The organism is Microbacterium sp. Be9 (assembly GCF_011754135.1).
GTDB classification, from domain to species: Bacteria; Actinomycetota; Actinomycetes; order Actinomycetales; family Microbacteriaceae; genus Microbacterium; species Microbacterium maritypicum_A.
Genome location: NZ_WNWT01000008.1, coordinates 1 through 55247 on the forward strand (window position 1 = coordinate 1; position 55247 = coordinate 55247).

Genomic DNA, 55247 nt, shown 5'->3' on the forward strand with positions numbered 1-55247 from the left:
GTTCACACAACAGGAACAAACGAAAGGACACACACCATAGGAATGGACATGCTGATCGCGATTGCGAAAGAGCCGAGGATGACCCCCGCTGCTAAGGCGTGGTGCGACTCCCTCGAGCTCGGGCCTGGGGGGCTCGTGAAGATCGAGCAGGGCGTGCTGCTTGCTCGGGTGTCTCGGCTGGAGATCTCGGAGTCGGATCTCGAGCACCTGGAGCACCTGCTCGAGGTGGGGGCCGAGGAGACCGCTGCTGAGCCTGCGCTGCGCGCGCTGCTCGAGCTGGCGGTGACGACGCTGGCGGAAGGTCGGCGAGATGTGTCGAGTCTCTTCCTGCACAACACCTGGTGGATGGTCAGCGGCGGCCCGTCGTGGGGTGACAGCCCGACCGACGCGTATGACTTGCTCTGTGCCGTGGATGCGATGGGCGTCACCGGCAGGGCGATGTCGGTGCGCGAGGTGAAGGCGGCGCACGCCGCGATGGTGAGCGCCTGATGTCGTCGAAGGAGATCGTGAAGCTGCTCCGCGCGAACACCGGCGAGAGGGACATGCACAGCGTCTTCAGTGACTTCTGCTCGATGAGCGCTGCAGCACTCCGCAACCGTTTCGATCCTCACGGCCACCAGGAGCGAGAGGAGCAGTACGAACAGACCCGTGAGCGCTACTCAGAGGCCCAGTGGGTGCGGTTCGCTGAGGCCCTGGCGTTGGTGGCTATCGAATTGGCCACGGAGCCGCGAGACGTGCTCGGCGAGGTCTACATGCAGCTGGAGATCGCGAGCCGTGACCAGGGGCAGTTCTTCACCCCCTACAGCGTCTGCCAACTTATGGCGGCGATGCAGGTTCCGGATGCCGCCGAGCAGTTGCAGACGCTGCCCTTCCTGACCGTCTATGAGCCTGCGTGTGGCGCCGGGGCCATGGTGATCGCCGTCGCGCAGGAACTCGCAGCCCAGGGCATCGATTGCGCCACGCAGCTGCACGTCACGGCTGACGATCTCAGCCTCACCGCGGTGCACATGAGCTACATCCAGCTCTCGCTGCTGGAGATCCCCGCCGTCGTGAACCATCGGAATTCTCTGACCCTGGAGCATTTCGACGCCTGGCCGACGGCAGCTCATGCGTTGGGCGGATGGTCGGCAAAGCTCGCCGCTCGAAGCGAGGAACTCCGCTCGGCGTAGGGGCAATCCGCACGGGGGCCTCCCAATGTCGGAGGCCCCCCGTAGTCTGTAAATGTCAGGTTCACAACTACGAGCAAGGGAAATCCGATGAAGACGAACACACTCCCCCAGACAGATGTCCTCCAGGCGCGAGCGGCCATCAGCACGATCATCGAACCGGGCGACGGCGTCGCGGGAACGCTGATCGACGCACTCGGCCCGGTCGCCGCCTACGACGCGATCACCGGGAACGGCCTCCAGGCCGCTCTGCAGGATGCCGGAGTCGGCGAGCGCACCGCGCAGGAGTCCATCTCCCGCTGGACTCCCCGCATCAGCTCCTCGGTGATCGCCCACAACCTCGCGTCCATCGAGCGAGCAAACGTGACCCTCATCGATCCCGACACGATCCCGGCGCTGTCCGACCTCGGGATGCAGCGCCCCGTCGCCCTGTACGTCCGTGGGAACGCGTCGCTCCTCACCACACCGCGCCCGATCTGCTGGGTGGGGGCCAGGGCTTCGACAGGGTACGGCGAAGCCATTACAAACGAGATCGTCTCCGACCTCGCAGAGCACCAGGTCACGATCCTCAGTGGCGCGGCCTATGGGATCGACGGGGCCGCGCACCGCGCCGCCCTCGCCACAGGCATCCCCACTGTCGCCGTTGTCGCCGGTGGGGTCGGACGCCCCTACCCGGCGGGGCACTCGGAGCTGATCGCTCGGATCGCTGAGCGCGGCGCGGTCGTCTCCGAGGTGCCCCTGGACACAGCGCCGTCGCGGTGGCGGTTCCTTTCTCGAAACAGGGTATTGGCGGCTCTCACCCGGGTGACGATCGTTTCTGAGGCGGGGTGGAGGTCGGGATCCCTGAACACGGCTGGCCATGCCGCCGCTCTCGGTCGCGGTCTCGGGGCAGTACCTGGCCCCCTGACATCTGCCGCCTCGAGTGGATGCCACCGCCTGATCCGCGAATACAACGCCGCTCTGATCACCAGCGCACGCGACGTTGTGACTCTGCTCGACGGGGAATGAGCCGTGTGGGGTCGGGGCCAGTCCCCGGCCCACACGCAGCCGCCGACTCTGCGGCGAGCGCTCACGGCGCTTGACACCACGGACGGATTTCTCCTAAGCACCCACCCCCGCGCTACCATCGCCGAAGACCACACAAGCCATCAGTAGCTCAGCGGATAGAGCGCCTTCTTGCTAAGTCGGATGTCGGGGGTTCGAATCCCTCCTGATTTTGAAAGGCCCCCGATGCCACGCGCTCGGGGGCCTTCCCTCTTCTGACACTCACGACCGAGGACAGGATCCATGCCGAAGATGCCTGACGAGATCTCCATCGATCCCGTCTCCCCGGAGTACGTCGTCACGGTCGCCCGCGCGGTGCTCGCCGTCGACCACCAGGACATCCGAACCACCCCCGTCGGACGTACCGTCATCGGCTGGGTGCTCGCCGCCCATGACCAGATCCTCGCGGTCGGAGAGTTGACGCGAGACGGACGCAAGAGCGCCACCGGGCCGAACACCCGCACGGTGATGGAGATCTCCCTGCGCCTGATGTGGCTGCTCGGCCTCGACGACCGGGCAGCAGGGCTTCGCGCCCAGTTCGACACCGAAGCTCAGTACGCGAACAAGCACCCCAAAAACCTCCGGGAGATGGGCCTGCCCGTCACCATCATCGAGACCACGCCGGAGATCGACCTCGAGCAGTTCGGCCCTCTCGACACAGCCCTCATCGGTGTAGCTCGCGCCGTCCTCAACTTCTCCAAGCAGACCAAGGACGCGGGCGGCTTCTACGACCAGTGGTGGACGGCAACGCAGTTCTCACACGCGACTGCAGCACTGGCTGACGCCTACGCGCCCGTGTCCGCGTTCGGTGTCTTCACCACGACTGACGAGCCGATCGACTGGTCAGGGCACCTCAACGCGATCTCGATGGTCATCTGCGCCGTCGCGGGGCAGATCCTCATGGAAGAGGGACTCTCCCCCGACACGGCGCGGATCTTCTTCAACGCGTCAGCATCGGCCTAGATCGACGCCAGTCACCGGCGGGTGCCGTATCGCTGTTCGACGAGCTCAATGGCCTCCTGCGTGGTGTTCCACGCGACTTCGATCGCCCGCTGTGTCACACCGAGATCGGCGCTGAAACGGGCCAGCAGAGTGCCGTCCGAGCTGCCATCAGCGATGCGCTGCATCGACGAGCTGTTCACGACACCCCCGTAGGACGGGTGAGACAGGCCGCTGAGCGCTCGCCACGTGCTCGCCGCATACTCGCCCGGCACCGCGATCCAATCGGCCCCCTCCGCGACGGTACAGACCGCCCGCACCATGTGAACCCACGGTGCCCTGCCCCTCTTCACGACGGCGTGCGGGATCGAGAACGCCTCGGAGATCTCCCGCATCTTGGCGACATCACGGGCATACCGACCGGCGATCGCCACCTCCGCACGCGACACCTCCTCAGCGTCGTAGCCGGTCATCGCCTTCACAGTCGCGACCTCCTCACGCTTGAGGTCGCGATCATGCAAGGAGTCAGACCACCTCGTGCGCAGCATCCGGGTGACGCGTTCGGTTCGTTCCTCAGGTTCGAGAAGCCATTTCACCAGGGCCGACGCCTCGAGGATCGATCGCAGGATCGGGTAGTGCGCATAGAGCGGCATCGAGAGCCGGTCGTTGGAGAACAGGAGCACCCCGAGTGCTCGCATGTTGTCAGCCGCCATCAGCAGCGTCGCGTTCACCAGATGACTGCTGGTCATCCACGCTGTCGCGATGTCGTCGCCCGCCACATCAGAGCCCAGCGCAGGCACAGCGGGCAACCGCTCGTAGCGCGCGAGGACAATCGGCGCTTGTTCAAGTCGTCGACGGATCTCCGCAGCTTGAACCAGCTCCTCCTCGTCGGTGACCTCCACCGGTTCCGCCATCACGACCTCGTCTCTCTGCTCCCCACCGTAGGGGCGCACCGGCCAGAATTAAGCCCACAAATCGCACCTAGCGTCGTAGACATGGACACACCACTTCCGACCGCTCTTAGACTCCGCGCCATGCCGACAATCTGGATCTTCCCCGACCATCTCGACGACGCAGCCCTCGACCGCCCCATCGCGGTGAAATGGCTCCCGTCCATCGATGCGGCAGCCCCGCTGGCGGCAGCGGCGTGATCTGGACACCCGCTTGCGCTCGCCGCAGTACCGCGCCCTAGTCGTCGGTGTCGTCAGCTGCAGGCAGGAACAGCCCCGGCGGCATTACGTGCAGTTCGCCGTGCTGGTAGACCACCAGGTCGTTCAGTTTCAGTTTCAGCTCTCTGCCGCCGTCACCGTCTTCGTTGCCGTCGAATTCCAGCGTTTGCATCGCAGGATCGAATGTGGCGTTGATTTGCGGGCGATACTTCCGCACGAACTGAATGACGTCGTCGCGGCTCTCTGGGCCGGTGAATTGCACGGATTCCCGCGGGCGTTCCATCCGCTGCAATCGGGGCATGTCGAACCGGTCCATGGCACTCCTTCGTCGATATCTACGTCGACCGTATCCCGCCGCCGCAGCGCAGCTCGATGCGCAGCGGGACATCGTTACGCTGGCGTGGTGATCGGACGTGCGCGTGGGTAGGGAGTCGACTCGGCGCGGTGGCGAGATCTTCCGGGGCTGGTGTGGACACATGCTGCTGCGTATGGCGGTGCGAGCGTGGACTTCTTCCGGGGCGTGAGCGAGGAGATCCGAACCGACGAGGTGCCGAGGAGCGTGCGAGCTCTGCGCTGCTTGCGGCGGTCGCGATGGTGCCGCTGTCGTTTGTGCTCGTGGCGACCGCTCATCTCAGGGGCGGTGTGCACGGGGCTCGTGATCGGCGATCGCTCGTCATCGCGGTGCGTCACTCTCGTGCCCGCGCGTTGGGTGCGCTGCTGCTCGTTTTCACGATCATCGTCCTCGTGGTGTGCGCGGCGTTCATCCTGGTCGTCGTACTCGCAATCACGACGCGATCAGGCGAGCTGCTCACGGTCACGATGTGGGTAGGCAACGTGCTCTTCTGGGCGCTCATCGTGAGCGTTGTCGCCGGTGGGGCGCTGCAGGTAGTGCCGGCTCTGCTGAGCTCGTCTGCGACGACGTCGATCGGCGACGAGACCCCCGACGGTGACCGCTGGGTTATCGAGTCGCTCGCTGCGCGCACCGCCGCCGACGGAGCGGCAGCCTTCCTCCTGGCCGCGCGGACACTGCGAGCATTCCCGCCGGGCAGGTGCTCGCCGCGGGAGCCCGCACGGACGCTCTCCGGGACGGATACGAGCGCCTGGGGTTCACCGCCGGCGAAGAGAATCGCGTCTACCTCGAGACCTGACGGGATCCGGCCTACCCTGCCGCTTGAAGCTGCAGCCAGCCGATCACCGTGGCGGCGATCGTGGCGACGCCTACGGCCGCTGCGCCGATGCGGCGTCCTGTCGTCCAGAACCGGCCCTCTGGTTCGCTGTCTTCGCCCGTGGATGCGACCCCGCCGTCCGTGGCTTGGGCGAAGTTCACGCGGTTGTTCTTGCCGTGGATGACGATGCTGACCGCTCTGCTGGCGTCTGCGGGCGCGGAGAGGGCTGCGCCGGCAGGGGTGACGGCACGGAGCTCGCCGAGCATCTGGGCCATCCGGGTTCGCACCTGGTCGAGGATCCCCGTGACTGACGCGGTGCTCACGGCCCAGTAGATCGAGGTGACCTTCTGATCGCGGCGCCCGGGACCCCGGCCACCGCCGACCCAGCGCTCATCGCCTACTGGCTCACCCAGCGCGCCGAGCAGCTCGGCAGCCCCGCAGCAGCTAAGGCCAACGAACCTCTCTCCGCCTGAGCGCCCCGGGGGCCTGGCGGATCACCCCAGGCTCCCGGGTACCAACCCGTGAAGGGAACAGCCATGAGCATCAGCGCATCACGCGTCGTCTACATCGGCCGGCGACTCCTCACCGGACAGAAGATCGCCTACTGGTACCGAGAGCTCGACGCCAGCGACACCCTCGGCGCCGCCAAGGGTGCATTCCAGCCGTACCAGGCGGGTCTCCCCGTGGGCGCCATCCTCCAGATCCGTCAGCCCGCCGATGACCCCACCAAGATCCTCATGAACGGCCCCAACGCGCCCCGCGTGGTCGGCTCCTGGCCGCACTCCGCCGATATCGAGACTTGGCGACTCGACGACCTCGCCGACGCGCAGGCCGCACGCACCGCCCAGCGCGCCCAGAACGCACTCCAGGGCATCCCCGATACCTTCGAACAGGCCCTCGACACCCTCGCCGCCCACTTCACCCGTCTCACCGCCACGCAGAAGGCGGCACTGCTCCCCCTCGTCCAAGCCCGTATCCTCAGCCACTCCTCACGAGAAGAACCAGCGTGACCGCACCCGCCGCCGACCCGCGCATCGCCGAACTCCTCGAGGCGATCGCCGACACCGCCCCTGGGCACACGACAACCTGGATCAGCCGCGGCATCGAAGTGACCGTCTACGGCCAGCGCCGCTACGAACTCCACACCCCCACCCCGTGGGCCGTCATCACCATCGCCGGGCGGATCCGCGCTATCCGCAGCTGGCAACAGCTCCTCGACCATGTCGACGAGCTCGCCGCGTCGACGTCGCCCGAATGAATATCGGCGATGTCCCCCACTCCCTTTACGATCGCCGCTGACGAGAGGCACACCTGATGAGCAGCATTGATATCTCCCAGTACGTCTTCATGGCCGCGGTGATCGTGTCCCTGATCCCGGCGTTCTGCGCGATCCTGGGCGGCTGGATGCAGTCCTCCTCCGCCACGCTGCAGCGCCGCGGCTCGATAGCCATGCTCATCACGATCATTGCGTTGGGTGTCACGCTCCTCGTCTCAGCGATCGGACGAGCCATCGAAGGCAGCTACCTCATCGCGGGCGCGCTCGGCCTCGGCGTCGTCCTGATGGTCCTCGCCGGAGCGATGTCACGCACCAACCTGCAGATCGTGAACCACCGCGTTACAACCGGTGAATCCCTCGAGCTCACAACAGAGCAGCGCCGCCGCTACCGGCTGCTCGGATGGGCCATGACGGCCCTGTGCGTCGTCATCATCGCCCTCATCATCACGAACGTCGTCCTCGGCGTCGCCGGCGTCCTGGACGCCGCCTGACCCACACCAGACGACCAGGGTGCCCTACGGTGCTGTCGGTCGCGCTCGCCGCAGTCGTGGGTTGAACGCGAGGGCGTCGATTTCGACGCGCAGGTGGGGGCGGTCACTGTCGGGGACGGTGTACTTGCCGAAGGCGATGGCGTGGCGTCCCACGAGGTTGGTGCTGCCGTCGATGCCGAGGCGGCTCATGTTCGTCTTGTCGACGAGGATCGCGACGTCGTCCGCTGCGCGCTTCAGTTTCAGGATCAGGCTGCCGTAACCGCTGGTTCGGACCTCTTTCACCAGCCCCCAGAGGATGATCCATCTGTCCGTGTAGGTCGCTTTGTCCGCGCTGGCTGCTTCGACGATGAGGGAGGATGCAAGCTCCGGCGGTCGCGTCCCGATGACGAGCTCGAGGCTTGCGGGGATCTTCTTCGCGATGATGTTCAGCAGCAGCGTGGAGAACGATTTGTCGTCGGCGGTGTCTTCGAGCCCGTTCGCGGGGTTTGCTCGCCGTCGACGAGTCTTGTTCCCGGCCGCGTTGTCGTCGGGACGATGCCGCCCGTCAGGGCCTTGGGACTGTCCTGATTCGCCGAGTCGCATCTTCCAGCGGACAGGCCGCAAGCCCTGGTCGACCTGGTGGCCGGCGTCGCCGGGCTGATCCTCGGAGTGCTCAGAGCTGCTATCGCAACCGGGCGCGTGCCGAGCGGCGAAGTGCGCCGCCATCACCTTGCTGTTGAGGGCCTTGATCTGGACCTTAGCGCCGCACTCGTCGCCCCCAGGCAGCTCCCCGGGGCACCATAACGCTGGGGGCGATGCCTGGCCTCGGATCATCTCGATGGTGACGAGATCTCCAGCATCATTTCTCGCGATGTCCATCACGAACCCCCTCCGTCGCTACTGGTGTGTTGCCCTCACCATAGCGACGGAGCCGAGCCGGTCATGCGGGCAGCGGAGTGATGAGTTGTCGCCCGTTGTCGCTGACCTTGAAGGGGGCAACTTGGTCGAAGGTGAGGCTGGATGCTTCCGCGACGCCGGCGCGGACTGCTTCGTCGACGAGCTCCTGGGTTCCCACAATGGTCGGGTCCATCCAGTGCAGCCACATGTGTTGCGGGAGGATCACGGGGTTGCGATCGTGAATCCCCTCGAGCGTTTCGACCGCATCCGACGTGAGGATCGTTGCTGTGAGCTTCCATCGGTCGGGGTCGTCTTCCGCGGCGGTGCGATCGACCCACCAGCTGTAGAGGCCCGCGAACCCGAGCAGCTGTCCTTCTGGGTGGTGGATGAACCACGGCTGCTTGGATCCGCGCTCTCCCGTCCATTCGAAGAACCCGTGCGCGGGGATGATCGCGCGGTGGGACTGAACGGGCTTTCGCCAGGTGTTCTTCTCGAGGATGCCCTCGGCCTTCGCGTTGTGCGTGGCGAACTTGACCTTGAGTTCTTTCGACCAGGACGGCACCAGCGACCACCGCGCTCGCTCGAACCGGGGCTCTCCCGATTTCGCCGAATCGAGCAGGATCGGGATGTCCTGCGTGGGAGCGATGTTGTAGCTGGATTCCCAATCCGGCGACCACTCATCCGGGCGCCGGCCTGTTTCCGTGACGAACTCAGTGATCTGCTCGTTGACGGAATCTGAAAGAGCGAAGCGGCCGCACATGCCTCGCAGGCTAGTACAGGCCACAGACGCCGCGCACAGCGCGATCAGCGCCCCGGACGGCTCATTGTGTGCGGAGGAGGCGAGGTAGAGCGTCACGGGCTCGCTGGAGGGCCTAGCGGGCGTTGTACGCCTTCTCGACGTCGGCGGAGATCCGGCCGCGATCTGCGACCTCGTATCCGTTCTCCCGCGCCCAGGCGCGGATCGCATCGAGATCCCTGCTCGAGCTGCGTCGACGAGGAGTCTCAGATCCGCCCTGCCGACGACCGGCCTTGACGAACGGAGCAAGCGCCTCCTGCAGCGCGGCCGCGTTCTCCGCACTCAGGTCGATCTCGTAGGCCTTGCCATCGAGACCGAACCTGACCGTCTCGCCCTGACCGTCTTCGAGCTGTGTCCCATCGAGGTCGTCGACGAGCTGGTGAATGATCCTTCGAGCCATGCGCACACCCTATCGGCGCACCCTCGCCCCATCACGGCGGCGACACACGCCGGGGAGTACCGTGCCGACATGAGCGAACCGCAGCAGGAAAAGGGATCCCTCGCCGCCATGGCGATCTTCTCCCTCACTCCCGACCCCTCCAAGGTGATCAAGACGCCCCGCGACATCCACATCGCCGACGTCGCGAGAGAAGTGCAGATGACCGCCGTGCACGCACCGCTGGCAGCGATCAGCACCCAATGGAATGGTGCCCGCTGGGCGACCGATCGTGTCACCGAGATCATGGGCCGCATGGGCGCTACCGGCGAGCAGATCGCCCTCGCGCTCGCCGCGAGCCGGGACGCCCGGCGGTGGCCGACGGAGCGCGAGCCTGGGGTGCCGGCGCCGCCCGAGGAGGTGATGGCCGTTCGAGCTCACGCGGAGATGGTGACGTATTGGGCGCTGGGTGCAGCTCATGGGCTGGGGAACGTCCTGTTGCGGATGCTGTGGCTGCATACAGACGCGCGACCGATCATCGAAGACGCCTACTCGAAGGCGAAGTCGTTCCCTCCGTTCTCGGAGGATCGCAACGCCTGGGAAGCGCTCGGATCCCGGCTCATCACGAACGCGCAGAAGGCGGCGAGCGCTGCGGGGCCGTCGCCGGTAGATGAGATCGTGGCTGCGCTCGATGATCTGGTGAAGGATCCTCGGTGGGATGGGCTGATGCAGATCCGTGGGGTGAACTTCCATCAGTGGCGGCCGCAGACTGTGGGCGGGGGCACGCCGAAGCACTCGATGGTGACGCAGGATGCCGCTGGACGCGACATGATCACGGTCGGCACGAGGCCGACGAACGTGGCGCCGGATCACGAGTTGGCGATCGCGGCCGCAGATGCTGGTTTGGACGCTCTCGTCGAGGCCGCGAGCCGGGTGGATCAGAACGTCTTCGCGGGGCTCAACGGCATGGTCCAGGTGGAGATCTTCGGAACCTGAGCGCGGTTTTCACTCATCGGCTTGTTCGGGCTCGAGGTCTGCTGCCTGCTCGTGCGCGAGGAGATCTGCGGAGTACTCGTCGAGCCCTTGATCGAGGAGCTGCTCGTAGAGCTCTTGCTCGAGCGTTGATCGGCGACCCATCAGCGGCGTCGCTGGCGTTTTCCGCCCCAGAACGCGCGCACTGCCATGGTGATTGCTTCGTCTTTGGTGAGGCGATCGCCGCGGGCTGCAGCTTCGTCGCGTGCTTGGTCGATGTACTCAATGACGTCTGGGGGTAGCCGGTAGGTCACGGGCTTCTTCTCGATGCGCTGGACGTTGTAGGGGCCGCGCTTCTTGCCGACGCGGGGCGAGACGGGGGTTTCCTCGGTCGTCTCGTCGATAGGTTCGACCGCCTCGACTTCTTCGGGGCGAGGGACGGGCTTGAGGGGTGCTCGACGCTTGGGCTTGTCTGCTCCTGCAGCTCCGGTGCTAGCCATGTGCATCCCCTCCTTTCGCGATGGTCATCATTCGGCCCCTCGTCGTCCGCCGCGGCGGCGCTGCTTGGAGGCTTCGAGCTGCGCCTTCTGCTTGGCGCGTTGCTTCTCGGCCTCGGTGAGAGTTCGTGTGCGGCGGGTGCGACCGGCTGCGGATTCGCGCTGGTACGCCTCCGTCTTCGGGACGGTGACGACGTTGAGTGTGACGCCGGTGATCGGCACGTCGGTGGTGTCGAGGTTCACGTAGCGGTTGCCGGCTTCTCGTGCGAGCCAGCCGAGGGTGTCGCCGCCGTCTTCCTTGATGCGCTTGAGCATCGTGGAGGCGTTGTAGGTGTTCACTTCCATGCGTCGACCGTTGGCGAAGGTCACGCGGGCGGTGATCTGCTTCTGCTTGTTCCCGGCCTGGCCCTTCGCGGCGTTGCGGACCAGCTGCACCAGCTGCTCGTTCGCGACCGTTCGGCCCTTCGCCGTCTTCCCCTTCGGGATGCGAGCTTCGATGATTCTGCCGCCCTCGGACATGAAGGCGGTGGAGATCTGTGCCCGGCCTCCCTGGCGTTCCGTGGTGTACTTCCCGCCCGGGTCTTCCGGGGTGACCATCGTCTGTTCGCCGTCCGCTGCCTTGCCGCGGATCCGCATCAGCGTGCCGTCTTTCTGGCGTCGACGCGGCGGCACCTTGGTGGCGCGGCCGGTGTTGGCGATCTCCTCGAGCGTCTCGCGGTACAGGGCGCCGGAGGTTTCGCCGTTGAGGATCTTGCGCACCATTCGGGGCGAGCGGTGAAGCTCCCCCGCCAGCTCGGTCATCGTGATGCCGCGGCCGCGGAGGATGCGCACCAGGTCTTGTGCGCTGCGCTTCTCGTCAGCCATCACGCCACCTCGCCGTCGGCGAGCGCCTCGGAGAGCCCGGCGCGTTCGGCGCGGGTCTTGAGTGCGGCGCGCTGCTTGAGGGTTTCGGGAGTCTGGAAGGTGCCGCGGGCATAGCCCTGCAGGCGGAGGCGGCCGGTCTTGCCGTCGTCGCCACCGCCGCTGTTCACCGGGAGCGACCAGGCGGGCAGCGCGGTGGTGAAGACGGCGTCACCCTGGATGCCGATGAGAGTGGAGGGGTCGAGGCGGAGCGCCCCGGAGGTGCCGTTGCCGAGGGCGCTGGGGCCGTGGAGTACTCGAGCCCGGGCGCGACCCCAGACCTGTGCGGCGAGTTCGGGGTGGTAGAAGCTCGACGTGCGGGAGTTGGGGTTGGAGGGAACGTTGAAGATCCAGAGCTTGCCCTGTCGGACGGCTGCGCTCTGGAACTCGGCGGGGATGTCGAAGAGGTTCTCTGCGACGCGGGTTTCGTCACGTCCCCCCGCGGCGAACGCTCCGATCGAGTGCAGCACGATCGAGCGGAGCGCCGCCATGACCGCCTGGCGGATGAGGGGGTGCAGCTCGCGGTTCTCGGCCACCTTCGCGCGGGCGCGGGTCATGCGCTCGGTGAAGGTGTCCAGGGGGCGGGCCTTGGTGAAGACGATCGCTTCCAGGGGGTCGATCTGCCAGCCGAACGCGCGAGCGACGTGGATCTCGGAGCCATCCGCCCAGGTGTCGGCGGTGGCGCCGGGGCGGTTCGGGTAGTACCACCCCTCGGCGACGCTCTGATGCTTCACAGCGAGCAGTCCGACGTGGTTCCAGTTCTCGGGGACGGTGAAGCGGACGTGGAACCGGGCACGAGCGTAGGGATCCTGCTCGAGCAGCTCGTAGGCGGCGGCGCGGTTGAGACGTCGGGCTGGGCCGATGCCGAGTTCGCGGCCGACGCCGGCGTACATGAACCGACCGTCGACGTAGGCGAAGGCGTTGATCTTCTTCTGCTGCTTGGAGTCGATCAGCGGGATGCAGTCCTCGTGGCGGCTGAAATTGGCGCCGGCGACAAGGTGGTCGTAGTGGTGCTGGCCGCTGGTCGCGTGGATCTCTGACGCGATGTCAGGGTCGACCGGGACCGGGTTGATGGTCTTCGGCAGGGACAGCGCCCACAGGTTCGTACCTGTGGCTGCAGGGCTGTTGAAGAGCCGTGCACGCTCATCTGCAGAGCGGATGATGGCGGCGACCGTGTCCCATGCCTCACGGGCCTGTGCGGGGCTCAGGGGGGCGTCGTCGAACCACTCCTCGGCCGTGCGGACTTCGATCTTGAAGCCCGTGCTCTCGTGCTCGAACCGGCCCGTGGGCGGGTCGCTGATCCAGTGGGAACCAGGCTTCCATCGCGGCGTCTGCACATAGAGCCAGTGCCGGATACCGGGCTGAGGCTCCGGGCGCTTGCCAGTGAGCATGATGCGGTTCGCGCCGTAGGACGCCGCGGTGTCGAGGAGGTCGGTGAGGTTCGGGTTCTTGCGGCGATCGCCGATGACCGGGCGCACAGGCGCCCCGCCCTGCGTGACACCACGGCCAGATGCCTGGTCGACCCAGATCGTCAGGATCTCCTTCGGAGTCCACGGCTTGGGGCGATAGTCGATCTCGTTCACAGCTGGGCCTCCTTTCGATCCGGCATAGAAGTTATATTAGGCAAGAAATATTGAAAATTGCAAGCATTTTTCATGCGCGCGTGCGGCATCCGAGGAGTCAGGAGGCCAACGACTGGTGACGTTCGCGGTAGGAGCTGAGGGCTTTCGTCACGCCGCGCTCGGTCATCTTGAGCAGCTGCGCGACCTCGCGCAAGGTCATCGGCGGAGTCTGCGATCGGGCCAACTCGATGAGTTCATCGCGGCGATCGATCACCTCTTTCTGCTTTGCGAGCTCCACGGCGACTGCCTGGAGCTCCTGGCGGATCTCGTTGACATTGGTGGGGGTCATGGGAACGAGGTTACGGAACTGAGTTCCTGTTCCGCTGCACCTGGCCGCGTGTCGCCCCGTGTCCGCGTGGAGGTTATATTCGTGAACATGAGCGAACCCGACCTCCTCGACAGCGTGCAGGTGGCGGCGCGACTGGGGATCTCCGTCGGCGCCGTCTACAAGCTCCGCACGCAGAACGACCTGTTCCCCTACCCTGAGCGGTACAGCGGACGTTCTCCTCTGTACTCGGCCGCGGCCATCGATGAGTTCATGGCTCGTCGATCGAATCGTGGGCCGTCCACGAGCGGGCGACGGCCCCGCCTGATTCCGGCCGGCGTCGTCGATACAAGCGTCTTCGCTGAGCGTCTGCGCCAGAGCATCGCCGCCGGCGACGGCGCCCCCGAGATCACGACTCAGGCGGAGCTCATCGACATGCTCGGGTTGAACGTCGTCACCTTCGGACAGCGCATGAGAGGCCGCACCAGCTGGAAGGACTCCGAGCTGGAGCTCATCGGGAAGCACTTGGCCGTCGAAGTCTCCGACGCGAACGATGTCGTCAACGCGGCCCGGGCGGCACGTTAGCCTCACTCTGCTTGCACCTGGTCGGATGTTCTCTGTCACATCCATAAGGGGTGCCTCTCACATCCACAAACCGACAAACTCGCTTTGTTCTCGCATGCGAGCTGCCCGACACAGGTGTGACCGACTACCGGCGGGCCGCGTGCTACCCCCGGCCTGAGAGAGGATCCATGCGCGAATCTTGGCACGATTCCTCTGGGCCGCGCGGGAGACAACCCTGCGTCCAAGGCTGAATGGTGTGTTCCCGATAACGTGTGGATGTGGCCAAGACCCTGTCGATGAATGAGATCCGCTCGCGCGCTGCGCGCTTCGCTCGCGACTGGAAGGACGAACCGGGCGATGAGCGCCAGCAGGCCCAGTCCTTCGTCCGAGATCTACTCGGCGTCTACGGGATCACCGAGACCCGCGCTGCGTTCTATGAGAAACGAGTCAAGCGCTCATCGACCGGATCACGCGGCTACATCGACGCACTGATCCCTGGCCTGGCGCTGATCGAGATGAAGTCGGCCGGCAAGGATCTCGCGGACGCCGAGCAACAGGCACTCGACTACATCGACGATCTCCCCGATCCCGAGGTGCCCCGATGGGTGATCACGAGCGACTTCCGTCGATTCCGGCTCCTGGATCTCCACTCTGAGACCGGAGCGGCGCCGACCGAGTTCGAGCTCAGCGAGCTGCGGGAGCAGGCAGACAAGCTTGCCTTCCTCGCCGGATACGGAGAGCGGACGTTCGGGTCGAAGGCACAGGAATCGGCGTCGATCAAGGCTGCGAAGCTGATGGCATCGCTGTACGAGGCACTCGAGGGATCCGGGTACGACGATCACGAGGCCAGCGTGTTCCTTGTGCGCACACTGTTCGCGCTCTACGCCGACGATGCCGGCCTCTGGGACCGGGATCTTTTCCTCGAGTTCCTCGAGACCCGCACGGCCGAGGACGGCTCAGATCTCGGCCCGCAGCTGTCGCTGTTGTACCAGGTGATGGGCCGCGAGCCGGGGCGCCGGCAGTCGAACCTCGACGAGCTGATCGCCCGCTTCCCCTACGTCAACGGAGGCATCTTCGAAGAACCGCTCTCCATCCCGTCGTTCGACACTGGCATGCGCAAGCGCCTCACCGACGCGGCCATGTTCAACTGGTCCGCGATCTCGCCGGCGATCTTCGGCAGCCTCTTCCAGGCCGTCAAGGACAAGACCGCACGCCGTGAGCTCGGCGAGCACTACACGACCGAGACCAACATCATGAAGGTCATCGGGCCGATGTTCCTCGACGAGCTCCGGCAACGATTCACCGACGGCTATCACGACACCGCCAAGCTCAAGAAGCTCCGCGCGGACATGGGCCTGATGCGGTTCCTTGACCCCGCATGTGGGTGCGGGAATTTCCTCGTGATCGGCTACCGCCAAATGCGAGCCCTGGATCTCGAGGTATTGCTACGAATCCAGGAGCTGTCGGGCGAGACTGCCCGGACGATGTTCTTCACCGAGGAGCACCTCGCAGTGAAGCTATCCAGCTTCCACGGCATCGAGCTCGAGGAATGGCCGGCGCAAATCGCAGCGACCGCGCTGCACCTGGTCGAGCATCAGGCGAACCAGGCAATGGAGCTCGCGCTCGGCGCCGCGCCGGATCCGCTGCCGCTGGACAAGCTCCGCAGCATCATCGTCGGCAACGCGCTACGCATCGACTGGTCTGAGGCTGTTGAGCCATGCGAGCACCTGTACGTGATGGGAAACCCTCCGTTCCTAGGCCATGCGACGAGGTCGACTGAACAAGCCCAAGAGCTACGCGAGGTGTGGCGGCGTGATGATATCGGCCGGCTTGACTATGTCACGGGCTGGTACGCAAAGGCGCTCGAGCTACTAGGCCGTCCTGGCTACGGCGGAGAGTTTGCCTTCGTGTCGACGAACTCAATCGCTCAGGGTGAGCCAGTACCCGCGCTTTTCCGCCCGCTGTTTGACGGAGGCTGGCGAATCAAATTCGCACATCGCACGTTCGCATGGACCAGCGAAGCACCGGGAGCGGCAGCGGTGCACTGCTCAGTAATCGGATTCGACAAAGACCAAAGGACGCGAGCTCGGCTGTTCGACTACTCCGGAGACCTGCGCGGCGAGCCGCACGAAAAACCGGTGACGGAGCAGCTCAACGGATATCTCGTGGACGGCCCAAATGTTCTCGTTGAACAGCGCCGCACCACGCTGTCGCCAGATCTTCCACCGATGGTGTTCGGCAACATGGCACGCGACGACGGCAACCTACTCGTTGAGCCCGAGGACTACGACACGGTCGCCGCTGACCCTGTGGCCGCGAAATACCTTCGTCCGTTCGTGGGCGCACGCCAACTGATCCACAACGAACCTCGCTGGTGTCTGTGGCTGGTCGATCTCGACCCGAGCGACATCGCGCGTTCCCCGATCCTGCGCTACCGACTGGACGCCATCCGCGCTTTCCGTGTCGCTTCGAAAGCTGCGTCTACGCGCCAGATGGCCGAAACACCTCATCTGTTCGGCCAACGATCGCAGCCTGAGACCCCATATGTGTGCGTTCCACGGCACGCGAGCGAGACCCGGAAGCACTTTCCGACCGCTTTGTTCGGCCCCGAGGTCATCTGCGGCGACGCCAACTTCAAGGCAGATGATCCTGATGGGCTCGCATTCGGGGTGATCTCCTCCTCCGCGTTCATCACGTGGCAGCGCACAATCGGTGGTCGACTCGAGTCACGTCTGCGGTTCTCGAACACTCTGACGTGGAACACGTTTCCGCTCCCGGCTCTGAGCGATACACAGCGGACCGCGATCATTCTCGGCGGCCAGGCAGTACTGCAGGCCCGCGCGCTGCGTCCCGAACGATCACTCGCGGATCATTACAACCCGTTGGCTATGGCCCCGGAGCTGCTGCACGCTCATCGACAGCTCGACTCGGCGCTCGACAAAGCGCTGGGGATGCGCGGCACGGCTACTGAGGATTCGAGACTGCGTGCGCTGTTCACGAACTATCAACAACTCATCACCGCCGGCGAACTGGTGATGCCAGCAAAGCCTACGCGGCAACGGCGGGCGAAAGCCGCATCGTGAGTGCGCCGACGAACGGCTGGCCTTACGCAACCGTTCTCGTCGACGGAGAGATCACGGTCGACGAGGAGGGTGAGAACCAGACGTGCGAATGCGGAAACGACTCCCAGACCGAGAACTGGGGCCATGCGACGAATGACGGTCGGCTGTCGTGGACGGCGGATGGATCTTCGGACCCGTCAGAGTTCGCGGTGTGCCCTGTCTGCGGACGGGTGTACGCCAACCTGACTCTGTTCGAGGCGCAGGGCAGCACCGCCGCGGCGATCGTCCGCTATGACACGACCAGTCCTGCATTCATCGAGGATCTCCGCCGTTACAACCACGACGCTTACGGAGACCCTCTGTAGACGTCGAGGCTAACCGCTTAGCCTCGATCGGCTTAGAAGGGCAAGGATCTGTGCAGCACCGTCGCCTGGAGCGAGCGTGGCCAGGTTCAGAGATTGCAAGTCGGCGGCGTCGAGACGGAGGGTGCGCTGCAGTGGGATGCCTTCGATCTTGGCGAGCTGGTGAACCGCCCGCTCAGCGGGGTGGTCGCGCTCGGGGCAGAGGAAGGGCTCGGCGAGGAGCTCAGCGAGATCGCTCCAATACAGCAGTTCTTCGATATTGGCGATGACGTACGCTCGCGCGATCGCGTGCTGCTCGTCGGTGATGGTGAGGGTGGTGGGGTCGGTCATTCTGACACCGCGCATTCGTTGAGGGTGGTCACGAGGGCGTCGCGATCGGCCGCGCTGACGGCCAGCCCCCATTCGGCGGCGATCTGGGCGTACTTCGTCACGTAGGTGCACCGATAGATGGTCAGGGGGAGCCAGTCAGCGGGACCGGAGTCCTGCTTGGACTGATTAGCGATGCCATCGACGGCGATGACGTTGTCGAGGTCGTTGGCGAACTTCAGTCGCTGCTCATCGCTCCAGCTCCACGCTCCCCCGACGTGTGCTGCCTTGAGGCTGATGATGTGCTCGCCCTGCACGCCCTGGCTGCCGGGGTTGCCGGGTTCGGCGACCCGGTCATGCTGGAAGGTGATGCGCTTGCCGGTGTACGGGTCAACCTCAAGCACTCCGCGGAGGACCGTGCATCGATTGCTCGCCATCTCGACATCGACAAGATCTCGTGCGAGCACGTCATCGCGCTGTCTGCAGCCGTTCCCGTCGACATCGGCCCAGGCGGGGCCGAACGAGGCTCGAACGTAGGCGGGGATCTCGGACTCGTCGACGACAAGGGGAAGGACTGCCGCGAGCGCCGCGGTGTCGGCGTAGGGCGATGCGCTGACTTCGACGGCAGTGGGTGGCGATGCTGGCTCCGCTGCGGGTGTGGAGGCGGCGGGAGGGGGCTGGGCTTCCTGGAGCCCGGGGAGGGTGCTGAAAGAGGTGATGGCAAGTGCGATCAGGGCGACGGCGGCGACGGTGATGGTCTTGATCTTGGTGGTGGTGCGCATCGGGGATCCTTGGTCCGGGGGCGGCGGTCAGGTCATAGTGGCGGCGGACGGTGTAGCCCGGGGACTCGACGCAGGCGGCGTTCGGGGCGATGGATTTGCCGGCCACGCGTGCGTGCGGCATCAGATCCTCGAATCATGCACGCGAAGGGCGAGCTGCTCGACGAGCTGCAGGAGGCGATCGAAAGCTGCCTCCATCGATGGCGTGAGTGGTTCTCCATCCACCCGTCGGCAGACGAGCTGGAAGAGACGGAAACTCCAGCTGGCGGTGACGGATGTCCCACATTCGGTCGACATCCGTGCGCTCAGATCCGCGGTCGTCACATCCATGCCTTCAGCCCTTTCGCCTCGCGAAGCATCGCTCGAGTAATTCGGGCGTCCGGCCCGAGCCGGAACAGTGCCCGGTAATGCACGTAGGCGCGGTAGGCGCGCTCGCAGGTGAGATCCACCCGGCTCTCCCGATTTGGGCATGCACCTTTGCTCTTGCACCCAGCCTTATACCCCGAAGCTGTGCCGTGCTTGGCCGCCTCCAGGGAGTCGAGGATCTTGCTCATCACGCAGCCTTCGCGTGCGCACGCAGCCGCTCAACGTGACGAGGAGTGATTCCGAGCACGGGTGCAATCGCGCTGGTGTAGATCCTCGCGTCGGACGCACGATCGATGACGATCTGCCGCTCGAACAGGGTGAGACGCACGGGCTCGCCACGTGGCGCGAGCTCGACCGCGACCTCATCGACGAGTACCGGCTCAGAACTCGCATCCGCCGGAGCGTCATCGAGATCCATGTCGTCCCATGCGAGCGCCGGCAACCACCCCTCCGCCTGCGCTCGCCGCATGGTGATGGTTCGGACGGCGCACTGGATCGGGGTGTCGGTCGGGGGCTCTTTGTCCCAGAGCTCTTCGAAGAGGGCGGTGATTGCACGGTTGGTGGAGCTGAAGACACGAGGGGAGGTCAGGACTCGGTCGAGCCTGTGTCGGTCGAGGTCGCAGCGATCGGCGAGGTACTGGATCGCCCAGCCTTTCAGCCCGAGCGCCTGCAGGCGTCGGCGTGCTCCTCGTGAATCCACCCGGTGGCCGTCGGGAACAGTGGTCAGGTCGGGCGTGACGGCGAGCAGCTTCTCGGTGGTCGCCTGATAGATGCGGAAGGGCGTGCTGCGCTTGCGTGGGATCCGTCGGTTCATGATGTTGTGGACGGTGCTCAGGTCGATGCCGGCGGCGGCCGCGATCGCGGCAGGCGTCATGCCGGCCATGACCAGGTCTCCGAGGTGGATTTGCACGGGGCGGGCATCGATCAGCGTTCCCGTCGGGCGGCCGTAGGCGACGAGCTTCTTGTACTCGTAGCAACGAATCCGGTTGGCGTCCTTGCAGTCGAAGCACGCGCACTTGTGGCTCCGGTAGCAGGTCGGCGTCTCACCGTGCTTGTGGTCGGCCGGGCAAGTGTTGGTCCGCATAGTCCCTCCTACAAATGATCTTCCCGAATATAACTTGATCTTCCCGAATATAACTATTGGCGGAGAGCTTTGCAACACTCCCTCACCGACAAGGGGTGCCGAGAGGGCTTCGAAACCGACAAACCCGCGCGGATCCCGCGGCACGCGGAGAGAATCTCCGCTGCTTCAGAGGTCACTAAGTGGCCTCTTGAGCACGGCGCGATACCGTCACCCCGAGCCAGATCCGTACTCGTCGGACAGGTGTGAGGCCGCCAGCACGCGGTACTTTAGATACGTATTCAATCGCCGGGAGAGCGCTGTGGGACTGGAAGTGCGACGTGTAGAAGGGGTCACACGGCACAATGGTGAGATGCCCAGACTCGTCGCCGCGTCATCAGACATGCCGCCGAATGCCGCGCGCGCACAACGGGCAATAGCGGCCACGACTCGCATCGAAGTGCTGCACTACCTCTTGAAGCACCCGGGGTCCACCGTCAACGAGATCGTGGTGGGTAGCGAGCTTGCCAGAGAAACAGTTCGGGCGGCTTTGGAAGATCTCGAGGAGACGTACGTGTCAGGGACCGTGGAGCGCGGTAGGCGCCGCGGCCGCCACGTCACCTTCTCCGTCGATCGCGCAACGCTCGCGCAGGACTTGGGCTCGCTCTCGGCCTATCTACTGGGCTAGCACCGGCGAGATGGGGCGGCGCTTGCACCAACACCTGGAGGAGCCGCAGCCTACGCATTGATAGTCCAGCAGACTGCTGGACTATCAATGCGTCCCCTACGGTGGAGGACATGATGGCTGACCTGGTGCCCGACGACTACGCGGCCACTCTCGAGGAACTGAAGCGGCAGGTGCACGACGCACGCTATAAGGCGCAGCGGAAAGTGAACACCGAGCTGATGCGGTTGTACTGGCGCATAGGGCGAACCATCAGCGATCGCCAAGCACGCGAAGGGTGGGGGTCGAGAGTAATCGAGCGGCTTGCGAAGGATCTACGTGGCTCGTTCCCCGCGATGAAGGGTTTCTCGCGAGCAAATCTCTTCTATATGCGACGTGTCGCTGAGGCTTGGTCGGATGAGGAGGAATTTGTCCAGCAGGCTGCTGGACAAATTCCATGGACGCAGCTCACCCTCATCATAGACAAGCTCGACGACCAGGAGCTGCGCGACTGGTACGCAGCGAAAGCCGCGCATCATGGGTGGACCCGAGCCCTACTCACCCACCAGATAGCGACTCGACTGCACGCGCGGGAGGGCGCCGCCCCATCGAACTTTGCTGGAGCGCTCGAAATGGTCGACTCCGGTATCGCTCAGGAGATCACCAAAGATCCCTACGCGCTGCAGTTCCTCGCCATCGACAGCGATTCCTCCGAACGCGAGCTCGAGCAACGCATGATTGATCGAATCCTCGACACTATGCGCGAGCTCGGGCCAGGCCTCGCGTTCGTCGGCCGCCAGGTGCATTTCGACGTCGACGGCGACGACTTCTATGTCGACCTGCTGTTCTTCCATGTCGAACAATTGCGATACGTCGTGATCGAACTCAAGGTCACCAAGTTCGAACCGCGCGATGCCGGCCAGATCGGGTTCTACGTTGCCCTCGTCGACGACCGCCTCCGGAAACCCGAGATCCACCAGCCAACCATCGGGATCCTGCTCGTCGCCGAAAAGAACGACACCGTCGTCCGCTACGCACTCGCGGGCTCTGACCATCCGGTAGCAGTGAGTAGGTACGAGCTCACCCTCGAAGACCAGAAGTCACTACCAGATGAGGACACAATCACTCGCGCGTTCGAGGACGAGCTCGCGCTCGAGGCAAGTAATGACGACGACGAATCTCTCTAAGACGTGCCCCCCACCGTTCTTGGCCACAGGCCGTCCCACCGCCGTCCTCGTCATCAGCAAAGGGTTCATCTGACATCGAGCCGATCAGTTGCCATCGGCGCTCTCCGGGCACGGTCACCCTGCGCGCCGCCAGGCCTAGGTGGACTACCTCGAGAGGAATCTCTCCAGCACACGCGCGCTCCCGCCTCCGCGTCGTTTCACGAGGCTGCCGGTCACCAGCCGCTCGTGGGCTGAGACTCAGCCCACAGAATCAGGTAGGCTGTAGGAGCGGACCCGCCCAGTGAACACTGGCCAACGGGTCCAGCTTCTTTTTTCTGGGCTCATACAGCGAGCGCTCCATCGTTCACGTCGACCGCACTGAGAGACGGATACCAAGGCCACGCGAACCGCTTCTCCGGCAGCTGCAGAACGTGCTGGTAGCCGGCGTAGGCAACGAGATCGGCGAACTGCACCAGGTGGCTGCTGTGCGAGTGCTGGAACGCGGGATCCTCGATGAGGGAACGGGTAGCGAGCCTGAGCTCTCGGTGTGCCGCAACATAGCTGCGGTCGGTGCCATCCCCATCCATGTAGAGAATGCCGAGATCCCCCGCAGCCGTGAGGCGCTGATCCAGCCGGGTGACAAGTTCACCGTAGACACGTGAACGCTCGTCAGCAAAGGCCCGCCCGCGCAGCGACGTCTGCGAATACACGGTCCCCACCGACAGCCAAGGTGCTGCCGCGAGCATCCGGAACGCGTCGTCGACGACGAGCGACCGTTTCGCCTTGTGGCGGTTCCACGAAGGATCGAGCGACGGATCGCCGCGGCCATTGACGAACTTGGTGGCATGCAGCTCGTAAGTCACCGGGATCTGCTGCTCACGAGCGAGCCGGTGCCGCCAGTCCAGCACTTCACGCAGCGCGACCTGCCAATCGTCGATGCGCAGCTCCAGCCAGCTGAAGGTCGCGTAGCCGCTGCGCTCGGCACCGGAGTCGTCGACGTAGATGAGCCGCACGGGCTTCGATGGTGGGGGGTTCATGATGTCTCCTGGGATTCGGGTGTCGCGTCCAGCGCTCGCTGCGCCTCACGCTCGGCGCGCGCGCTCGCGGCCTTCTTACGGCGGGCGGCGCGCGAGGTGTGGCCGTAGACGCCGGTGAGCGAGTAGTACATGTGGGTGGTGCTTCCTGTGGGTGAGAGTGGGGCGGGCCTGACATCTGGGCGGCGCTTGAGGAGGCGCTCCGCGAGAAGTTCCGTGATGCCTTTCTGCGCCGATTTGGCGCTGATCCCGTACCACTCGGGCATGTGTTCATAGGGGAGCCAGACCTCCTTGGTCTTCTTCGAGTTGGTCTCTTTCGCAATGACGAGCAGCATCACGAGGGCAGGGAGGGAGAGCTTGGCGAACAGGCCGTCGGTCCAGAATTCGTCGGGGAGGGAGAAGTAGGCGTTGTACCTGTCTCGGCGCCCTCCGGGGACGTCGTAGCCTGCAGCGCCGTCCTCACGGCGAGGCCGTGGTCGACGCAACCGCCCCTCCTTCTTCGGCAGCTCCACCAGTCCGAGATCCGCGAGCTCGGCCCATGTGCGGGAGAGCGTCGACGGCGTCCAGGTGAGACCGCTCTTGGAGGTGAGTGCGCGGATCCAGATCGATCCCTCGAGTGGGTTTCGGCGCTCCTCCAGCCAGGGCCAGCAGGTGAGCAGGAGCAGATAGAGCAGCAGCGCTCGGTGCTTCCGTTCGTGCAGCATCTTCGATACCGTCGATGCTCTCGGGGCGCCACGCTCGGGCAACTGGACGAGGATGCTGCGGATCTGGGTGTACCTCCTTCGGGACAGTGTCGTCATGGCCTCCCTCGTTTGCTCGGGAGTGGCAGTGGTCGTTTCGGAACTCATGAGGAGATCGAACCATATTCGCCGTTCACCACTCGGCGATCCGGCGAAGTCCCACTTGCGGTTTCGCACCACACAGTGCGATTCACCGCTGCGATTCGCCGTTGCGACTCGTTGCGACTCGATGCGATTCCCCATTCACGATTGCGTACAACCGGTGACCACTCGGAGGGCCAGTTGCCGTCCGTGAGCAAGTCGAGGAACTGATCGCCTCGTTGCCGTCTGCGGCGTGTCGCGGCTAGGCCGGGAGCAGTGCGGGGCCGGCGAGCATCGATCCGACGAAGAGAACTATGCCGGCGATCGCGAGGGATGGCCCGTGAGGGTGCTTGGCCGCTCGGCCGCGAACGCGACGGGCCATGACCCTGACCGCGCTGATGATGAAGGCGATGGGGAGCAAGTACAGCGTGAGGAGCCCGGCATAGGGGGCGATGGTCAGCGCGAGTGCGCCGGCGAACTTGATGTCACCGAATCCGCCGCTCTTGGTAAGCGCGAGAAGGGCGTAGAGGGATGCGAGGATTACGGCGGTCACCCCCGCGATGACGAGAGGAGCGGTGTCGTGCCGCCACGCGGAGATGCCGATCGCCTGGATGATCCCGAACACGGCCAGTGCCCCGGTGAGCCGGTTGGGGAGCGTGTGGGTGCGCTCGTCGACGAGAGCGAGACGCGCGGAGAAGACAGCCGTGACGGCGACGACCGCCCACCCGTAAGCGGTGCCGCCCAGGAGAGGCTCTGCGGCGACGAGCAGGAGGCCGAGGGCGCTGGCAAGGGAGATGAGTGTCCACGGCCCCGCAGAGGACTGCCGGGGAGTGTATGCAGGTTCCAGTGGAGCCGTGGACAACCCGGTCATCGTGCCGCGAGCCCGGAGAGCTTTTCGTGGGCGTCGTCAAGCAGCTGCTGGGTGACGTCGTCGATCTCTGCGTCGACGCCGACGACTTCGAACATGACGTCGACGATGGTGTTGAACGCGTCGACGTCGCCAGCGACCATGGCGGTCTCGATCTCCAGCCGCCATCCGGCCTCATTGAGGCGGTCGGCGGACTGAGCGATGCGGGCGGCGAAGCGGGCATCGTCGAACTTGCCGGTGGCGAGGGCGCGGTGGGTGAGTTCGTCGGCTGCGTCGAGGATCGCGGCGCGCATGGTCTCCTCGATCGGTCCTCGCCAGGCCCACCAGGCGAGGCGGCGCTTGAGACCGTCGAAGGGCTGGCCGCGGACGAGGCGGATGGCGCGGATCAGGTTCTCGTTCGGGGTCGTGCTGAGGTCGGGACCGATGAGGTCGCAGAAGTCGTGCCAGTCGGTGCGGATCTGGTTGTGGATGGTGAAGCCAGCGCTGCTGCGGCCCTCGGGGAGGAGCGGCTGACCGAACGGGTCATGGCCGAGGATGCGGCGGAGCTGCTTCGCGAGCTGACGGGCGTTGTTGTTGTCCTTGGAGAACGTGTCCGGCCAGAGCTTCTTCTGCACGAGCGCTCCGGGAACGGAGGGGGTGTTCTGCAGGAGGAGGAAGGCGAGGAACTCGATGCCGCGGCCAGGGATCGCGTCCATGTCGACGTTGAGCGCGTCGACTGGGCCGAGGAGGCGAATGTAGGGGGCGGGCCAGTCGGGGACTTCCACGCTCGGCACGTCGATCTCGGCGGGCGTCTCGTCCGCGCTCTCGTCGACGACGGCCACGGGGGCGTCTTCGGGGATCTCGACCGCTGCGGTGGCGACGGGCTCGGCGGCGGGCACCGCGTCGGCCTCAGTCTCCTCGGCGGTAGGTGCCAGCTCGTCCTCAGCCGTTGCGACGTCGACGAACGCGGCCGTGGTCTCGGCAGGCTCTGCCTCGGCCGCGGCGTGGGCGTGTTCTTGCTCGAGGTCGACCGGCTGGGCTTCGCGGTCGGTGGTGGCGAACAGCGACCGCACGAGTTCCAGTTCTTCCCCCGCCAGGATCTGCGGGCGGAACGGGAGGGGCGGGAGGGCCCCGCCGCTGCGGTACTCGGCTTCTTCCTTCGAGGTCACCTCGACGGTGGCACCGGCTGCCAGCGCGGTCCCCTGGGCGATCGTGGCGATGCCCAGCCGCGGCATCCGTGCGACGAGGTCGGCGAGATCGTCGCGGAGGGAGCCGATCGGAGTCTCTGCCAGGATCACGATGTGCGGCGCCCAGGTCTCGATGTCGGTGGCCCGCGATCGCGCCTCGAGCACTCCCCCGACGCCGTAGGAGTCCAGAGCGTCCCGACGGTCGTCGAGGTCGGCGCGGAGGTTGCGCACGAGAGCGGGGATGTCCGCGACCTGGTGGATGCGGATTCGATCGAGATCCCTGGCCAGCGCATCCTCGAGACCGACGAGGGTGACCTGGATCTCGTCCGACCACGGGTTCGTCGCGAACTCGCACGCCAGCGCGTTCAGCATCCCTCGTGCGATCTCCTCGTCGCCGGTGACGTTGAGGGAACCGATCTGCTCAAGGTCCAGCAGCACGTAGCCGCCCTGTGCATCCGTGCCGATGGTGGCGAGTGCAGGGTACGGGGACACGGTGGGGCGGTCGGGAGCCTGCGCGCGCCCGGGTCGGACGATCCAGGCGGTGCGGTCCTCGTGCATCGACTCGAACGGTTCCGGCAGATCCGCGGGCGCGGCCAGGTACAGCGCCACTTCATCGTCAGCAACCCGGACGGCGAGCAGCTCGGGCAGCTGCTCGCCGTTGTCTTCGGCCCATGCCTGCAGAGTGCGCAGGGCGTTGTCGACGTCGGTGACGCCGATGGGGTTCTCCACCATCCGCATCTCCAGCTCGAGGTCTGCCACCTCGGGCTCCGGCAGAGCGATCCGCTCTCCCTTGACGCGCTTGCGGCGCTGTCGTAGTCGGCGCGCTCCCAACGCACCTAGAAGACCGGCTACGAGCAGCCCTGCGATGCCTCCGGCGGTCATCAGCGGGATCGCGATGTCGGCCTCGTCGGCTGTCTCCGACACGTCGTCGACGGCGGGGGCTTGCTCAACCACCGGACGGTCGATGGATTCACCCATGCCGCGAACGTCCGTGGCTTCACCGGCGCCAGCGCCTCCGCCTGCACCGCCGCCAGCGCCTCCCTCTGCACCGTCCAGGACCGGCGCATCCGTCGTGGGAGCCTGCACCGACTCGTCGGGCGTCGGCGCCGGCGTCGACGGCGCAGGGGCCTCTTCGACCGGAGCCTGCGTGTAGACGCCGGGGATACTGAGCTGCCAGCCGGGCAGGAGGAGATCCGGGTCGGTCAGGCTCTGCCCGTCGGGCTGCACACCCAGGTTCGCGTTGAAGATTTCCACGAATCGCTCGCCCTGGCCGTAGTACTGGACGGCGAGATCCCACAGAGTGTCCCCGTCGACGACCTGGTGCACCACCTGCTGCTGCTCAGGGGCCGCAGGAGGCATCTGCGCGGCCTGAACCATGGCCATGGCACTAGACAAGTCCAGAGGGCTCGCAGAGGCGTCTACGGTGCCGACGGAGTAGGAGTCGGCTGACGCCGGAGCGGGGGCTGAGAGAGCCCCGACGCCACCGGCGAACATGACCGCGACGGCGGCGATCAGACCGGCGGCCAGCTTCTGCTGGCCACGGAAGGCAGCGACCTTCTTCGTGGTCTTGCGTCCGCCCATCGCAGCGACGAGCTCGACGAGGAAGGGGATCGCGAATGCCGCCCACAACACCCAGATGACCAACGGCAGGATCTTCGTGAACATGATCACGTTGCCGTAGTCGGGCGTGAGGGTGACGATCGCGTGCCACTGCTCTGCGGTCGGGAACGGATTCCCCGCGAGCGCCACAAGGGCTGCGGGGATCCCTACGAGGATCCCCGTGAGGAGCAGGAGCGCGCCCGCCCCGGTGAGCAGCTTCTTCATCGTTCGTTCCTTCCGGTTCAACCGCCGAAGGTATCGCCGTCCTGCGACACGTTAACGGACTGCAGCTCACCCACACGGACTGTCGTCGACGTCGTCGTGGTCGGCATCGCGATCCGGCCAGACTGGCCGCCACCGGTCCACTCGACCGCCCACGTCGACGTTGCCGACAGGGTGAAGGTGCCGCCATCGGACTGGTGCTGGTACCGGAATCCGCAGGTGGGCGAGTCGACTGCGGCCTGGTTCGCCATCGCTGCAGCGTCGAAGGGGGTACCAGCACCGCAGCTGCGGGTCTGTCCGTCACCGGATGTCCAGGTGAGCGACTGCACGCTCGCGGTTCCAGAGACGGTCACGCCGCCGTAGGTCGCGGTGCGCGAGATCGGCCCCCACGTGCTCTCCGTCGGCTGATCAACCCACAACCAGACCGGGATACCCACCCAAGTGCGGCGGTACGGAGCCGTGCCTGCAGGGTCATCCGAGTGCACCTTCTGCTCAGGCGCCATTCCAATCTCGATCGGCTTCAGCACGAACGTGCGTGCCAGCATCCCTGCCGCCTGAGCGGGGGTGTACCGGTTCACACCGGGAGGAGGCGTCTCACGCCAGACGCTCGTGCCGTAGCAGAGGCGACCGCCGCAGTCCGCGGGCTCGATCGGCAGGCAGGAGTACCAGGCACCCACGCTGGCATCACGCCCGGTGGGAGCAGGGCGCTGCGGGTCATCCAACGTCCAGTAGCACTGGATGTCGTTCGCCCACCAACCGCCGTCCTTCGAGCACGGAACCTCTCTCGGCTCGCCCTCCTTCGGCGTGTATGTGCAGGTCGTTGGGCCTGGCGTGAAATCAGCCGGCCCCGTACCTGGAGTCTCTGAGCCCGGGCCTCCGGGAACCTCTACCTCGACATCGCAGACGACCGTTCCCTCATCGTTTGTGTGGCAGTTGTTCCCAGCCGCCGCTGGAGCCGAGATAGCTACGGAAACCGCGATCACCGCGGCGAAACTCACAAGGACTGCCGCGCCTCGGCGCAGCCATCTAGTCAGCACAGCGGCGCCCCTTCCTGTCCCACCAGGTCGATCGTGTCGCTGATGAACCAGCCCTCGTAGTCGGGGCTGTAGAGCATCACGATCTGCTTGGGGAAGCTGCCCTTGGGGATGTCGGTGTTCTCGACGCCATCGGTCAGGAACGTCGTGCCGGTGTTGTCGCTGCAACCGAACAGGTTGACCGAACCGAGAGGATCTACCTCTCCAGTGCTCTGGTTCGTGAGCGGCGCCACGTATGACAGCGCCTCATTGGCCTGCCACCCGAAGGGCTCGCCCTCCACCGAGGTCTTCTGCTCGACCTTGCTCTTGTACGTGTCTTCCATCAGCGTCGCCATGCGGGTTCCGGGCCACACGAAGTTCTCGAGGTAGTCCGTTCCCAGCTCGGAGTCTGCGAGGAAATCGAACCGGGCCTGCTGGAAGGCGGTGTAGGCGGTGTTCGCGGCGGCCACGGCCTCTGCCTCGTCCTTCGGAGCTCCGACAGGTGCCTGCGTGGGCGCTCCGGTCGGCTCCGCGGTCGGCGTCGCGCTCGCCGTGGGCGTCTTGGTCGGCGTCGGCTCGCTGGGCGTGCATGCCGTGAGCATCATCGCGGTGACGGCGAGGACTCCGGCGATGGTGGTTGCTGTGCGGCGGTTCATGATTCTCAGTTTCCGATCAGTCGGGCGGAGCCGGTTGCTTCGACGGGGATGGACGGGAGTCCGATGGGTCCGAGCATATGAGGCTCATATGTCATGTTCACGGTGACGGAGACGGTATCTCCGGTGACGGTGACGGTTCCTCGGACGTCGGCGGAGGCGAGGTAGTTCTGTGCGGCGGTGGCCGCCATCTGCGTGGAGAGGTCGAAGGCGTCGCCGTTCGTGCTGGTGCCGGTAGCGGCGTTGGTCCCGGCTCGAGCGGCGCTTTGCGCGATGGTGAGGGCCTGCTGCAGCGTCTGCATCTTCCCGAGGGAATCGGTGGCGAGGCCGGCGAGCATGACGAGGACGATGAAGATCATGACGTACCAGGTGAGGAACTTCACGGGGTCACCTCTCTCGGTAGGGGTCGACGGGACTGTGAGCGGTCTTCTCGATGGTGAAGGTGCCAGGAAGAGGGATGCCGGGCATCACGAGGTCACCGGTGGAGACGGTGCAGGTGATCGTGGCGGAGACGGTTCCTGCTTCGCCGAGGCCTGTAGTGAGACCGTTGCCGCCAACTCGAACGTTCAGGTCGGTGCAGTGGACGTTGTCGCCGAGGACGACCTGAGCTGCGGAGATGGCGTGCGGGACGGCGTCGCCAGCACGAGAGAGCGAGGCGTCGCGGGCTGCAGCGTAGGCGGCAGCCTGGACGGTGTTGTTCACGTATCCGTGTCGGCCAAACAGCAGGATGAGGCTGACGAGCGCGACTGCGCCGATGCTCATGATCGTCCAGCCGGGGAGGTCGTCGAGATCTCCCCGCTCGTCACTGAACAGCTTTCTGAGGAAGGTCTTCATGGTGCTGGCACCCACCTCTCAACAGGTCCGGTGAGTGTGTACGTCGCGGGAGGGATCAGACCGCCGGGGATGACCTCGGTGGCCTGCCCGGTGATCGTCACGGTGACAGACTCCGCCGTGCGGTTGACCGTCACCACGGGGTCGCGAAGAGTGCCCGGCATGGACTCGAGCAGCTGGATAGCCGCTGCCTGTCCCGCTTCAGGCGTCGACTCGTATGAGCGTGCGACCGTGTAGGCGGACTGGGCAGCGATCTGTGCGGCGTTGGAGGCGGTCCACCAGACGAAAACCTGGACTCCGAGCAGCAGCAGGAACATCGTGCCGATGATGAGCACGACGGTGCCAGCCCACCCGTCTTCGCGCGAGAACTTCGCGAGAAGACGGGTGAGCCATCCCTGCTGCTGTCGGATTCGCATGGTCATCCGGGCAGCACGCTCTGGATGTAGCTGAGGCCCCACGGGCCGAGGAAGCCGATGATCGCGAGGCCGGCGAGCACGCCGCCGACGATCCAAACGGCCTTCCAGGGGATTTCATCCATGATGTTTCCTTTCGTTGGTCAGATGGTGAACAGGCTGTAAATCGGAGGGAGCAAGACGATGAGGATGACGGGGAACAACGTCATGTAGACCGGGAGTCCGCTGCGCTTGGTGATCTTGTTCGCCGCGTCCTCATCGGCCGCCTCGACGAGCGTCCGCAGATTCTGATCGGTGGCGAGCAGCTGGTCGCGAAGGCTGACCCGAGCCTCGGAGAGACGCATCGTGCGGCCGAGCTCGATCAGTGACGGGATCTCGATCTGAGCGCCGAGACGCTCGATCGCGTCCCACTTGGTGGTTCGAGTGAGCTCGGCCCGCGCGTACTCTCGGCGGATCCGCCGGAACACCCAGGTGTCCGAGACAGATGCAGCGTCGTTGAGAGCGGTGTCTGCGGTGGTGCTGCCGAGCAGCGCCACCGCGACGAGCTTGAGGTAGACGCTGACGAATCGGGTGAACTCTCGACGGGCAGCTGCCGCACGCGCCTTCACCTGCCCGTCGGGCATCATCCACATGATGAGCGCCAGCACGGGGCTGACGAGGAGGGGCAGCGGGAACGGCTGCCCCGTGAAGACCTGTGCGAGGAGCGACAGGACGACAGGTGCGAAGAGGCCGAGGATCGCGAGCTGGAACTTGCGCGCGAAGAACCGGGAGACGGGGATCTCCAGAAGGTCGAGATCTCGGGTCGGCGGCGCAAGGAACTTCACCTGCGGGAGGTTCTGCGAGAGCCAGCTTCCGATCCGGTCCCACTGGGAAAGCGGAGGGCTGCTAATGGTGGGGGCCACGGAGGCTTCACCGAGACGAACGAGTGCGTCGCCAGCTCGGACGGTGCGCGGGGCCAGGACGAGGAGAGCGATTGCGAGCCCTCCCCCGACCAGGAGGCCGGGGACGGCGGCGATCAGGGTGGGGTTCATGCGCCGACCTCCGTCGAAACCGGGGCACTGAGGAATCGAGGCTCAGGGGGTACCCGTGTGATCGCACGCGCCCAGACCATCAGCCCGACGAACGAGCTGAGGATGAGCCCCAGTGCCACGCCCCCGAGGGGAGTCCGGTAGAAGTCCATGTTTCCGGTGCCAGCGAAGAAGACGAGCATGACCAGCGTGATTCCGACGATCCAGGTCATCGAGATCATCGTCTCGCGCGGCTTCTTCCGCTCTCCCTCAATGAGGATCTTCTGCTTGGCGGTGGCGCTCAGACCTTCCGAGACGCTCTCGAGTGCTTTGGAGAGGCCGCCGGCGTTGAACTCTGCAGCCTGGATCAGGTAGATGGTGACCTCGTCAGCATGGGAGTTGTCCAGCTCATCGGCGAACGCGCGGAGGGCATCAGCCGTGGACCAGCTGGAACTCATCCGCGTGTAGAGGCGGTTGACCGGAGCCTTGAGCATCTGGGGCACGCTGCCCTGGGTGATCCCGATGACCTCTCGCAGAGTGAAGGCGCCGGTATCCGCTGTGCTCGCGAGCGATCGCGCCCAGTTCTCGAGGGCGAGGATGAGGTCGCGTTCGTACGTCGACGGCTTTCCGAGGAGAGCAGGCACGATCGTGATCGCGGCGGGGACGACGATCACCATCACCGGGAACCCGGAGATGATGGCGGCAACGATCCCGAGGATGCCACCGATGATGAGGCCCGTCTTGGTCTTCTTGCTCACCTGGCCCCAGCGGGTGCTGAGAGACGGTTTTGTCGGTGCCTGCTTCGGGGGCGCGGGGCGGAAGTAGAGCACGAGCATGATGAGCCCGCCCACGAAGACCACACCGGCCAGGGAACTGACGAGGATCATCCGAGGATCTCCTTCTCCCAGCTGTACCCGACACGACGGAGCGATGCTTCCAGCTGCGTCGACGGTTTCTCCGGGTTCGTCCAGTCATCGATGTCCGCGTCGTACTTGAAGAGGTTGGCGGCCATCGGGTACCCGTCGCTGAGATTGCGAGTGACCTCAGCAACCTCCGTGACCACGCGGCGACGAGTGCCGTCAGGGTTCTCGAGGAAGTCGATGTAGACGATGATGTCGATGCTGCGCTCGATCTGGCGCAGCGGGACGGTGTCATCAGACAGGCCGAGCTCGCTCATGAGCACGTCGGCGAATCGGTGGATGGTGTCATCCGCGCTGCGCGCGTGGATGGTCGACATGGAACCCTTACCGGCCTGCATCGCCTTGATCGCGATCGGCCCCTCCGGCCCACGGATTTCGGCGAACAGGATGCGCTCGGCGCTGGATCGCAGCGCGAGCGAGAAGCACTGGTCGAGCGAGAACCCGGCTGCGCTGTCGGCGCCGGCGGACTGCGGCGGGATGTACTGCAGATCCTGCACCTGCCAGTGCCGCTCCGGCATCTTGTTGAGGTACAGCTCACGCTCGGTTTCGATCGTGACGATCTTCTCCTGGGGGCGGATCGTCGACATCAGTGCACGGAGCATCGTCGTCTTCCCGGTACCCGGGAACCCGGCGACGATGACGCACAGGTTGGCGCGAGACACGGCGGCCATGAGATCCGCGATCTTCTTAGAGATCGTTCCGTTGGCCACCATGTCGGCCAGCGCGACGTCGACGAGGTTGTGCTTTCGGATCGTGACGTTGGTGTCCGTGGTGATGCCGACACCGGTCGCGGACATACGCGCGCCACCGATGTCGAGGTCGAGGTGCCCGTTCGGCTTGGTGAACGTGCGGCCTCGGTGCGATGCGATCTCCGCGATCAGATCCTCGAGGTCTTTGTCGTCCTCAGCGATCGGGCTGCGACGTTCGCGGATTCCGTTGGACTTGGTGACGACGACGTTGGCATAGCCGACGATCGAGACGTCTTCCACGTCGGGCTCGCGGAGGTACTGCTGCAGGCGTCCATAGCGGTGCGCCTGGTCGAAGATGGCCTGTGTGTAGTGGGCCTTCTTGAGGTCGGTCCAGTCGTGATCCGAGCCCTTCGCACCAGCGATACGGGTGGTGTACCGGTTGATGATGATCTTGATCTCATCGATCGTCCGCTGCTCGAACTCATCTTCCGGGTCTGCGGAGGCGGTGGCGACGTCGAAGGATCGGCGCGACCGGCCGATCGACTCATCGGCCGCGGTGAGCTCGCGAGTGAGCTGCTTGACGATGTTCCAGTCCACCTGCAGGTATCCGTCAGCGCGGATGGCGGCGGTCTCGCGACGGCGAGAGCGTGCGCGCAGCTTCTCCTCATCCGGTTCGGTTCCAGTGGGGAACGCGGCGGCAAGGTCGACCGAGGTTGCGTACGCCTGCTCGAGCTGTTCGCTGTCGGTGTCGTCGACGAGGTGCAGGGGCGGTCGGCCTCCGGTCATCGCTGCCAGCAGGTGGTGGTTGCCAGAGGTCGGGGCAGGCTGCGCGGGAGGGGCAGCGATGCTGCTGGGGCTGAGCATGTCGCCGAGGAACGGGCGGGTGGCGATCTCGATATCGGGCTGGTCGGTCATCAGCTGACGCTCCTCTGATCACGGTGGCGCAGCACCCAGAGATCCTGGGCGACACTTCGGATGGCCCGTCGATACGCGTTCTTGTTCGGCTTGGGGTCGGGGCGTCCGTGTGAGAAGACGGCGGCGCCGTCCGGGTCATGCGGCAGCGTGGACACGACGGGGAGAACGTGGGTGCCGAACTCCTTCGTGGAGACTGCTTCTGCTGCAGGGGAGGTGAGCAAGGTCCAGTAGCGGTCGCCGGCGAAAGCACGTGCGCGCTGATTGATGTCCGGCAGCTCGAGCCGACGGTAGGCCCTGTTGAGATCGATCATGGATGAGCTCGCTGTGACGAGAACCCAGTCCGCTGCGTCGAGAAGAGGCAGACGAGGGTCGTCGACGTCCAGGTGACCGAGGTCGATGATGACGTCGATGCCGCCGTCGTCGAGACCGCTGAGCAGGCGTGGGAGCTTGTTCCACAGGCCGCGGACGCCGTCGACGATGGCGTAGTTCACGAACCCGGGAATCACCCAGAGCTTGTGGCCGTCGGGGATGGACGGGATTGACATGTCCGGGATCGGCGGCAGATCGTGGACAGGGATCGCGATCTGGTAGTCGCCGTCTAGGAGGTCTTCCGTGTCGAGGGCGTTGCGCGCGAGAGCGAAGGCGAGCTTTTCGATTCCGCCGTCGGTGGTGCGCAGGTTGGATCGGAAGAAGCCGGCCATCAGTGTCGAGACGGCGCTCGTGTCGGCCTCGAGCAGGAGGACGGGTCGCGGCCAGTGCACGGCGAGTGCCGTTGCCGCAGTCGTGACCCCGGGGGCTCCGGCGAGGCTGGTGAGGGCGATGATGGCCATTACTTGTCCCCCGGCGCGAGGTAGAGAGCGATGGAACCGGCAGCACCCTTGCTGGTGACCCCGGGGGCTGCCTGGGTCGCGACGTAGACGTCGACGACGACGTCGTTGCTGTTGGGGATCGGGCGCACCTGGGAGACGACAGCGGGGATGGTCTGGTCCGCGGTGACCTCGACATCGGCAACGCCCTGCGCCGGAACGGGAACAAGGATGACGTTGTCTCCGGCGGTGAGCTGCTGGGCGGGGAGCCGACCTGGCTGCAGCGTGAGTCCGATGAGCGCCTTGCCGTCGGGGACGGTGAGGCCGGTCGTGGTGGAAGTCTTGGTGATGAGGCCACCTGCCGGAATGTCGACGGCGGCGATCGTTCCGAGGATGTCATCCGCCTTGGTGGCGGAGATGGCGGTGGTGTTCTGCCCTGCGGCGATGGAGATCGTCGTGAGGTCGTCCTTTTCGATCGTCTGGCCGCGGGTGATGTCTCCAGCGGCGACGAAGACCTGAGTCGCGTTGCTCGCGGCTTGGAACATGAAGATGCCGCCCAGGGCTCCGAGGAGGAGGAGAGCGAGCGCTGCGAAGCCCCAGATCCCGGAGCGACGGGTACGGACAGGTTTGACGGCCGAGGAGGCGTCCTTGGATGCGGGGGCCGCGTCCGGGGTGCTCGGGCTGAGCGGGGGTGCCGTGATGGTCACGTCGTGTCCTTCCGTGAGGGCTTCTACCTAGAAGGGGTGCTCTCTCACGTCTGGAACCGACAAACTGATCCAATGTTCGGTGCCACCCCCCGGTGGTTCAGCCCAGCCTACAGGCTTTCATGTTTTTTGAAAGCCGATAGGCGACTAAGCCACCTTCTTTAGCGCCACCTTCAGGGTAAACCGCTTCGGCGTTATATCGGTGGTCGGTGGCGATCATCGCCGTGCTCACGGCTGATCGTTACGTGGATGCCACAATGGAGACGTGATCCCCGACTCTCCCGACAACCGCGCCAGCGTGCTGCGCGCCTTCGGGATCCCCGCACTGCGGGCAGGGATCATCCGGGCGACCCTGACGCGTGGCTCTGTAACCGCGCAAGACCTGATGGAAGATCTGCAGGTTGGGCGAACCACGCTCATCGCGCACACTCAGGCGCTGGTCGATGCGGGGATCCTCGTGCAGGAGAGTGACCCGTCCAAGCTGGGCGCCCGATCGGGTTTCAACCGGCTGGTGTGGCGCGTTGATGAGCAGGCGCTGCGTGAGCAGCTCGATCTGTTGGCGACTTCTCTCGGCCTGACCCGGTGAGTACAGAGAGCGGCCCCCACCTCGACTGAGATGAGGGCCGCTGATCAGGCGTCTCGCTGTTCGGTCTTCGTCAGAGGATCTCGCCGAAGGCGACGCGGAGACGCTGCCGTGAGCGCTTGATGCGCTGGTTGATGCAGTCGACGGATACGCCGAGCTCCTGAGCGATGTCTGTCTGCTTCTCCTCACCGAGCGTGACGCGGGCCAGCAGCGCGGTCTCTTCGCGGGTGACGATGCCGTTGTCGACGCCCCAGGAGAACAGTCGCACGGCGAGAACCTCAATCGGCTGTTCCGGTCCACTCCATCCGCCGGCGACCGCCTCGAGGACATCGTCGCTCACGGGGGTCGTGCAGTTCGCGACGACCAGGTCGTTCTGCGTCTTCTTCGGGCTGAGCAGTCGCAGCAACCCCATGGTGAGGTTCGCGTGCACGCGACGACGCAGGTGCAGCTTGTACTGGCTGATCATCTCCCAGGCCATGCTGATCGCGTACCCGACGCGGTCGGCCCGGTCCATGTCGCCGAGGCTGCGGACGCGGTGCGCCATCCGCTGCGCGGCCGGGAGGAGGAGCTGCACGAGCGTGCGCTCGGCGATGCGGTCACCGGTGTGAGCGAGGCTGATCAACTCGATGAGAATGGCGTCCTCTTCGGCCAGGTATGCGTCCCGGTCGCTCGAGCTGATCTGCTTGCTGCGGGCAGCGCGGTGCACCTGGTGGATCTCCTCGAGCAGCTCGCCGCAGAGGCGGATACCAAGGGCACCGAAGTAGTGCTCGCGGGGTGCGTGCGTGGTGGACCATTCGAGGTTGAGACGCGTCATCAGCGGTGCCGGCTGGATGGTGGAGGACATCGGAGCTCCCAGAGGTGTTGTGGACCTGATCGCCCTCGACGTTCCTCAGCGCGCGTGTACCCGTACGTGTATTAGCCCCTTCTTCGCAGCGTGATTCTCCGGCGAGTACACGCGCGAGATCCGCGTAATTCCGGGGAAGTTCACGTGTACCGGCGGACCCCGCGAACTTTTTCTCGATCTCTTTGTCGGTTTCGCCCGTTTTTGGCTGCCCCTTACGGGTAGGAGGGTCCATGCCGGGCCCGGGATCGATGGGAGAGATCGAGATGGGCTCACAGGCGGGTCGCGACGTGGAGGAGATCGGGCCTGAGCTTCTTGGCGAACTGAAGAATCAGGCCGAGGTGCTCGGGGTCTACGACGAGGGGCAGGACATCGCTCTCGATCTCCATGAGGGGCTGTTCGATCAGGCGACCAGAGAGCGGGCACTGGCCTTCCTCCAGTCCCGTCGGTACGAAGACGCCGCGGAGACCTACCAGCGCCTCACAACCGGTCCCGTCGACCTTCCGCAGCGCAACACCACGGACGGTGCGGCATGAAACTCTTCGGAAAGAAGAAGCCTGCCGAGGCGGCAGCCGAGGCACCCATCGACGACGGCGCTGCAGAGTCGGCCGGCTTCACGAACGGCTCCCTCCTCGGTTCGAAAGCCGTCACCGTCGTCGTGCTAATCGCGATCGCCTGCGGGCCGATCGCGATCGGCATGCTGGTTGCGCGCGGACAGGGATCCGCTCCCGTGGCGGCCGCGGCCGAGTCCAGCGACCTCACCCCGCTGCAGCAGGCAGCTGGATCCTTCGCCATCGGTTTCGTCGGCAGCTGGCTGTCGGCGACCAAGGAGGACAGCACGGCGCTGGAGACCTACGTCACCACCGCTCCCCCGGGACTCGGCGACATCCCCTTCGAGTACCGCAACATCGCCGTGGTGGAGACAGCACCCACTGAGGACGCCACCACGGTCACCGTCATGGTCGGCGCCGATGTGATGGAACAGGCAGGCGAAGACGATCCGGCATGGGTTCGCCGCTACTACGAGGTAGTCGTTGACACCGCATCCGACCGCCTCAGCGCTATCGGATACCCGGCGCCCGTTGTCGGCCCGCAGTCGACTGCGGGAGCCGCAGGGCTCGGACTCAACACGCAGCTCTCCTCCGACTCTCCCGCCGTCGAGACGATCCAGCTCATGCTGGCCGCGTACCTCATCGGCCAGGGCAGCACAAGCTCCTACCTGACGCCTGGCGTCACCATCCCCGCGATCTCCCCGGCACCGTTCGCCCTCCTGACCCCGGTGTCGTTCTTCGCCGAGGAGCAGCCGTCCAAGTCTCCTGCCGACGGTGACACGACCCTCGTGCAGGCTCTCGTGACCCTCCAAACCGCCGAAGGCCGCACGGTCACCGCCACGTACTTCGTCGACCTGACCGCTCGTGCTGGGCGGTGGGAAGTCACCAGCCTCAGCACCTCTCAGTCCTCTTCGACCGCCCAGGTCGATGAGTCCCCTGCACCCACCCCGTCATCGACCGATGACACCACCGAAGGAGAAGACCAGTGAAATCTCTCATCCAGCCACTCGCCGCCGGATTCGACCACGTCGGCACGCAGCTGATCGTCCACGCCGACGGCATCATCGGCACCGCCAACGGGTTCAACAACGAGCTGTACGCCCTCGTCGTCAACGGTGGCCTCACGGTCATCGTCGTCCTGTTCCTCATCACCGCGTTCAAGAAGGGCTTCAGTGCAGGTGCGGTTCTCGGCGGACTGTTCGTCGCCGGCCTGGCGTACTTCGCACTGAACGGCGGCCTCCAGCTCATCGGCAACCTGTTCCGCGGCGAATTCTCGTAGGCCCAGCCCATGAGTACTCCCGATGCCGAGCGGCCACGCGTAAGCCGCTTTTACACGAGCGTTCGCCGCATCCCCATCATGGTCGGGAAGGCGGGCAACACCCGTCTTCCCGGCGGGCCCTACTCGGTCCCGCAGTTCATCGCTGGTGGTGTCGTGCTCGTCATCGGGTGGAACACGATGAGCGTGTGGGGGCCGCTGTTCGGCACGTTCCCTCTCGTCCGCATCGTCGCACTGCTGGGGATGGCTGCCGTCGCCCTGTACTTGGCCGGCCAGCTTCCTTCGACACGACGCAAGATCCATCACATGGCCGCCGACACGGTGGGGGCGATCGCAAACCCCGCAGCGGGAACGCTGAACGGTCAGCCGATGAAACTGCGATCGCCCCATCGCCTCACGGGAACCGTCCTGATCGCGGGAGCCCCCGCCGTCGACGAGCCCGCACCCGTCCGCGTCGTCACCCCGAGCCCTGCACCGGTGGCGGTTCCCGCACCGTCGATCACTGCGGCTGCGGAAACTCCCCCGATCACCCTCGCCCCGTCCCCCACTGCCCCGGCTCGCTACGCGTCGGGGCTTGACCGTCTGCTCGAGCAGGCACGCACCAAGGAGAGCTGACATGCGCATCCCCGACATCGCGATCATGGGCCACCTGAAGTGGACGCGCACCGGCACCGTGTGGGCCACCTGGCGCCTCGACGGACTCCCCAAGGGCCTGGGCGGTAGCGAGCTCAACGACGTCCGACGCAAGATCCACCGCGCGCTGGCACAGGGCCTGATCGGCGAGTACATGCTGATGGGCTTCGGCGGCATCGTCTCCCCCGAGGAGATCGCGAACAAGATGCTCGCCGGCGTCGACGTCAGCGAGAACCCCGTCTGGGCCGAGGAAGTACTCCTCAGCATGGACGAGTTCGACATGCGCCCCAACGGCCGCCGGGAGTACTGGATCTCCGTGCCCCTGCGCGTTCGGAGCCTCAAGGACAAGGCCCGCATGGTCTACGGCTGGATGGAGCACTCCGTCCGCGAGACCGTGGCGCTTCCGCTGCGCGCCCCCTCGGCCGAGGAGATCACCTCAGCGATGCGCGCTGCAGCTCGTATCGAAGAAGCCATCCCGGCGTCCTTCATCCCGCGTCGGTCGACCCCGGCCGAGCAGCTGTGGATCGGCACCCACGCAATGACCCGCGGGCTGTACGAGAACCCGGCGCCGGCGCCCCGCGCAGACGAGCTCCCCCGAGGGGCCACAAAGGTGCTGATCGACGAGCACCTGCAGCACACCACCACACCGAAGTCGTACCCGCTCCCTCACCTCGACGAGGGCGGTCAGACCGACTCGAAGGGCAAGATCAGCCGCATCAACCCGCTCGCCAACCGCTTCCTCAAGGTGACGGACACCCGCACGGGTGCGGCCAGCTACCAGGTTCTGATGGCCCTGGCTGGCAGCCCTCGGGGTGGGTGGGATGAGGATCTCGACTGGGTCGGGGCGCTCGACGAGCTCGGCGTGAACGCCGACTGGGTCTTCCGGGTGCAGAGCCTGCGAGCCCGGGATGCGAAGCGTCGCAACGCCCGCGCAGAGATCAATCTCACCGACCAGATGGATCAGCAGGAGGGCACCGCGGCGATCACCGGATCCGGTGGCGACCTCGACGTCACTGCCCGCGATCTCAGCGAATGGCACCAGGCCCTCGGAGCGTCCGAGCGAGAGGTGGAGATCCAGGCCACGTTCATCGTTGCCGTTGCCGGAGACACCGCCGACGAAGCCACCGAGCGTGCGCAGTTCACCAAGAAGTACTTCGCCGACAACCTCGAGTTCCAGTTCGACATCCCCATCGGCGGTCAGGAAAAGCTCTGGTGGGCGATGTGGCCCGGGCACCCGTCCGAGCGCATCGTGAAGGAGTTCGCGGAGCTGACCACGGGCACGCAGTTCGCCTCGCTCGCCCCCATGACCTCCACGGACCTCGGAGACGGAACCGGCCTCCTCTTCGCCGACAACATCACGTCGGGAACTGAACCGCCGGTGCTCTTGGACTTGTGGGGACAGATCACGGGTGACGTCTCCGGTTCCATCGGCATCGCCGGTGAGCCGGGTGGTGGAAAGTCCGTCGCGATGAAGATCATCCTCGGCGCCGTGCATGATCGTGGCGGCCGGTTCATCGTCATCGACCGCACCGACGCCAAGGAGTACGGGGTATTCGCCGAGTCGATCGACCCGTCCCAGGCGACGATCGTCGACCTCGTCGCCCCGGAGTGGTCACTCGACCCGCTGCGCATCTTCGGCGCGAAGGCAGGCGCCAGCCAGATGCTCACGCTCTGCTCCGCCCTCCTCGGCGTGAAGGCCCGCTCCGCAGCGGGCGTGATGCTTGCCGACGTCCTCAACGAACGCAAGGCAGAGAACGCCGGGCTGACCAACGCCAACGCGCTCCTCGCCCGCCTGACCGAACTTGGCCGCACGGACGAGACAGCCCGCGAGCTCGCGGGTCTGATGAACCTCTACGCCGACACCGAGTACGGCGCCGTCCTCTTCGACAACGACCTTCCGCCGCTGAACCTCGCCAGCCGCGGCATCGTCTTCCTCACCCACGGCGTCGCCCTCCCCACCAAGGAAGAGATCGACAACGCGGCCATGTTCGACCAGCTGGGCCTGGACAAGCTCTTCGGGCACGCCATGTACGCGCTGCTGACCCGCATCGCCCGAGAGATCTGCTTCCGCGACAGCAACGAGCTCGCCGTGTTCGCCGCCGACGAGCTCGCACACGTGACCGCCAGCCCCCAGGGCCTCGCGGAGATCAACCGCTTCCTCCGCGACGGCCGCAAGCACGGCGCACCCGTTCTCGTGGCATCTCAGGACGCCCGCGACTTCGGCGACGAGATCACTCGCTCGCTCATCAAGAACCGGATCCTGACCCGTCAGACCGACTCCGTCGCGGCGAAGTCGAACCTCGAGTGGTTCCAGGAGGGGTTCAGCAAGAACCCCTCGAACGTGCAGACCGTCACCGAAGGCCTCTCACCTCTTGGCGCCGACAACAAGGTGCCGGTGGGGCGCCGCGGTGAAGCGCTCTTCCGTGATGCCCGAGGCCGCATGGGGAAGATCCGCACGCGCGTCTCCCGCCGCCCTGACCGTGCCGCGGCCACCCTCTCTACCCCGAAGACCGTCAAGCCCTCCACCGAGCAGGTGAACTCATGACCGTTATCGCACCCATCGCCCGCACCGCTGAGGGGACTCGTCGTCGCATCCGCCGTGTGTGGAAGTGGATCCGCCGCCACCCGCTGCGCACGGTGGCGATCCTCGTCGGCATCTGGACGATCACATCGATCCTCGGCGGCAACGTGATCCTCGCGTACGCAGCCGACGGAGACGCCGGCGCGACCCTGCCGTTCCTCGCCCCCATCGACGCCAAGGACAGCTCGGGGATCTCGATCGCCCAGTACGTGTCCCTGCCGATGGATCGTGGCGGCGTGTTCGACCCGATCAAGGCGTTCCTCGCGCAGACCGTCGACGCGATCTGGGTTGCGAACCTCACCGGCCTCAGCTGGGGCCTGTGGTTCATGCAGTTCATCGTCACCCTCGAATGGATCGACTGGATCGCCCCGCCTATCGAAGCAATCTTCCAGATGCTGTCGGGCCTTCTCTCGCAGATCGGATGGATCCCCGTCGGCCTCGCCCTCGCCGCGATCATCGGCTTCGTCGCCATCATGCGCGGCCGCGTCGCCGCGGGAGCGACGGACATGGCCATCTCTGTCGCTGCGAGCGTCCTCGCAGTCACCCTCCTCGCGAACCCGATCGGTCTGATCACCGGCCCTGACGGAGGCCTGCGCACCGCACAGGCATGGGGCGGATCCATCGCCGCATCGATCTCCAGCGGCGACGCATCCTTCCTCGACAAGATGCCCTCCCCCGACACCGCCCGCGAGGTCGTCTCCGAAGCGCTCATCGGTCAGATCATGGACGCCTGGGTGCGCTACCCCGCACAGGAGATCGTGTTCGGCCAGCTGCTCGAGGGCTCGTGCGCCACCGCGTTCAACGACGCGATGATCGCCTCGAAGCCGTTCGAAGACGGCGCCGCCGTCCGTGACGCGATTCGCCCCTGCGCCCCCGATGCCGCCGAGTACGCCTCCAACACCAACATCGGTTTCGTCATCACCGCCGGCATCGCTGCTGGAGGATCCAGCGCCCTGAACTTCCTGTCGCTCATCCTCGGGATGGTGCTGCTCCTCGCGTCCGGCTTCACGCTGTGGAGTGCCGGCAAGTGGCTGTTCTCCACCTACGCCGCGATCGCGCCAGGATTCGCCCGTCGTGCATGGTGGAGCTCGGCCCTCGGGATCCTCGCAGGCCTGTTCAGCATCGGCGCCAGCATCGTCCTGGTCTCCGGGTTCCTGTCCATCACCACCAGCATGATGATGGCGCTCGCAGAGACCACACCGCTGTCGACACTCGCGCAGATGATCGTCATCAACGCCGTGGTGCTCACGATGGCGATCGCGCTCATCTGGAACTTCCACAAGGCCAGGAAGGCCGGGGAGAAGCTCTCCGAGCGGCTCGCCCGTCTCGGCCTGGGCAAGTCCGCTGACCGCGCGCACCCGATCCGCGATCGCGCGCAACGCATGGCAGAGAACTACGTCTCCAACCGTCTGTCGTGGAACGCCCACCAGAAGGCCTCCACTGCTGCAGCCGCGGCCGCTGGAGCTGCTGCGGCAGCGACGGGCGGCTCTCCCGCGGCGGCCGCCACCGCCGCCTCCAGCGCGACCCCAACCCCCAGCCCTGCACCGCAGCCCGCGATCACCGGCATTCCCGCAGGAGCTGCTCCCGCGCAGCCGATGATCGAGCTCACCCAGACCGATGTGAAGAAGGCAGGCGGGGTGAAGGCTGCCGCGACGAAGCTGCTGACCACCGGCGCATCCGTCGCTCTCGCGGCCGCGACCGGCGGCACGAGCGCCGCGGTGCTCACCCTGACCAAGGAGGGCGGCAAGTTCGTCCTGCAGCGCGGCATCGAGCAGGTTGCCTCTCGAGGTGACAAGGCCACCGGCGACGGAGACAACGACGAGCGGCCTGCAGGGTCGTCATTCGCTGCGTACGGGCGCCAGATCGTCGTCGACGCTACGGGATCCAGCCAGATCGCAGCCCGCGAGGCACCGTCGCGCACGAGTTCCTACCGACCGAAGACACCCGTCAGCACCCCCACTACCGGGGCTGCTGCGGCCACCACATCGTCCGTTGTCAGCAGCGCGGCGTCGTCGTCCTCGAGCGCACTCCGCGCTCGTCTGGCAGCCGCCGCGGCATCCGCCACCACAGGAGGCGTCAAGTGAAGAAGACCGGCGGTGTCATCGCGGGGATCACTGCGATCGCAGTAATCCCCGCCGCGGTGCTCGTGTACTGGCTCGTCATGGGTATGACGGTGATCTTCGGCGCCAACGCCGCAGGGTGCTTCCCCAACGAGCAAGGCACGACCCAGACCGCTGAGGTCGACGTCGCCGGCGTCCCTGCAGGCCCGATCGCCGGATACAAGCACGAGCAGCTCGTCAACGCCGCCCACATCGTCATCGCCGCGCAGAAGCTCGGCATCGACGGCCGCGGTCAGGTGATCGGCGTCATGACTGCGATGGGCGAGTCCAGCCTCGTCAACATCGGCTACGGCGACTGGGAGACCAGCGGCGTGACGAACCCCGACGGCTCGGCGACATCCTCGATCGGTCTGTTCCAGCAGCAGAAGTGGTGGGGAACCAACGCGGAACGGATGAACCCGGAGACGTCGGCGACGAAGTTCTTGACCTCACTGCTCAAGGTCAGCGGCTGGGAGACACTGCAGCCCACCATCGCCGCACACCGCGTGCAGGGCAACGCCAACCCGTACCACTACGCGAAGTTCTTCGACGCGGCCAGTGAGATCGTCTCCACCCTGACCGGTCTTCCGCTGACCTCGGGCACCGACGCCGGCAGCTGCGGCGTCGGCTCCACAGGAGAGTACCCGGCAGCCAACGGCACCGAGCCCGGGGCGTGGGGTGGACACCAGAACGGCCGCATCCCGGAGAACCTCCTCACCCCGATCCCCTGGCAGCCCGAGTACAAGCTGCGCGGCGACGCGACCCAGGCGCTCATCCAGCTCAACGCGGCCTTCAAGGCCGAGTTCGGGTACGACCTCCCGATCAACGACGGCTACCGCGACTACCCCGGCCAGGTCGAAGCGAAGCGGAAGTACGGCAAGAACGCCGCCGAGCCCGGCACCAGCAACCACGGCTGGGCGATGGCGATCGACGTCGGTGACCGCGGGCACTGGGCCATCGGCTTCAACAGCCAGATCTACGACTGGCTCAAGCGCAACGGACCCTCCTACGGGTGGGTGCATCCGCCGTGGGCCGAACCCGGCGGGCAGGGGCCAGATGAGGCCTGGCATTGGGAGTACTGGGGAAAGGCAAGCGCATGAGAATCCACCTGATCACCGCAACGGCAGCCGTCGCCGGCATGCTTCTGCTCGCCGGATGCACCGCCCCCGACGACATCGAACAACCCACCCCGACCCCCACCGCGGTGCAGGGACCGGAGCGCCCCGAGGGATTCCCCACGCTGGGTGAACCCGTTGGCGAAGACAAGGCGGACTTCAAGAGCCAGCAGGAGGCGGTGGCGGCCGCAGAGACAGCGATGACCGCGTTCGTGTCACACGACCGCGACTACGACGCCTGGTGGGCCGAACTCTCCCCGCTACTCACCGTGGAGGCGCAGGTCGCATGGGCGTACACCGACCCACGCATGATCACCGTGACGCAGCTGACCGGCCCGGCAACCATCGTCGACGCTCCCAGCTCCACCCTCGTCATCGTCGACATCCCCACCGACATCGGCGTCTGGAGGCTCGAGCTCGTACGCGCAGCCGAGGTCGGCACCACCGGCCAGGGCGCCTGGAAGGCCTTCACCCTGATGCCGCCCGAAACCACCGAATAGGCAGTTTGTCGGTTAACAGCGCCCGCGCCCACCCCTTCTAAGTGAGAGCCCGATTCGAGGAGACATCGTGAAAGAGAACGACACCGACACCCTGATCTACATCCTGGCCGGGATGATCTTCGTCCCACCGCTGCTGGCGAAGTTCGTCCCGGGCGTGAGGGATGCCCTCGTGAACTGGCACATCCTCGTCACCGACAACGTGCTGATCCCCTTCCACGACGGCATCGGTCTGGATCTCCCCCGAGTGCTCATCGTGCTGTGCGTTGTGGGCGCGATCGTGTCTCTCATCGTGCTCCTGCTCCGCGCCCGCGCGGCCCGCAAGGAAAAGGCTGAGAAATGAGCCGCATGATCATCCCCGGGTCGACGCTTCCGCCACGAACGAAGCCGACTGCAGCTATCGCGATCGTCCTCTTCTCGACGATCGCGATCAGCATGTTCGCGTACATCACCTCCAACGCTGTCGGCGCCGTGCTCATCGGGATCCTCGGCGCCCTCCTGATCGCCGGCACCGTCGCGCTGTACCTCCGCAACCGTGAACGCCACGACGACGCAGACCTGTTCCTGCACCGGGTGCATGGGATCCTCGGCTGGCCAGACCCCCACCGCAGCCAGGTCGTGCCCTCGAAGTACCGCGGCGGTTGGGTGGGGAAGCCGACCCAGCTCAAAGTGGTCTACAACCCGCTCGCCGACGAGGAAGTCCCCGAGATGCTCGCGGAGATCCGTCGGCTCGCCAAGCGGCAGTTCGGATCCGCATTCAAGATCGCCAAGCACAAGAAGAGCACCGTCATCCTGGTCGCCTCCGGCACCTCCGCAGTCGAGCGCGATCGCGACGAGAAGATCGAACGCTCCAAGCTCATCGTCGCCAAGACCTTCGGCAGCAGCGCCAACACCACCGTCGCCACCGAGCCGATCACCCGCCAGGTCGACGGGAAGACAATCACTTCGACGAAGGTCACCCGCATCAGCGTCAAGTACGAGGTCGCCCCGAAACTCTCCCGCAGCGGCGTGCGCGCCTCCGTCGAGTCGCAGATCTCCGGCGTGCTCGAAGGCCGCTGGAGGGCGTTCTGGGATCTCCCCAACGACACCTTCTGGATGGAACCCCGCCCCGAGCTGCCGAGCGTCATCCCCAACCCGTTCATCGCCCCCGAAACCGTCGACCCTCTCGCCACCTACGACGACCTGGCCGTACCCGTCGCGATCGACGAAGACGGCAACGTCATCAGCTGGCGCCCCAAGCAAGATCCCCACTTCCTCACCACCGGGAAGACCGGTAAGGGCAAGACCGTCTGCGAGCTCGGCGTCATCGGATTCCTCGCCGCACACGGCTGGGAGATCTGGGGCATCGACGGCAAGCGCTTCGAGATGCTCGGACTGCGCACCTGGCCCAACGTCAAGCTCATCGCCGGCCGCATCGACCACCAGGCGCGCGTCGCCCACGAGGTCTACGAAGAGATGCAGCGCCGCATGGCCGCATACGAGGCCGGATCCATCCGCCTCGAGGAGTTCGTGCCGATCCTGTTCGTCATCGACGAGTTCAAGACCTTCCGCAACGCGTTGCTGCGCTGGTACCGGATGGTCAAGCCGCGCGGGGCTGCAGCACAGCCGCCTGTCCTCGACGAGATCAGCGACATCGCCTCCCTCGGCCGCAAGATGCGCATCCACATCATGAACGGCCTCCAGCGCCCTGACGCCGACTTCCTCACCGGTGACATGCGTGACAACTACACCTTCCGCGCCAGCTGGGGCCGCCTCTCGGCCGAGGCCGCGAAGATGATGTGGAACAACTACACCACCGGCACGACGATCCCCACCACCGCCAAGGGCCGCGGCATCGCTTACAACAAGCAGGGCCAGGCCGTCGAGGTGCAGGGCTTCTGGACGCCCGACCCGTACCAGACCGACGCCGAGCACCCCGAGCGGTGGGTGTTCCCCGGTGACCTGCAGCTCGTCGAGAACATGCGCCCCAAGAAGCGCATCCACGACATCATGAAGATCGTCGACCTGGAAGACGACGTCATCGACGTCGACGAAAAGGGCAAGCCGATCTACGCCGACTACGGCCACCACATGGCCACGCCGATCATCAACGCCGGCGACCCCGAGCTCATCGAGCGCGAACGCAAGATCCTCGGCGATGCCGAAGGTGACATCCGCCGCGAAAAGCTCGCAGCTCAGGTCGCTCTCCTCGAGCGCATCCAGATCGAAGAGGAAGAGCCGGAGATATCCGACGAGGCCGAGATGTTCAGCGGCTACTCCCCCGCCGTCGACCAGTTCCCCGAAGAGCTGCTCGTCGACGGTGAGCTCCGGGCCGAGGGCATCCTGATCCTCGTCGACGAAGACTCCGACACCTGGGGCCTGGCCGAGTTCGCCGAAGAGGACGAAGAGGACATCACCTTCTCCTACCGCGACTTCGCCACAGGAGACCCCGGTTCCAAGACCATCCCGACCGGTAACACCCTCATCACGCGCACGCCGCTCGAGGCGAGCGAGGTGTAAGCGGATGATTGACTTGCTCGACGCGCCGACGGTTAATCGTCGACACACAGACATATGTGTGCTTGTATGGCGACGTGAGCGACCCGATCGAACCTCAGATGCGAGAGAAGAAGCCTCGCCGCAAGATGGGTGCGCTCGTCGACCCCGTTCTTGTGAACTGGAGAATCGAGCGGACTACACGCGACCTCATCAACGAGCTTGCGAAGCGTTCACGCATGTCTGCCTCCGAGTTCGTCGAGCGCATGGCCGCGAACTTGGAGCTCACCGACCAAGGGATCCCCTCTTGGGTTCCGGAGCTCGATCGGGACGGGGAGCTGCCTATCGACAGCGCTTAACGCAAGAGGCCCCCTGCCGAAGCAGAGGGCCCGTTCGCTTTGGGTTCAGATCTCAGATGTTTGGCGACACTGATCTGAATTTTGTAGGAATCCGATTTGGCAATCGGCTTCCTGGTTCAGCACCGGGAGTGGACCCGGGGCTTTCTTATACCCACCAGTGGGCCTGGGAGGTGTTCTCATCGTACTCCAGCGCTGGAGTTACCGCCAGGATTTAGAGCCCAATTTTGCAAGCAGTTTGATTGAAAATTGCAAGCAGAATTCGCTCCCTGGCTACTCGCATTCAGGCATTCAAGATCCTCGCACGCCTGTCGAGGCGCAGTCGAACGCGCCTACAGCGGCGAACATCGATGCCGCACAGGCAACGCGTCGTGCTTCGCGACGTGTCGCCGGAGGGTGCTCGTCGTGGTCGTTGCCGGTTGAAGACGGCGCCTACGCGGCTGTGCCCGCGTGGCGGTCACGGTCAGCGTGGATGAGCTGGGTCGTCGAAGAACTCGCCTCTCCTCGAGGTGTGGAGCTATGCCGCGGGAAGATCAAGGCGGACACGGTCATCATGGTGGCTCGCGACGATGCATCGACGGCAGATTCCACCTCCGGCCGTGGCGTCACGACGTCGAGGGAGACGGTCGCGAAGCGGCTAGGGATGTCTGGCCGGCACGTCGGTACCGCCAGGAGGATCCTCGAGGCCATCGGAGCGTCCGTGACGATCGTGCGCGGCCGCCACCTCTCCCCCCAAGAACGTTCCCTGGCGCGTAAGGTCCACGGTAGCTACCAGGAGTCCGCAGGATCCGTCCGAGCCCTCACCATGCCCGCCCTCACCACAGAAGCCCACACGGACGATCCTCGTGGCGCTGAGCGGGTATCCGAAGCCGTGCCTGTGGATACTTTCCACCTACCCCGCAGGGGTTCGGTTAACAACACCCCCCCTGTCCAAAAGTACTCACCAACACGCGCTGGAGCGCGCGAGAAGGCCGCTGCGCGGCCGAAGCTGAAGAGGAAGTCACATGCACGGTCCCCGAGAGCACCTCGCGATCTCGAAACACAACGGTTCGTGTGGGCTATCGCCCAGCGATTCCTGCTCTCAGACGGCTCCGCACCCCGCCCAGGCGCCCCGCTGCGCCCTGGAGTACTCCGCGGCGGCCGCCACATCGGCAACCTCGCCCGGATCCTCGAACGAAACCGCATCACACCGCGCCGCTACACGGCCCAGAGCCTGGCTGACGCTCTCCAGCGCCTCATCGAAGCCGGGAAGCTTCGCTCCCCTCGCCATGAGGAGCTGCGGGATCCGCTCGCGCACTTCGCGTGGACGCTCCGGCGCCTGACCGAACTCACCGAGGGCGAGACCACGCTCGAGCGGATCCGTCGCGAGGATCTCGAACGAGCCGAGAAGCTCCGCCAGAGCACCCTGCAGGAGCTGCCGACCCCGGAGGAGCAGGCGGCAGCGCGCGAAGCCGCACGGGCGTTCTTCGCCTCCACCAGGCGGCTACGGAAGCCGATCGCGCGCGAGCGCCGTACCGACGTCGTCGAGCTCGTCACCACCATCCTCGGCCGAGGCATCCGCCTGTACGACGCTCCCGCAGCCACTCAAGAGCTGGTCGGAGACCTCACGACCATGCACAAGCAACTCACGGCTGACGGCTGGCAGCTGACGACAAGCCACGCTGCCCTCACCTGGACACGGGAAAGCGAACCGGCGGTTGAGGTCACGCTCAGCCCGTCCCTCCCCCACACCGTCACGGCCGTCACCTCTCAGCTCACCCCGGGCACTCCCCTCGCTGCCGCCGTGGATCGAATCCACGACCGCCACGCGACACGCGGCAACTAACGCTGGACATCCACCTACACTTACCGCCATACTTAAGGCCATAAGGTAGGCGTTACGTCACGAAGGAAAGCTAACCATAATTCACGAAGTGGATACGGCAGGACGTAACGCAACAACAACCGCACGAAATCGAGCAGGAAAAATAGCGTGTCGAACCGCAGGACTTCGCGCTAGCTCTCATACGTTGAAACAAGCAGAACTACTGAAGGAGATACCGATGAGTATTGAGCGTTGCGTGAGCGTCGCCCAGGGCAAGGGAGGCGTCGGCAAGACCAGCGCCACCGCCAACGTCGCCGGCATGGCGGCCGCCTCGGGACTGCGAGTACTCGCCGTCGACCTGGATCCGCAGGGCAACCTGTCCCGGGAGCTCGGCTTCGAACCCGACACGGGGGAGTCCCTCTTCAACGCGTTCCTGACGAGCATGCCGCTGCCGCTGCTCAAGAACGTCCGAGAGAACCTCGACGTGGTCCCGGGAGGCGAAGCCGTCGGAGATGCCCCGGCTGTCTTCGGAGCCCGTGAACAGCGCGGCGCCGAAGGCCTCGACGCGGTCCTCGAGTCGAAGCTCGCCGCGATAGCCGACGACTACGACCTCATCCTCATCGACACCCCTCCTGGCGACAGGATCCTCGTGGAAGCCGCACTGTCCGCATCCGTCGCCGTGGTCATCCCGACCCGATCGGACGAGGCCAGCATCGACGGCGTCGAACGTGTCGCCGCTCGGTTCGTGGCCGTGCGCAAGCGCAACCCCAACCTCCGCCTCGCCGGCGTCCTCCTCTTCGGAATCAACAGCCGCTCCCGCCGCATCGAACGAGACGTGCGCAACAGCCTCTCCGGCATCGTCGGGGACTCCGCACCGATCTTCCACACCATCATCCGAGACCACCAGGCCGCAGCCGTCGACGCCCGCAAGCGCGGTCTCCTCGTCCACGAGCTCAAGCAGGCCTCGAAGGCCGACAAGACCGCCCGCATCCAGGCGCTCAAGAGCGGCGAGAAGCCCGTCGACGGCCTCTACGCGCAAGACCCCAGCCTGCTGGCCGACAACTACAAGGAGTTCACCAAGGAGCTCCTGCAGCGCGTCGGTGAGCTCGAGCAGGACCGTGAAGCAGAAGGAGTCCTCGCATGAACGCCCCCGAGATCAAGAGGAGCAGCCTCGCCGACGCATTCAAGGGCGCCGGCAGCGAAGACGCAGCTGAACTCACCGGCCTCCTCGCACCCCGGAAGCCGTCTCCGCCGCGCGAGGCAGCCACACCGGCGGCTACCAACCCCGACACGTCTGAGAGCACCCCGAAGGCTCCTGCAGCTGAGCCCGTTGCCGCTGTGACGCCGGCGAATCGTGAGACCGCCCCGGCCGATCCGGCCAAGAACAAGGTCGACAACGTGCCCGCGTACATCAACCCGGTCGTCCTCGCTGCGGTTCGCGTCGCCCGTCGTGAAGGTATCGCTGCGGGCGAGCCCGACAAGACGTATGACGAACTCCTCGTCGACGCCCTCGAGAGCGTTCCCCTCGAGGAGATCCGGGCGATCTTCGCACCTGAGGATGCCGAGGCTGGTGGGCTGCTCCAGCGCCGCAAGCGCCGCTCCCGTGGCGCCGGCGGCACGCAGATCCAGCTGCGCATCACCGGGGCACAGGAGGACGAGCTCACCGAGCTGGCCGCATCCGTGGGTGCACCGTCGCGCAGCGCGTTCGTCAACGAGGTTTACCGCCTGGCGTTCCTCAAGGAATAGACCCTCCGTGCGTCAGCATCCAGGACGAGCAGGAGGATACCGCGGCGAAGAGAGGCCCCGAGTGCTTGCTTTGTGCTTGAAAAAAGCCTGCAGGATTCGCCGGGTTTCGCGGGGCGGAAGGTGTATGCGGGGTGATTACCGTGAAAGACTGTGCCTCCGCCTCCCTATGCGCTAGAGCGCAAGATGAGCTGGGGCACAGCCTATCAGGGTTGTCAACGTGTATTGCAATCTACAAGCATTTTTCATGTCCGATCTCACCAAAAGTGTCGGAGTCTCACGAAAGGTGTCAGAGCGTCTCACGAAGCTGTCGGAATCTCACGAGACGTGTCGGAAGCGCGGCGTGTCGACGAGACCCGTCGAGCAGCGGACATAGTCTGCCCGTGAGCAGATCCCCAGTCGGGCATCTTTGTCAGGGCTCAGAACATAGGCCAGTACCGCTCCCCAGGAGAGAGGCTGACTGCCAAATAGGAAGCATCCGTCGACGTCGATTGGATCCCTATGGACCTGACTCAGCAGTGGCCTGTCCCTCCGTCGCCTGAAATGGGCAGGAGGCGAGCTCGCGTTGAGTATCGTCTCGATGGCGTGCAATTGGAGCTTGACGCCGTCGACTGCGACGACGTCCCCTTCGAACGAGGCGACCCTGCTCGGAGCTTTCCCAGTTGGCGCCTCAAACGGCACTACGACGGCTACCACTGGATGGGAACGCTTGGTGCGTCGATCGGATTCGAGTCGCTGACCGAGCGGGGCTGCCTCATCGAGTTGGACCGCACCCCCGGCGTAGTTGCGGTCGCCAGCCAGCCGATGTGGATTCGGTGGACCGCGTCCGACGGCCCGCGCGAGCACTACCCGGACTACTTCGTGCGTCTGGACGACGGGCACGCCGTGCTGATGGATGTCAAGCCGGCGGCTCAGATCAAAGACAACGTCAGAAGACAGTTCGACATGACGGCGGTGTTCGCCGCTGAGCGCGGCTGGCGGTATGTCGTCTATGACGCGGAATCGCCAATCCGCGAAGCCAACCTCCGATTCCTGGGCCCGTTCCGAGACTGGGCGACCAGCAAGGAACTGCCGATGCTCCCAGAAGATGGGCTGCCGCTGGCTGAGGTAGCTGCGCTATTCGGCGTCGGATCCGAGGGCTTCGCGCACTGCTACGCGCACCTCTGGTCAGGGGCGCTCGAGGCAGATCTCGATCAGCCCCTCAGCATCAGAACGATCGTGTGGGAAAGGAGCGCGTGATGCGCGTTGTGGTTGGCGGGTCGCTTGTGTGGCGTCAACGCAGATTCGCCGTTTTGTTCATTGAGAACGACTCGGCGATGCTCCGAGATGAGGACGGAAGTGAGGTCGAAGTCGCTCTCGACGAGCTTGGACATGATGCAACACCGGTGCCTAGCGACACTTCGGGTCTGCTGAACCTCTCTCTGCAGGTGCAGGACATCGAGCCCGACATGGATCCCTGGCTGCAGTCGTGCATACGCATTGAGGCGACCCGAGAAGAAATCGGGGTCGGGAAGGCTGTCGAAACGGAGCGCGAGTGGCTGGAGACGCGCCTAAGTAAAACCGTCTCCACGCGCGCTGTGGAGCGTCGGCTCAAAGCGTTCCGAGAGCAGGGGACGACCACTGCAGGGAAGTGCTCCCCACGCAAGAGCACCTGGGATCCGCGCCTCGTCGAGGCCATCAACCACGTACTCGGAGGAAAGAGCCGCGCCTCGACTGTCAGCCGAACTACAGCGATCGAACAGATCACGAGGCGCGTCGAACGTCTCCATGGCGATGCGGTGAAGCTGCCGAGCCGAGCAACGTTCTTCCGACTTCTCGAAGCAGACGAGCACGGGCAATTCACCTTCGGTTCGGCCAAGACTCGTGAGTCGCTTGCGCTGCAACCCGACGGCAAATTCGGCACCCGCACCGCACTGCGTCCCGGCGAATTGGTCGAGATGGACTCCACGCGGATCGATGTCATGTTGCGGATCGATGAGGAAACGGTCGGTCGGCCCGAGCTGACCATTCTCCTAGACGTCGCGACGCGCTCGATCCTGGCGGCGATGCTGCGCCCGGAGGGGACCAAGAGCGTCGATCTGGTGGCTGTGCTCGCACGGGCCCTGGTGCCCTATGGGCGGCGTATGGAAGGCGTTCGCGAGACTCGACAGCTGATCTCGACGGCATGGGCTGATGATCAACTGATCGATCAGGAGCGATTTGAGCGATTGCGTCTCGCGCAGCCGTACGTGTTTCCCGACACGATCACCACCGACCGCGGACGAAACTACTTGTCGCGGCATTTCCGGGCTGCGTGCGAAACCTTGAATATTTCACTGATCACCTCGGCGCCGCACACGCCAACGGACAAACCGCACGTAGAGCGAGCGTTCGGGGCCATCAACTCGATGCTGCTGCAACATGTGAAGGGATATGTAGGACGCAGCGTCGAACATCGCGGTCGCGACACAGACGTGGAATCCGACGAACTACTGACGATTGCGCAGGCCCAGGAGCTCCTCGAGGACTGGATCGCGGTGGAGTGGCAGAGCCGTCCGCATGACGGACTGCGCGACCCGTTGCATCCGCGTATCAAGTTGTCGCCGAACGAGATGTGTCGAGCGTTCCGTGCTTACGTGCCGGAGCTTCACGTACCGCTGACGCGAGACGACTACACTGCGCTGCTGCCCGTCCAGTATCGAGTGCTCAATCGCTACGGCGTGCGCATCGACCATCGCATTTACAACTCAGAGCGGCTCAAAGGCCTGTGGCGACGTAAGTCTGACGACAAGGCGAGAAACGGACGATGGCCGATCCGTGTGGACCCCTACAACCTGCACGTCGTTTGGCTTGAACATGATGGCGAGTTCATCCCGCTCCGATGGTCGAATCAGGTTCATGAACTCCCGATGCTGGGTGATGTGTGGCGGTACGCCCGTGCTGAGCACGCCCTCCGTGACGTTGAGCTCGACACGGAACGTCGTGAGCTAACGATCGCGATCAAGGCGTTCGCCGGGCAAGGAAATCGCGGGGCCAAGGATGTGAAGCCGGCTCGAAACGCGCGGCAGCGTGCGCGAGTGGCGGCGATCGCCGACGATCCAATGAACTTCACGAGCCTCAAGAGCATCGAGCTGGAGGAAACACCCGCCGATGAGGGCGAATTGTTGAC

61 protein-coding genes (1 of these 61 running past the window's edge) are annotated in these 55247 nt (G+C 65.4%); 30 read left to right on the plus strand and 31 right to left on the minus strand.

Annotation, left to right across the window (positions count from 1 at the left end; all coding sequences use genetic code 11):
• From GLO27_RS18830 to GLO27_RS18845, 4 genes are all read left to right on the plus strand, one after another.
• Positions 1-489, plus strand: a 489-nt coding sequence (locus GLO27_RS18830; protein WP_208323984.1) for a hypothetical protein, incomplete at its 5' end; no start/stop codon positions are given.
• Positions 489-1169, plus strand: coding sequence for an N-6 DNA methylase (locus GLO27_RS18835; protein ID WP_167256455.1), 681 nt, complete (start codon positions 489-491; stop codon positions 1167-1169). The genes GLO27_RS18830 and GLO27_RS18835, both read left to right, overlap by 1 nt.
• An 87-nt stretch (positions 1170-1256) precedes the next feature.
• Positions 1257-2174, plus strand: coding sequence for a DNA-processing protein DprA (gene dprA / locus GLO27_RS18840; RefSeq protein ID WP_167256457.1), 918 nt, complete (start codon positions 1257-1259; stop codon positions 2172-2174).
• Positions 2175-2453: 279 nt separating this feature from the next.
• Positions 2454-3173: a hypothetical protein gene (locus GLO27_RS18845; RefSeq protein ID WP_167256459.1), complete on the plus strand. Its 720-nt coding sequence runs from the start codon at positions 2454-2456 to the stop codon at positions 3171-3173.
• Between the two features lie 11 nt (positions 3174-3184).
• Here GLO27_RS18845 and GLO27_RS18850 read toward each other — a convergent pair whose 3' ends face one another.
• The 3 genes from GLO27_RS18850 to GLO27_RS18860 form a co-directional block, all read right to left on the minus strand.
• Positions 3185-4063, minus strand: coding sequence for a hypothetical protein (locus tag GLO27_RS18850; RefSeq protein ID WP_167256461.1), 879 nt, complete (start codon positions 4061-4063; stop codon positions 3185-3187).
• A gap of 274 nt (positions 4064-4337) precedes the next feature.
• The gene (locus GLO27_RS18855) at positions 4338-4634 is read right to left on the minus strand and encodes a hypothetical protein (RefSeq protein WP_167256463.1); all 297 of its coding nucleotides are present in this window, start codon (positions 4632-4634) and stop codon (positions 4338-4340) included.
• Positions 4635-5477: 843 nt separating this feature from the next.
• Positions 5478-5807, minus strand: coding sequence for a hypothetical protein (locus GLO27_RS18860; RefSeq protein ID WP_167256465.1), 330 nt, complete (start codon positions 5805-5807; stop codon positions 5478-5480).
• A 213-nt stretch (positions 5808-6020) separates the two neighbouring features.
• Between GLO27_RS18860 and GLO27_RS18865 the strand changes: the two genes are divergently transcribed.
• Genes GLO27_RS18865 through GLO27_RS18875 form a run of 3 tightly spaced genes read left to right on the plus strand, consistent with a single transcriptional unit; the run spans position 6021 to position 7251 of the window.
• Positions 6021-6494, plus strand: coding sequence for a hypothetical protein (locus GLO27_RS18865; RefSeq protein ID WP_167256467.1), 474 nt, complete (start codon positions 6021-6023; stop codon positions 6492-6494).
• A complete protein-coding gene (locus tag GLO27_RS18870; protein ID WP_167256469.1) occupies positions 6491-6742 on the plus strand; it encodes a hypothetical protein in 252 nt (83 codons plus the stop codon). Before GLO27_RS18865 ends, GLO27_RS18870 begins: the two co-directional genes overlap by 4 nt.
• 56 nt (positions 6743-6798) lie before the next feature.
• Positions 6799-7251 (plus strand): hypothetical protein, encoded by a 453-nt coding sequence (locus tag GLO27_RS18875; RefSeq protein WP_167256472.1) that lies wholly within the window; start codon positions 6799-6801, stop codon positions 7249-7251.
• Positions 7252-7275: 24 nt separating this feature from the next.
• On the opposite strand, the gene GLO27_RS18880 is transcribed toward GLO27_RS18875, so the two are convergent.
• The 3 genes from GLO27_RS18880 to GLO27_RS18890 all read right to left on the minus strand — a co-directional run bounded on the left by GLO27_RS18880 (position 7276) and on the right by GLO27_RS18890 (position 9323).
• Complete coding sequence (locus GLO27_RS18880; RefSeq protein ID WP_167256474.1) at positions 7276-8112, minus strand: hypothetical protein; 837 nt, start codon at positions 8110-8112, stop codon at positions 7276-7278.
• A gap of 58 nt (positions 8113-8170) precedes the next feature.
• The gene (locus GLO27_RS18885) at positions 8171-8887 is read right to left on the minus strand and encodes an SOS response-associated peptidase (protein WP_167256476.1); all 717 of its coding nucleotides are present in this window, start codon (positions 8885-8887) and stop codon (positions 8171-8173) included.
• A gap of 112 nt (positions 8888-8999) precedes the next feature.
• Complete coding sequence (locus GLO27_RS18890; protein ID WP_167256478.1) at positions 9000-9323, minus strand: Lsr2 family protein; 324 nt, start codon at positions 9321-9323, stop codon at positions 9000-9002.
• 69 nt (positions 9324-9392) lie between these two features.
• On the opposite strand from GLO27_RS18890, the gene GLO27_RS18895 reads away from it, so the two are divergent.
• Entirely contained in the window at positions 9393-10295 is a 903-nt protein-coding gene (locus GLO27_RS18895; protein ID WP_167256480.1) for a hypothetical protein, read from the plus strand.
• 9 nt (positions 10296-10304) lie between these two features.
• Here GLO27_RS18895 and GLO27_RS20175 read toward each other — a convergent pair whose 3' ends face one another.
• From GLO27_RS20175 to GLO27_RS18915, 5 genes are all read right to left on the minus strand, one after another.
• Entirely contained in the window at positions 10305-10436 is a 132-nt protein-coding gene (locus GLO27_RS20175; protein WP_279588035.1) for a hypothetical protein, read from the minus strand.
• Positions 10436-10771, minus strand: coding sequence for a hypothetical protein (locus GLO27_RS18900; protein WP_167256482.1), 336 nt, complete (start codon positions 10769-10771; stop codon positions 10436-10438). Before GLO27_RS18900 ends, GLO27_RS20175 begins: the two co-directional genes overlap by 1 nt.
• A gap of 27 nt (positions 10772-10798) precedes the next feature.
• Positions 10799-11632 carry a hypothetical protein gene (locus tag GLO27_RS18905; protein ID WP_167256484.1) on the minus strand — a complete coding sequence of 278 codons (834 nt, stop codon included), beginning with the start codon at positions 11630-11632 and terminating at the stop codon, positions 10799-10801.
• Positions 11632-13251, minus strand: a complete 1620-nt coding sequence (locus GLO27_RS18910; protein ID WP_167256486.1) for a hypothetical protein — start codon at positions 13249-13251, stop codon at positions 11632-11634. Before GLO27_RS18910 ends, GLO27_RS18905 begins: the two co-directional genes overlap by 1 nt.
• Positions 13252-13348: 97 nt before the next feature.
• The gene (locus GLO27_RS18915) at positions 13349-13579 is read right to left on the minus strand and encodes a hypothetical protein (RefSeq protein ID WP_167256488.1); all 231 of its coding nucleotides are present in this window, start codon (positions 13577-13579) and stop codon (positions 13349-13351) included.
• A gap of 87 nt (positions 13580-13666) precedes the next feature.
• Between GLO27_RS18915 and GLO27_RS18920 the strand changes: the two genes are divergently transcribed.
• The 3 genes from GLO27_RS18920 (at position 13667) to GLO27_RS18930 (ending at position 17546) form a co-directional block, all read left to right on the plus strand.
• A complete protein-coding gene (locus GLO27_RS18920; RefSeq protein WP_208323985.1) occupies positions 13667-14140 on the plus strand; it encodes a helix-turn-helix domain-containing protein in 474 nt (157 codons plus the stop codon).
• A 257-nt stretch (positions 14141-14397) separates the two neighbouring features.
• Entirely contained in the window at positions 14398-17202 is a 2805-nt protein-coding gene (locus GLO27_RS18925) for a DNA methyltransferase (protein WP_347878415.1), read from the plus strand.
• A complete protein-coding gene (locus tag GLO27_RS18930) occupies positions 17199-17546 on the plus strand; it encodes a hypothetical protein (protein WP_167256492.1) in 348 nt (115 codons plus the stop codon). The genes GLO27_RS18925 and GLO27_RS18930 overlap by 4 nt, the downstream gene beginning before the upstream one ends.
• Positions 17547-17555: 9 nt before the next feature.
• On the opposite strand, the gene GLO27_RS18935 is transcribed toward GLO27_RS18930, so the two are convergent.
• The 4 genes from GLO27_RS18935 to GLO27_RS18950 all read right to left on the minus strand — a co-directional run bounded on the left by GLO27_RS18935 (position 17556) and on the right by GLO27_RS18950 (position 20078).
• On the minus strand, positions 17556-17873 hold the full coding sequence (locus tag GLO27_RS18935) for a hypothetical protein (RefSeq protein ID WP_167256494.1): 318 nt from the start codon (positions 17871-17873) through the stop codon (positions 17556-17558).
• Positions 17870-18631 (minus strand): HNH endonuclease family protein, encoded by a 762-nt coding sequence (locus GLO27_RS18940; protein ID WP_167256496.1) that lies wholly within the window; start codon positions 18629-18631, stop codon positions 17870-17872. Before GLO27_RS18940 ends, GLO27_RS18935 begins: the two co-directional genes overlap by 4 nt.
• Before the next feature lie 317 nt (positions 18632-18948).
• A complete protein-coding gene (locus GLO27_RS18945; protein WP_167256498.1) occupies positions 18949-19182 on the minus strand; it encodes a hypothetical protein in 234 nt (77 codons plus the stop codon).
• The gene (locus GLO27_RS18950; protein ID WP_167256500.1) at positions 19182-20078 is read right to left on the minus strand and encodes a hypothetical protein; all 897 of its coding nucleotides are present in this window, start codon (positions 20076-20078) and stop codon (positions 19182-19184) included. Before GLO27_RS18950 ends, GLO27_RS18945 begins: the two co-directional genes overlap by 1 nt.
• Before the next feature lie 349 nt (positions 20079-20427).
• Between GLO27_RS18950 and GLO27_RS18955 the strand changes: the two genes are divergently transcribed.
• A complete protein-coding gene (locus GLO27_RS18955; RefSeq protein ID WP_167256502.1) occupies positions 20428-20742 on the plus strand; it encodes a hypothetical protein in 315 nt (104 codons plus the stop codon).
• A gap of 110 nt (positions 20743-20852) precedes the next feature.
• Positions 20853-21905, plus strand: a complete 1053-nt coding sequence (locus GLO27_RS18960; RefSeq protein ID WP_208323986.1) for a PDDEXK nuclease domain-containing protein — start codon at positions 20853-20855, stop codon at positions 21903-21905.
• Positions 21906-22225: 320 nt separating this feature from the next.
• On the opposite strand, the gene GLO27_RS18965 is transcribed toward GLO27_RS18960, so the two are convergent.
• The 15 genes from GLO27_RS18965 to GLO27_RS20180 all read right to left on the minus strand — a co-directional run bounded on the left by GLO27_RS18965 (position 22226) and on the right by GLO27_RS20180 (position 35777).
• Positions 22226-22897: a DUF3800 domain-containing protein gene (locus GLO27_RS18965; protein WP_167256504.1), complete on the minus strand. Its 672-nt coding sequence runs from the start codon at positions 22895-22897 to the stop codon at positions 22226-22228.
• A 20-nt stretch (positions 22898-22917) separates the two neighbouring features.
• Positions 22918-23718 (minus strand): ArsR family transcriptional regulator, encoded by an 801-nt coding sequence (locus GLO27_RS18970; protein ID WP_167256506.1) that lies wholly within the window; start codon positions 23716-23718, stop codon positions 22918-22920.
• Positions 23719-24001: 283 nt separating this feature from the next.
• On the minus strand, positions 24002-24601 hold the full coding sequence (locus GLO27_RS18975; protein WP_208323988.1) for a prepilin peptidase: 600 nt from the start codon (positions 24599-24601) through the stop codon (positions 24002-24004).
• 5 nt (positions 24602-24606) lie between these two features.
• Entirely contained in the window at positions 24607-27597 is a 2991-nt protein-coding gene (locus GLO27_RS18980; protein ID WP_167256510.1) for a LysM peptidoglycan-binding domain-containing protein, read from the minus strand.
• Positions 27598-27614: 17 nt separating this feature from the next.
• Positions 27615-28316: a hypothetical protein gene (locus GLO27_RS18985; protein WP_243844955.1), complete on the minus strand. Its 702-nt coding sequence runs from the start codon at positions 28314-28316 to the stop codon at positions 27615-27617.
• Between the two features lie 308 nt (positions 28317-28624).
• On the minus strand, positions 28625-29263 hold the full coding sequence (locus tag GLO27_RS18990; RefSeq protein ID WP_167256512.1) for a hypothetical protein: 639 nt from the start codon (positions 29261-29263) through the stop codon (positions 28625-28627).
• Positions 29264-29268: 5 nt separating this feature from the next.
• Entirely contained in the window at positions 29269-29643 is a 375-nt protein-coding gene (locus GLO27_RS18995; RefSeq protein ID WP_131493879.1) for a hypothetical protein, read from the minus strand.
• A 4-nt stretch (positions 29644-29647) separates the two neighbouring features.
• A complete protein-coding gene (locus GLO27_RS19000; RefSeq protein ID WP_208323989.1) occupies positions 29648-30094 on the minus strand; it encodes a hypothetical protein in 447 nt (148 codons plus the stop codon).
• On the minus strand, positions 30091-30513 hold the full coding sequence (locus GLO27_RS19005; protein ID WP_167256516.1) for a hypothetical protein: 423 nt from the start codon (positions 30511-30513) through the stop codon (positions 30091-30093). The genes GLO27_RS19000 and GLO27_RS19005 overlap by 4 nt, the downstream gene beginning before the upstream one ends.
• Before the next feature lie 134 nt (positions 30514-30647).
• Positions 30648-31535 carry a hypothetical protein gene (locus GLO27_RS19010; RefSeq protein ID WP_167256518.1) on the minus strand — a complete coding sequence of 296 codons (888 nt, stop codon included), beginning with the start codon at positions 31533-31535 and terminating at the stop codon, positions 30648-30650.
• On the minus strand, positions 31532-32398 hold the full coding sequence (locus tag GLO27_RS19015; RefSeq protein WP_167256520.1) for a hypothetical protein: 867 nt from the start codon (positions 32396-32398) through the stop codon (positions 31532-31534). The genes GLO27_RS19010 and GLO27_RS19015 overlap by 4 nt, the downstream gene beginning before the upstream one ends.
• Positions 32395-34035 carry an ATPase, T2SS/T4P/T4SS family gene (locus GLO27_RS19020; RefSeq protein ID WP_167256522.1) on the minus strand — a complete coding sequence of 547 codons (1641 nt, stop codon included), beginning with the start codon at positions 34033-34035 and terminating at the stop codon, positions 32395-32397. The genes GLO27_RS19015 and GLO27_RS19020 overlap by 4 nt, the downstream gene beginning before the upstream one ends.
• Positions 34035-34865 (minus strand): hypothetical protein, encoded by an 831-nt coding sequence (locus tag GLO27_RS19025; RefSeq protein ID WP_167256524.1) that lies wholly within the window; start codon positions 34863-34865, stop codon positions 34035-34037. The genes GLO27_RS19020 and GLO27_RS19025 overlap by 1 nt, the downstream gene beginning before the upstream one ends.
• A complete protein-coding gene (locus tag GLO27_RS19030) occupies positions 34865-35548 on the minus strand; it encodes an SAF domain-containing protein (protein WP_167256526.1) in 684 nt (227 codons plus the stop codon). The genes GLO27_RS19025 and GLO27_RS19030 overlap by 1 nt, the downstream gene beginning before the upstream one ends.
• 97 nt (positions 35549-35645) lie before the next feature.
• A complete protein-coding gene (locus GLO27_RS20180; RefSeq protein ID WP_279588036.1) occupies positions 35646-35777 on the minus strand; it encodes a hypothetical protein in 132 nt (43 codons plus the stop codon).
• A 33-nt stretch (positions 35778-35810) separates the two neighbouring features.
• Here GLO27_RS20180 and GLO27_RS19035 point away from each other — a divergent pair, with 33 nt between their 5' ends.
• On the plus strand, positions 35811-36131 hold the full coding sequence (locus tag GLO27_RS19035) for a helix-turn-helix transcriptional regulator (protein WP_167256528.1): 321 nt from the start codon (positions 35811-35813) through the stop codon (positions 36129-36131).
• 70 nt (positions 36132-36201) lie between these two features.
• On the opposite strand, the gene GLO27_RS19040 is transcribed toward GLO27_RS19035, so the two are convergent.
• The gene (locus GLO27_RS19040) at positions 36202-36972 is read right to left on the minus strand and encodes a hypothetical protein (protein WP_167256530.1); all 771 of its coding nucleotides are present in this window, start codon (positions 36970-36972) and stop codon (positions 36202-36204) included.
• A 230-nt stretch (positions 36973-37202) separates the two neighbouring features.
• On the opposite strand from GLO27_RS19040, the gene GLO27_RS19045 reads away from it, so the two are divergent.
• The 16 genes from GLO27_RS19045 to GLO27_RS19120 form a co-directional block, all read left to right on the plus strand.
• Positions 37203-37505, plus strand: coding sequence for a hypothetical protein (locus tag GLO27_RS19045; RefSeq protein WP_017831610.1), 303 nt, complete (start codon positions 37203-37205; stop codon positions 37503-37505).
• On the plus strand, positions 37502-38509 hold the full coding sequence (locus tag GLO27_RS19050; protein WP_167256532.1) for a conjugal transfer protein: 1008 nt from the start codon (positions 37502-37504) through the stop codon (positions 38507-38509). The genes GLO27_RS19045 and GLO27_RS19050 overlap by 4 nt, the downstream gene beginning before the upstream one ends.
• Complete coding sequence (locus tag GLO27_RS19055; RefSeq protein ID WP_017831612.1) at positions 38506-38799, plus strand: hypothetical protein; 294 nt, start codon at positions 38506-38508, stop codon at positions 38797-38799. The genes GLO27_RS19050 and GLO27_RS19055 overlap by 4 nt, the downstream gene beginning before the upstream one ends.
• Positions 38800-38808: 9 nt before the next feature.
• Positions 38809-39411 (plus strand): hypothetical protein, encoded by a 603-nt coding sequence (locus tag GLO27_RS19060; protein WP_167256534.1) that lies wholly within the window; start codon positions 38809-38811, stop codon positions 39409-39411.
• 1 nt (position 39412) lies between these two features.
• A complete protein-coding gene (locus GLO27_RS19955) occupies positions 39413-41974 on the plus strand; it encodes an ATP-binding protein (RefSeq protein ID WP_243844956.1) in 2562 nt (853 codons plus the stop codon).
• A complete protein-coding gene (locus tag GLO27_RS19070; RefSeq protein WP_167256536.1) occupies positions 41971-44094 on the plus strand; it encodes a hypothetical protein in 2124 nt (707 codons plus the stop codon). Before GLO27_RS19955 ends, GLO27_RS19070 begins: the two co-directional genes overlap by 4 nt.
• Positions 44091-45209 carry a M15 family metallopeptidase gene (locus GLO27_RS20350; RefSeq protein WP_167256538.1) on the plus strand — a complete coding sequence of 373 codons (1119 nt, stop codon included), beginning with the start codon at positions 44091-44093 and terminating at the stop codon, positions 45207-45209. The genes GLO27_RS19070 and GLO27_RS20350 overlap by 4 nt, the downstream gene beginning before the upstream one ends.
• A complete protein-coding gene (locus GLO27_RS19080; protein ID WP_167256540.1) occupies positions 45206-45724 on the plus strand; it encodes a hypothetical protein in 519 nt (172 codons plus the stop codon). The genes GLO27_RS20350 and GLO27_RS19080 overlap by 4 nt, the downstream gene beginning before the upstream one ends.
• Positions 45725-45791: 67 nt before the next feature.
• Entirely contained in the window at positions 45792-46064 is a 273-nt protein-coding gene (locus GLO27_RS19085) for a hypothetical protein (RefSeq protein WP_167256542.1), read from the plus strand.
• Positions 46061-48220, plus strand: a complete 2160-nt coding sequence (locus GLO27_RS19090; RefSeq protein WP_167256544.1) for a cell division protein FtsK — start codon at positions 46061-46063, stop codon at positions 48218-48220. The genes GLO27_RS19085 and GLO27_RS19090 overlap by 4 nt, the downstream gene beginning before the upstream one ends.
• A 74-nt stretch (positions 48221-48294) precedes the next feature.
• On the plus strand, positions 48295-48555 hold the full coding sequence (locus tag GLO27_RS19095) for a hypothetical protein (RefSeq protein WP_347878416.1): 261 nt from the start codon (positions 48295-48297) through the stop codon (positions 48553-48555).
• Between the two features lie 1048 nt (positions 48556-49603).
• On the plus strand, positions 49604-50377 hold the full coding sequence (locus GLO27_RS19100) for a hypothetical protein (protein ID WP_167256546.1): 774 nt from the start codon (positions 49604-49606) through the stop codon (positions 50375-50377).
• 217 nt (positions 50378-50594) lie between these two features.
• Positions 50595-51500 (plus strand): ParA family protein, encoded by a 906-nt coding sequence (locus GLO27_RS19105; protein WP_167256548.1) that lies wholly within the window; start codon positions 50595-50597, stop codon positions 51498-51500.
• Positions 51497-52102: a hypothetical protein gene (locus GLO27_RS19110; RefSeq protein WP_167256550.1), complete on the plus strand. Its 606-nt coding sequence runs from the start codon at positions 51497-51499 to the stop codon at positions 52100-52102. Before GLO27_RS19105 ends, GLO27_RS19110 begins: the two co-directional genes overlap by 4 nt.
• A gap of 498 nt (positions 52103-52600) precedes the next feature.
• A complete protein-coding gene (locus tag GLO27_RS19115) occupies positions 52601-53338 on the plus strand; it encodes a TnsA-like heteromeric transposase endonuclease subunit (protein ID WP_136054078.1) in 738 nt (245 codons plus the stop codon).
• Positions 53338-55247: the 5' portion of a Mu transposase C-terminal domain-containing protein gene (locus GLO27_RS19120; RefSeq protein ID WP_136054077.1), read on the plus strand. The gene runs 94 nt beyond the window's last position; only the first 1910 of its 2004 coding nucleotides appear in the window; the start codon lies at positions 53338-53340; the stop codon falls past the right edge of the window. The genes GLO27_RS19115 and GLO27_RS19120 overlap by 1 nt, the downstream gene beginning before the upstream one ends.

What these genes read in the sequence shown, in the direction of transcription:
- GLO27_RS18900 (WP_167256482.1), bottom strand. Translation starts at nt 10,771, where the DNA reads ATGGCTAGCACCGGAGCTGCAGGAGCAGACAAGCCCAAGCGTCGAGCA.
- GLO27_RS18865 (WP_167256467.1), top strand. Translation starts at nt 6,021, where the DNA reads ATGAGCATCAGCGCATCACGCGTCGTCTACATCGGCCGGCGACTCCTC.
- GLO27_RS19020 (WP_167256522.1), bottom strand. Translation starts at nt 34,035, where the DNA reads ATGACCGACCAGCCCGATATCGAGATCGCCACCCGCCCGTTCCTCGGC.
- GLO27_RS19060 (WP_167256534.1), top strand. Translation starts at nt 38,809, where the DNA reads ATGAGTACTCCCGATGCCGAGCGGCCACGCGTAAGCCGCTTTTACACG.
- GLO27_RS19040 (WP_167256530.1), bottom strand. Translation starts at nt 36,972, where the DNA reads ATGTCCTCCACCATCCAGCCGGCACCGCTGATGACGCGTCTCAACCTC.
- GLO27_RS18855 (WP_167256463.1), bottom strand. Translation starts at nt 4,634, where the DNA reads ATGGACCGGTTCGACATGCCCCGATTGCAGCGGATGGAACGCCCGCGG.
- GLO27_RS18935 (WP_167256494.1), bottom strand. Translation starts at nt 17,873, where the DNA reads ATGACCGACCCCACCACCCTCACCATCACCGACGAGCAGCACGCGATC.
- GLO27_RS19025 (WP_167256524.1), bottom strand. Translation starts at nt 34,865, where the DNA reads ATGGCCATCATCGCCCTCACCAGCCTCGCCGGAGCCCCCGGGGTCACG.
- GLO27_RS19955 (WP_243844956.1), top strand. Translation starts at nt 39,413, where the DNA reads ATGCGCATCCCCGACATCGCGATCATGGGCCACCTGAAGTGGACGCGC.
- GLO27_RS19080 (WP_167256540.1), top strand. Translation starts at nt 45,206, where the DNA reads ATGAGAATCCACCTGATCACCGCAACGGCAGCCGTCGCCGGCATGCTT.
- GLO27_RS18850 (WP_167256461.1), bottom strand. Translation starts at nt 4,063, where the DNA reads ATGGCGGAACCGGTGGAGGTCACCGACGAGGAGGAGCTGGTTCAAGCT.
- GLO27_RS19010 (WP_167256518.1), bottom strand. Translation starts at nt 31,535, where the DNA reads ATGAACCCCACCCTGATCGCCGCCGTCCCCGGCCTCCTGGTCGGGGGA.
- GLO27_RS18835 (WP_167256455.1), top strand. Translation starts at nt 489, where the DNA reads ATGTCGTCGAAGGAGATCGTGAAGCTGCTCCGCGCGAACACCGGCGAG.
- GLO27_RS19000 (WP_208323989.1), bottom strand. Translation starts at nt 30,094, where the DNA reads ATGAAGACCTTCCTCAGAAAGCTGTTCAGTGACGAGCGGGGAGATCTC.
- GLO27_RS18950 (WP_167256500.1), bottom strand. Translation starts at nt 20,078, where the DNA reads ATGCGGACCAACACTTGCCCGGCCGACCACAAGCACGGTGAGACGCCG.
- GLO27_RS18905 (WP_167256484.1), bottom strand. Translation starts at nt 11,632, where the DNA reads ATGGCTGACGAGAAGCGCAGCGCACAAGACCTGGTGCGCATCCTCCGC.
- GLO27_RS19105 (WP_167256548.1), top strand. Translation starts at nt 50,595, where the DNA reads ATGAGTATTGAGCGTTGCGTGAGCGTCGCCCAGGGCAAGGGAGGCGTC.
- GLO27_RS19045 (WP_017831610.1), top strand. Translation starts at nt 37,203, where the DNA reads ATGCCGGGCCCGGGATCGATGGGAGAGATCGAGATGGGCTCACAGGCG.
- GLO27_RS18990 (WP_167256512.1), bottom strand. Translation starts at nt 29,263, where the DNA reads ATGAACCGCCGCACAGCAACCACCATCGCCGGAGTCCTCGCCGTCACC.
- GLO27_RS19050 (WP_167256532.1), top strand. Translation starts at nt 37,502, where the DNA reads ATGAAACTCTTCGGAAAGAAGAAGCCTGCCGAGGCGGCAGCCGAGGCA.
- GLO27_RS18845 (WP_167256459.1), top strand. Translation starts at nt 2,454, where the DNA reads ATGCCGAAGATGCCTGACGAGATCTCCATCGATCCCGTCTCCCCGGAG.
- GLO27_RS18940 (WP_167256496.1), bottom strand. Translation starts at nt 18,631, where the DNA reads ATGCGCACCACCACCAAGATCAAGACCATCACCGTCGCCGCCGTCGCC.
- GLO27_RS19090 (WP_167256544.1), top strand. Translation starts at nt 46,061, where the DNA reads ATGAGCCGCATGATCATCCCCGGGTCGACGCTTCCGCCACGAACGAAG.
- GLO27_RS18980 (WP_167256510.1), bottom strand. Translation starts at nt 27,597, where the DNA reads ATGAAGAAGCTGCTCACCGGGGCGGGCGCGCTCCTGCTCCTCACGGGG.
- GLO27_RS18920 (WP_208323985.1), top strand. Translation starts at nt 13,667, where the DNA reads ATGAGCGAACCCGACCTCCTCGACAGCGTGCAGGTGGCGGCGCGACTG.
- GLO27_RS18895 (WP_167256480.1), top strand. Translation starts at nt 9,393, where the DNA reads ATGAGCGAACCGCAGCAGGAAAAGGGATCCCTCGCCGCCATGGCGATC.
- GLO27_RS20175 (WP_279588035.1), bottom strand. Translation starts at nt 10,436, where the DNA reads ATGGGTCGCCGATCAACGCTCGAGCAAGAGCTCTACGAGCAGCTCCTC.
- dprA (WP_167256457.1), top strand. Translation starts at nt 1,257, where the DNA reads ATGAAGACGAACACACTCCCCCAGACAGATGTCCTCCAGGCGCGAGCG.
- GLO27_RS18955 (WP_167256502.1), top strand. Translation starts at nt 20,428, where the DNA reads ATGCCCAGACTCGTCGCCGCGTCATCAGACATGCCGCCGAATGCCGCG.
- GLO27_RS19005 (WP_167256516.1), bottom strand. Translation starts at nt 30,513, where the DNA reads ATGACCATGCGAATCCGACAGCAGCAGGGATGGCTCACCCGTCTTCTC.
- GLO27_RS19015 (WP_167256520.1), bottom strand. Translation starts at nt 32,398, where the DNA reads ATGATCCTCGTCAGTTCCCTGGCCGGTGTGGTCTTCGTGGGCGGGCTC.
- GLO27_RS19115 (WP_136054078.1), top strand. Translation starts at nt 52,601, where the DNA reads ATGGACCTGACTCAGCAGTGGCCTGTCCCTCCGTCGCCTGAAATGGGC.
- GLO27_RS18890 (WP_167256478.1), bottom strand. Translation starts at nt 9,323, where the DNA reads ATGGCTCGAAGGATCATTCACCAGCTCGTCGACGACCTCGATGGGACA.
- GLO27_RS18970 (WP_167256506.1), bottom strand. Translation starts at nt 23,718, where the DNA reads ATGACGACACTGTCCCGAAGGAGGTACACCCAGATCCGCAGCATCCTC.
- GLO27_RS19110 (WP_167256550.1), top strand. Translation starts at nt 51,497, where the DNA reads ATGAACGCCCCCGAGATCAAGAGGAGCAGCCTCGCCGACGCATTCAAG.
- GLO27_RS18875 (WP_167256472.1), top strand. Translation starts at nt 6,799, where the DNA reads ATGAGCAGCATTGATATCTCCCAGTACGTCTTCATGGCCGCGGTGATC.
- GLO27_RS19070 (WP_167256536.1), top strand. Translation starts at nt 41,971, where the DNA reads ATGACCGTTATCGCACCCATCGCCCGCACCGCTGAGGGGACTCGTCGT.
- GLO27_RS18915 (WP_167256488.1), bottom strand. Translation starts at nt 13,579, where the DNA reads ATGACCCCCACCAATGTCAACGAGATCCGCCAGGAGCTCCAGGCAGTC.
- GLO27_RS18960 (WP_208323986.1), top strand. Translation starts at nt 20,853, where the DNA reads ATGATGGCTGACCTGGTGCCCGACGACTACGCGGCCACTCTCGAGGAA.
- GLO27_RS18885 (WP_167256476.1), bottom strand. Translation starts at nt 8,887, where the DNA reads ATGTGCGGCCGCTTCGCTCTTTCAGATTCCGTCAACGAGCAGATCACT.
- GLO27_RS18945 (WP_167256498.1), bottom strand. Translation starts at nt 19,182, where the DNA reads ATGAGCAAGATCCTCGACTCCCTGGAGGCGGCCAAGCACGGCACAGCT.